Origin of the sequence: Plantibacter sp. MMLR14_011, from assembly GCF_001865025.1 — a bacterium.
In the GTDB taxonomy this organism is placed as follows: domain Bacteria; phylum Actinomycetota; class Actinomycetes; order Actinomycetales; family Microbacteriaceae; genus Plantibacter; species Plantibacter flavus_A.
Window position 1 is genome coordinate 56,852 of the sequence record NZ_MJGW01000061.1, and the last position, 55,675, is coordinate 112,526.

General features: G+C 70.7%; 52 protein-coding genes and 1 pseudogene (2 of these 53 cut by a window edge). 27 read left to right on the forward strand and 26 right to left on the reverse strand.

The annotated features are described in order from the left end of the window. The 6 genes from BIU99_RS16225 to BIU99_RS16250 all read right to left on the reverse strand — a co-directional run. A protein-coding gene (locus BIU99_RS16225) for a sensor histidine kinase (RefSeq protein ID WP_083397436.1) crosses the window boundary here: on the reverse strand, positions 1–1,134 show its 5' portion. The gene continues 270 nt to the left of window position 1, outside the view; only the first 1,134 of its 1,404 coding nucleotides appear in the window; the start codon lies at positions 1,132–1,134; its stop codon lies off the left edge, out of view. Positions 1,135–1,267: 133 nt separating this feature from the next. Next, positions 1,268–2,701 carry a DUF6421 family protein gene (locus BIU99_RS16230; RefSeq protein WP_071262220.1) on the reverse strand — a complete coding sequence of 478 codons (1,434 nt, stop codon included), beginning with the start codon at positions 2,699–2,701 and terminating at the stop codon, positions 1,268–1,270. A gap of 160 nt (positions 2,702–2,861) precedes the next feature. After that, complete coding sequence (locus tag BIU99_RS16235; RefSeq protein WP_071262222.1) at positions 2,862–3,701, reverse strand: ABC transporter permease; 840 nt, start codon at positions 3,699–3,701, stop codon at positions 2,862–2,864. Positions 3,702–3,732: 31 nt separating this feature from the next. After that, on the reverse strand, positions 3,733–4,794 hold the full coding sequence (locus BIU99_RS16240; protein ID WP_071262224.1) for an aliphatic sulfonate ABC transporter substrate-binding protein: 1,062 nt from the start codon (positions 4,792–4,794) through the stop codon (positions 3,733–3,735). Positions 4,795–4,848: 54 nt separating this feature from the next. After that, on the reverse strand, positions 4,849–5,757 hold the full coding sequence (locus BIU99_RS16245) for an ABC transporter ATP-binding protein (RefSeq protein WP_071262225.1): 909 nt from the start codon (positions 5,755–5,757) through the stop codon (positions 4,849–4,851). Between the two features lie 131 nt (positions 5,758–5,888). Next, positions 5,889–6,470, reverse strand: coding sequence for a TetR/AcrR family transcriptional regulator (locus BIU99_RS16250; RefSeq protein ID WP_071262226.1), 582 nt, complete (start codon positions 6,468–6,470; stop codon positions 5,889–5,891). Positions 6,471–6,608: 138 nt separating this feature from the next. Here BIU99_RS16250 and BIU99_RS16255 point away from each other — a divergent pair, with 138 nt between their 5' ends. Next, positions 6,609–6,995 carry a DUF1304 domain-containing protein gene (locus BIU99_RS16255; RefSeq protein ID WP_071262273.1) on the forward strand — a complete coding sequence of 129 codons (387 nt, stop codon included), beginning with the start codon at positions 6,609–6,611 and terminating at the stop codon, positions 6,993–6,995. A gap of 103 nt (positions 6,996–7,098) precedes the next feature. Continuing rightward, positions 7,099–8,112 (forward strand): NADP-dependent oxidoreductase, encoded by a 1,014-nt coding sequence (locus BIU99_RS16260; protein WP_071262227.1) that lies wholly within the window; start codon positions 7,099–7,101, stop codon positions 8,110–8,112. Between the two features lie 79 nt (positions 8,113–8,191). Here the strand turns inward: BIU99_RS16260 and BIU99_RS16265 are convergent, their stop codons facing one another. Continuing rightward, a complete protein-coding gene (locus tag BIU99_RS16265; protein WP_083397430.1) occupies positions 8,192–9,289 on the reverse strand; it encodes a Glu/Leu/Phe/Val dehydrogenase family protein in 1,098 nt (365 codons plus the stop codon). 164 nt (positions 9,290–9,453) lie between these two features. Between BIU99_RS16265 and BIU99_RS16270 the strand changes: the two genes are divergently transcribed. From BIU99_RS16270 to BIU99_RS16280, 3 genes are all read left to right on the forward strand, one after another. Continuing rightward, positions 9,454–10,374, forward strand: coding sequence for an AEC family transporter (locus BIU99_RS16270; protein WP_071262228.1), 921 nt, complete (start codon positions 9,454–9,456; stop codon positions 10,372–10,374). A 160-nt stretch (positions 10,375–10,534) separates the two neighbouring features. Next, positions 10,535–12,127, forward strand: a complete 1,593-nt coding sequence (locus BIU99_RS16275; protein ID WP_071262229.1) for an amino acid permease — start codon at positions 10,535–10,537, stop codon at positions 12,125–12,127. Between the two features lie 159 nt (positions 12,128–12,286). Beyond that, on the forward strand, positions 12,287–13,876 hold the full coding sequence (locus BIU99_RS16280) for a DUF4832 domain-containing protein (RefSeq protein ID WP_071262230.1): 1,590 nt from the start codon (positions 12,287–12,289) through the stop codon (positions 13,874–13,876). Positions 13,877–14,158: 282 nt separating this feature from the next. Here the strand turns inward: BIU99_RS16280 and BIU99_RS16285 are convergent, their stop codons facing one another. Continuing rightward, entirely contained in the window at positions 14,159–15,034 is an 876-nt protein-coding gene (locus BIU99_RS16285; protein WP_071262231.1) for an exodeoxyribonuclease III, read from the reverse strand. A gap of 171 nt (positions 15,035–15,205) precedes the next feature. Between BIU99_RS16285 and BIU99_RS16290 the strand changes: the two genes are divergently transcribed. After that, positions 15,206–15,904 (forward strand): DedA family protein, encoded by a 699-nt coding sequence (locus BIU99_RS16290; RefSeq protein ID WP_071262232.1) that lies wholly within the window; start codon positions 15,206–15,208, stop codon positions 15,902–15,904. A 91-nt stretch (positions 15,905–15,995) separates the two neighbouring features. Here BIU99_RS16290 and BIU99_RS16295 read toward each other — a convergent pair whose 3' ends face one another. Continuing rightward, positions 15,996–16,946 carry a LysR family transcriptional regulator gene (locus tag BIU99_RS16295; RefSeq protein WP_071262233.1) on the reverse strand — a complete coding sequence of 317 codons (951 nt, stop codon included), beginning with the start codon at positions 16,944–16,946 and terminating at the stop codon, positions 15,996–15,998. Positions 16,947–17,017: 71 nt separating this feature from the next. On the opposite strand from BIU99_RS16295, the gene BIU99_RS20355 reads away from it, so the two are divergent. After that, positions 17,018–17,140, forward strand: a complete 123-nt coding sequence (locus BIU99_RS20355) for a hypothetical protein (RefSeq protein ID WP_255376692.1) — start codon at positions 17,018–17,020, stop codon at positions 17,138–17,140. A 90-nt stretch (positions 17,141–17,230) separates the two neighbouring features. On the opposite strand, the gene BIU99_RS16300 is transcribed toward BIU99_RS20355, so the two are convergent. The 5 genes from BIU99_RS16300 to BIU99_RS16320 form a co-directional block, all read right to left on the reverse strand. After that, complete coding sequence (locus BIU99_RS16300) at positions 17,231–17,995, reverse strand: FadR/GntR family transcriptional regulator (protein WP_071262234.1); 765 nt, start codon at positions 17,993–17,995, stop codon at positions 17,231–17,233. Between the two features lie 53 nt (positions 17,996–18,048). Further along, on the reverse strand, positions 18,049–18,837 hold the full coding sequence (locus BIU99_RS16305) for a 3-oxoacyl-ACP reductase (RefSeq protein ID WP_071262235.1): 789 nt from the start codon (positions 18,835–18,837) through the stop codon (positions 18,049–18,051). Positions 18,838–18,919: 82 nt separating this feature from the next. Further along, positions 18,920–20,275 carry an aldehyde dehydrogenase gene (locus tag BIU99_RS16310; RefSeq protein ID WP_071262236.1) on the reverse strand — a complete coding sequence of 452 codons (1,356 nt, stop codon included), beginning with the start codon at positions 20,273–20,275 and terminating at the stop codon, positions 18,920–18,922. Beyond that, the gene (locus BIU99_RS16315) at positions 20,272–21,108 is read right to left on the reverse strand and encodes a gamma-glutamyl-gamma-aminobutyrate hydrolase family protein (RefSeq protein ID WP_064295537.1); all 837 of its coding nucleotides are present in this window, start codon (positions 21,106–21,108) and stop codon (positions 20,272–20,274) included. Before BIU99_RS16315 ends, BIU99_RS16310 begins: the two co-directional genes overlap by 4 nt. Then, positions 21,095–22,462, reverse strand: a complete 1,368-nt coding sequence (locus BIU99_RS16320; RefSeq protein ID WP_071262237.1) for a glutamine synthetase family protein — start codon at positions 22,460–22,462, stop codon at positions 21,095–21,097. Before BIU99_RS16320 ends, BIU99_RS16315 begins: the two co-directional genes overlap by 14 nt. A gap of 239 nt (positions 22,463–22,701) precedes the next feature. Between BIU99_RS16320 and BIU99_RS16325 the strand changes: the two genes are divergently transcribed. From BIU99_RS16325 to BIU99_RS16335, 3 genes are all read left to right on the forward strand, one after another. Further along, positions 22,702–24,258: an amino acid permease gene (locus BIU99_RS16325; protein ID WP_064295539.1), complete on the forward strand. Its 1,557-nt coding sequence runs from the start codon at positions 22,702–22,704 to the stop codon at positions 24,256–24,258. Between the two features lie 161 nt (positions 24,259–24,419). After that, positions 24,420–24,968, forward strand: a complete 549-nt coding sequence (gene pyrE / locus BIU99_RS16330) for an orotate phosphoribosyltransferase (RefSeq protein ID WP_175116436.1) — start codon at positions 24,420–24,422, stop codon at positions 24,966–24,968. Continuing rightward, the gene (locus tag BIU99_RS16335; protein WP_071262238.1) at positions 24,968–28,645 is read left to right on the forward strand and encodes a hypothetical protein; all 3,678 of its coding nucleotides are present in this window, start codon (positions 24,968–24,970) and stop codon (positions 28,643–28,645) included. The genes pyrE and BIU99_RS16335 overlap by 1 nt, the downstream gene beginning before the upstream one ends. A gap of 24 nt (positions 28,646–28,669) precedes the next feature. Here BIU99_RS16335 and BIU99_RS16340 read toward each other — a convergent pair whose 3' ends face one another. The 3 genes from BIU99_RS16340 to BIU99_RS16350 all read right to left on the reverse strand — a co-directional run bounded on the left by BIU99_RS16340 (position 28,670) and on the right by BIU99_RS16350 (position 31,125). Further along, positions 28,670–29,065, reverse strand: a complete 396-nt coding sequence (locus BIU99_RS16340; protein ID WP_139205485.1) for a hypothetical protein — start codon at positions 29,063–29,065, stop codon at positions 28,670–28,672. A gap of 163 nt (positions 29,066–29,228) precedes the next feature. Further along, on the reverse strand, positions 29,229–30,269 hold the full coding sequence (locus BIU99_RS16345) for a zinc-dependent alcohol dehydrogenase family protein (protein WP_064295545.1): 1,041 nt from the start codon (positions 30,267–30,269) through the stop codon (positions 29,229–29,231). Positions 30,270–30,330: 61 nt separating this feature from the next. Continuing rightward, complete coding sequence (locus BIU99_RS16350) at positions 30,331–31,125, reverse strand: HAD-IIA family hydrolase (protein ID WP_071262240.1); 795 nt, start codon at positions 31,123–31,125, stop codon at positions 30,331–30,333. A 107-nt stretch (positions 31,126–31,232) separates the two neighbouring features. Between BIU99_RS16350 and BIU99_RS16355 the strand changes: the two genes are divergently transcribed. Together BIU99_RS16355 and BIU99_RS16360 are read left to right on the forward strand one after the other, a co-directional pair. Beyond that, the gene (locus BIU99_RS16355) at positions 31,233–31,901 is read left to right on the forward strand and encodes a TrmH family RNA methyltransferase (protein ID WP_071262241.1); all 669 of its coding nucleotides are present in this window, start codon (positions 31,233–31,235) and stop codon (positions 31,899–31,901) included. A gap of 247 nt (positions 31,902–32,148) precedes the next feature. Further along, positions 32,149–32,469, forward strand: coding sequence for a hypothetical protein (locus BIU99_RS16360; protein WP_064295548.1), 321 nt, complete (start codon positions 32,149–32,151; stop codon positions 32,467–32,469). Positions 32,470–32,899: 430 nt separating this feature from the next. Here the strand turns inward: BIU99_RS16360 and BIU99_RS16365 are convergent, their stop codons facing one another. The 3 genes from BIU99_RS16365 to BIU99_RS16375 form a co-directional block, all read right to left on the reverse strand. Further along, positions 32,900–34,777 (reverse strand): YhgE/Pip family protein, encoded by a 1,878-nt coding sequence (locus BIU99_RS16365; protein WP_071262242.1) that lies wholly within the window; start codon positions 34,775–34,777, stop codon positions 32,900–32,902. A gap of 70 nt (positions 34,778–34,847) precedes the next feature. After that, positions 34,848–35,504, reverse strand: coding sequence for a hypothetical protein (locus tag BIU99_RS16370; RefSeq protein ID WP_071262243.1), 657 nt, complete (start codon positions 35,502–35,504; stop codon positions 34,848–34,850). Then, entirely contained in the window at positions 35,494–36,189 is a 696-nt protein-coding gene (locus BIU99_RS16375; protein ID WP_071262244.1) for a TetR/AcrR family transcriptional regulator, read from the reverse strand. Before BIU99_RS16375 ends, BIU99_RS16370 begins: the two co-directional genes overlap by 11 nt. Positions 36,190–36,314: 125 nt before the next feature. On the opposite strand from BIU99_RS16375, the gene BIU99_RS16380 reads away from it, so the two are divergent. Continuing rightward, positions 36,315–36,791 carry a DUF3151 domain-containing protein gene (locus BIU99_RS16380; protein WP_071262245.1) on the forward strand — a complete coding sequence of 159 codons (477 nt, stop codon included), beginning with the start codon at positions 36,315–36,317 and terminating at the stop codon, positions 36,789–36,791. A gap of 33 nt (positions 36,792–36,824) precedes the next feature. On the opposite strand, the gene BIU99_RS16385 is transcribed toward BIU99_RS16380, so the two are convergent. Then, positions 36,825–37,577, reverse strand: coding sequence for an HAD-IIB family hydrolase (locus BIU99_RS16385; RefSeq protein ID WP_064295553.1), 753 nt, complete (start codon positions 37,575–37,577; stop codon positions 36,825–36,827). A 252-nt stretch (positions 37,578–37,829) separates the two neighbouring features. Between BIU99_RS16385 and BIU99_RS16390 the strand changes: the two genes are divergently transcribed. The 8 genes from BIU99_RS16390 to BIU99_RS16425 all read left to right on the forward strand — a co-directional run bounded on the left by BIU99_RS16390 (position 37,830) and on the right by BIU99_RS16425 (position 45,455). Beyond that, entirely contained in the window at positions 37,830–39,116 is a 1,287-nt protein-coding gene (locus BIU99_RS16390; protein ID WP_064295554.1) for an adenylosuccinate synthase, read from the forward strand. 33 nt (positions 39,117–39,149) lie between these two features. Next, the gene (locus BIU99_RS16395; RefSeq protein ID WP_064295555.1) at positions 39,150–39,443 is read left to right on the forward strand and encodes a winged helix-turn-helix transcriptional regulator; all 294 of its coding nucleotides are present in this window, start codon (positions 39,150–39,152) and stop codon (positions 39,441–39,443) included. 42 nt (positions 39,444–39,485) lie between these two features. Further along, positions 39,486–40,601, forward strand: a complete 1,116-nt coding sequence (locus BIU99_RS16400) for a beta-propeller fold lactonase family protein (RefSeq protein ID WP_071262246.1) — start codon at positions 39,486–39,488, stop codon at positions 40,599–40,601. Between the two features lie 49 nt (positions 40,602–40,650). Further along, the gene (locus tag BIU99_RS16405) at positions 40,651–41,283 is read left to right on the forward strand and encodes a GNAT family N-acetyltransferase (protein WP_071262247.1); all 633 of its coding nucleotides are present in this window, start codon (positions 40,651–40,653) and stop codon (positions 41,281–41,283) included. A gap of 191 nt (positions 41,284–41,474) precedes the next feature. After that, complete coding sequence (locus BIU99_RS16410) at positions 41,475–42,584, forward strand: ABC transporter substrate-binding protein (RefSeq protein ID WP_064296115.1); 1,110 nt, start codon at positions 41,475–41,477, stop codon at positions 42,582–42,584. Then, positions 42,584–43,552 carry an ABC transporter permease subunit gene (locus BIU99_RS16415; protein ID WP_071262276.1) on the forward strand — a complete coding sequence of 323 codons (969 nt, stop codon included), beginning with the start codon at positions 42,584–42,586 and terminating at the stop codon, positions 43,550–43,552. The genes BIU99_RS16410 and BIU99_RS16415 overlap by 1 nt, the downstream gene beginning before the upstream one ends. After that, positions 43,549–44,361, forward strand: coding sequence for an ABC transporter permease (locus BIU99_RS16420; protein WP_071262275.1), 813 nt, complete (start codon positions 43,549–43,551; stop codon positions 44,359–44,361). The genes BIU99_RS16415 and BIU99_RS16420 overlap by 4 nt, the downstream gene beginning before the upstream one ends. After that, positions 44,358–45,455: an ABC transporter ATP-binding protein gene (locus BIU99_RS16425; protein WP_071262248.1), complete on the forward strand. Its 1,098-nt coding sequence runs from the start codon at positions 44,358–44,360 to the stop codon at positions 45,453–45,455. The genes BIU99_RS16420 and BIU99_RS16425 overlap by 4 nt, the downstream gene beginning before the upstream one ends. A 23-nt stretch (positions 45,456–45,478) precedes the next feature. Here the strand turns inward: BIU99_RS16425 and BIU99_RS16430 are convergent, their stop codons facing one another. After that, positions 45,479–46,633, reverse strand: a complete 1,155-nt coding sequence (locus tag BIU99_RS16430) for an AI-2E family transporter (protein ID WP_082916158.1) — start codon at positions 46,631–46,633, stop codon at positions 45,479–45,481. Positions 46,634–46,760: 127 nt separating this feature from the next. Between BIU99_RS16430 and BIU99_RS16435 the strand changes: the two genes are divergently transcribed. The 3 genes and pseudogenes from BIU99_RS16435 (at position 46,761) to BIU99_RS16445 (ending at position 49,477) form a co-directional block, all read left to right on the forward strand. Then, complete coding sequence (locus BIU99_RS16435) at positions 46,761–47,075, forward strand: hypothetical protein (protein ID WP_064296112.1); 315 nt, start codon at positions 46,761–46,763, stop codon at positions 47,073–47,075. Positions 47,076–47,177: 102 nt separating this feature from the next. Further along, positions 47,178–47,855: pseudogene (locus BIU99_RS16440) on the forward strand (ABC transporter ATP-binding protein); the annotation flags it as partial. 227 nt (positions 47,856–48,082) lie between these two features. Continuing rightward, entirely contained in the window at positions 48,083–49,477 is a 1,395-nt protein-coding gene (locus BIU99_RS16445) for an FtsX-like permease family protein (RefSeq protein ID WP_254773641.1), read from the forward strand. A gap of 85 nt (positions 49,478–49,562) precedes the next feature. Here BIU99_RS16445 and aztD read toward each other — a convergent pair whose 3' ends face one another. The 4 genes from aztD to aztB are packed head-to-tail and all read right to left on the reverse strand — an operon-like array spanning position 49,563 to position 53,989. Continuing rightward, a complete protein-coding gene (aztD, locus tag BIU99_RS16450; RefSeq protein WP_071262249.1) occupies positions 49,563–50,810 on the reverse strand; it encodes a zinc metallochaperone AztD in 1,248 nt (415 codons plus the stop codon). A 28-nt stretch (positions 50,811–50,838) separates the two neighbouring features. Continuing rightward, positions 50,839–51,771, reverse strand: coding sequence for a zinc ABC transporter substrate-binding protein AztC (gene aztC / locus BIU99_RS16455; RefSeq protein WP_071262250.1), 933 nt, complete (start codon positions 51,769–51,771; stop codon positions 50,839–50,841). A gap of 2 nt (positions 51,772–51,773) precedes the next feature. After that, entirely contained in the window at positions 51,774–53,099 is a 1,326-nt protein-coding gene (locus tag BIU99_RS16460) for a hypothetical protein (protein ID WP_217635022.1), read from the reverse strand. Beyond that, positions 52,991–53,989: a zinc ABC transporter permease AztB gene (gene aztB, locus BIU99_RS16465; protein ID WP_064296110.1), complete on the reverse strand. Its 999-nt coding sequence runs from the start codon at positions 53,987–53,989 to the stop codon at positions 52,991–52,993. Before aztB ends, BIU99_RS16460 begins: the two co-directional genes overlap by 109 nt. A 50-nt stretch (positions 53,990–54,039) precedes the next feature. Here aztB and aztA point away from each other — a divergent pair, with 50 nt between their 5' ends. From aztA to BIU99_RS16480, 3 genes are all read left to right on the forward strand, one after another. Further along, positions 54,040–54,732, forward strand: coding sequence for a zinc ABC transporter ATP-binding protein AztA (gene aztA, locus BIU99_RS16470; RefSeq protein WP_197479080.1), 693 nt, complete (start codon positions 54,040–54,042; stop codon positions 54,730–54,732). 61 nt (positions 54,733–54,793) lie between these two features. After that, a complete protein-coding gene (locus BIU99_RS16475; protein ID WP_064296108.1) occupies positions 54,794–55,138 on the forward strand; it encodes a chorismate mutase in 345 nt (114 codons plus the stop codon). Between the two features lie 258 nt (positions 55,139–55,396). Beyond that, a protein-coding gene (locus BIU99_RS16480) for an SDR family NAD(P)-dependent oxidoreductase (protein ID WP_071262251.1) crosses the window boundary here: on the forward strand, positions 55,397–55,675 show its start. 663 nt of this gene lie beyond the right edge of the window; 279 of the gene's 942 nt are visible here — the first part of the coding sequence; it begins with the start codon at positions 55,397–55,399; the stop codon falls past the right edge of the window.

The following is a 55,675-nucleotide window of genomic DNA, read 5'->3' on the forward strand; positions in this document are numbered from 1 at the left end:
CTCGACCGCGTCGTCCAGATAGCGGAGCCTGAGTTCGGCCGTCGCCGTGGTGCCACCGTACTTGCGGGCGTTCGTGAGCGCCTCCTGCGCGATCCGGTACAGGTTGAACGAGACGACGGCCGGGATCGCGACCGGTGTGCCCACGAGTTCGAACCTCGTCGGCAGCCCGTTCGCCGTCGACTCGTCGGCGAGCCGGCCCAGCTGGCCGACGCCGACGGTCGACGGGCTGCTCTCCTCGTCGGTCGGTTCGCTGTGCGCGCGGAGGGTGCCGAGCATCTTGCGCAGCTCGTCGATCGCGCTCCGTGCGCCGAGCTCGACGTTCGTGAGTGCATCCCGCGCGGCCGCCGGGTCGGCATCGAGCACGGTGCGCGCGGCTCCGGCCTGGACCCCCATCACCGAGACGTGGTGGGCGACGACGTCGTGCAGCTCGCGCGCGATCCGCACCCGCTCGAGGGCGACCGCCTGCCGGGCGGAACGGGCGCGCTCCGCCTCGAGCTCGGCCGTGCGCTGCTCGAGCGCCGCCCGCTCCCGGGAGGACTGGTACACGCGCTCGCCGAAGAAGTACGCGGCCCCGAAGTAGAGGATGTTCGTCAGGATCTGGATGAGGATGAACGCCACGAGGGGTGAGAAGAGCCCCACCCGGGAGAGGCTGGGCAGCGCGTCGGGGTCGGTCGCCTGGATGAACATGGAGACGAGCAGCCAGACGAACATGGCGACGATGATGAGCACGCGGACGAGTGCGGCGCGACGTCGGTTCGGGACCCATGCACCGACCGTGTAGATCGCGAGGAACAGGGCGATGTTCGTGAAGAGGACCTCGGGTACGAGCGCCGTGCCGCCCACGATGAACATGACGGCGACGACGATCGAGACGGAGCACGGGAAGCGGCGACGGAACGCGAGCGGCGCGGTGATGCCGATCGCCCAGAGGACGGACGCCCACATCGGTGCGGGCTCGGGGTAGAACCCGGCGATCGTGTACAGCGTCAGGCTGAGGAGGGTGCCGACGCCGAGGGCGATGGCGAGGATGACGTCCGATCGCTGTTCCGACGGCGTCGCGGCAGGACGTCGCCACTCGGCGTCGTAGGGGTCGACCGGGCGGTCCTCCTGCTGGTCGACGGCGGGCTCGCTCATGCCGTCCACGCTAGCGCGACGCCCCGCCGAGGACATCCGTCGAGCGACGGAGGGCGCCGCTCCGGGCTCGAACAAGAGCCCGGAGCGGCACTCGGGAGAGTGCTGCTCCGGGCTCCTCCGCGGCACGGTCGGGTCAGGCCGCGGATCGCCCCGTGATCCCGGCGGTCGACGTGATGACGTCCGCCATCTTCTTGCCGAGCGCCTCGTAGAACATCGACAGGGGGAACTCGTCGTCGAGGACCGCGTCGGTGAGTCCACGCGGCGGTCCGCTGAGGATCTCGTCGGACAATCCACGCGCCCACTGCGACGCGGGGTGCGGCGTCAGCGTCGTCCGGACGAGCTCGTACGCGGCGAGCCAGTGCGCGGTCTTCGGACGGTCGATCGATCGCCAGTACAGCTCGTCGATGCTCTCGCCGAGCCGCACGACCACGTCGGGGACCTCGTCCCAGTCGATCGTGAGCCTCGTGTCGGTCCAGTGCAGCACGCCGTGCTGGTGCATCCACGCGAACAGCAGCTGGCCGCCGACGCCGTCGTAGTTCCGGACGCGCGAGCCGGTGATGGCGAACCGGAAGATGCGATCGAAGATGATCGCGTACTGGACGAGCTTCGCGTGCTCGAGGATCGCCGCGTCCGCCGCGTCGAGCGTCTCGGTCTCCGCGCGGGTCGTCAGCGTGCGCTCCAGCCGGACCGACTCGCGGAACGCCGTGAGGTCGCAGCGCAGCTCCTCGAGCGAGTACAGGAAGAACGGCATCCGCTGCTTGATCATGAACGGGTCGAACGGGAGGTCACCGCGCATGTGCGTGCGGTCGTGGATGAGGTCCCACATGACGAAGGTCTCCTCGGCCAGCTGCTGGTCGTCCAGGAGGGACGCGGCGTCGGCGGGGAGGTCGAGCTTGGTGATCTCGGCCGCGGCTCGGACGACCCGACGGTACCGGGCCGCCTCGCGGTCCTGGAAGATCGCGCCCCAGGTGAACGCCGGGATCGCGCGCATCGCGACCGTTTCGGGGAAGAGGACCGCGGAGTTCGTGTCGTACCCCGGCGTGAAGTCGAGGAAGCGGATCGGCACGAAGAGCGCGTTCGTGTAGTCGCCGGCCTCGAGCGCGGCGATGAACTCGGGCCAGATGACCTCGACGAGCACGGCCTCGATGTGGCGGTCGGTCGAACCGTTCTGCGTGACCATCGGGAACACGACGAGGTGTGCCAGGCCGTCCACGCGGTGCCGCTCGGGGTGGAAGGCGACGAGCGAGTCGAGGAAGTCCGGGACGCCGAAGCCGTCGCGCTCCCAGCGGTCGAAGTCGGCGACGAGGGCGTCGAGGTACTCGGCGTCGTGCGGGAAGTTCGGAGCGAGGGTGCGGACACTCGCGACGATCGTGGCGACGTGCCCTGCCGCCGACTCGTGGTCGCCCGCCTCGGGGATCGAGCCGTCCTTCACCTGGACGGCCTGCAGCGCGGTCGCGGCGGCCTTGAGGTCCGTCCAGGCCGGGTGCCCGACGAGTGCGGCGGCGTCTTCGACGACCTCCGGCTCTCCGACGATGCTCTTCGTGTGGGTGGTGGCGACGTTCGACATGGTGAACCTCCTTCCGCGTGCGCAGGCGTCGCCCGGGGTGGGTGACGATTCCTTCGAGCGTAGGGGCGGAGGGGGTGCGGATTTCTTGCGTCAGGAGCGACTTCGCTGCAACATTCGGCCGTTCACGCCGGGGAACTGCACGGCCGACCGCGGCGGACCGCTATCCCCAGCGGCGCTTGATCCAGCGGTCGAGGACACCGACGAGCGCATCGGTGATCGCGCCGAGCAGCGCGAGCACGATGATGACGAAGAAGATGCGGTCGACCCGGCCGTTGTTCTGCGAGTCCACCAGGCGGAATCCGAGTCCCATGGACGAGGCGATGAGCTCCGCCGCCACGAGGAACAGCCACGACTGCGCGAGCGCGAGTCGGAGGCCGGAGACGACCGAGGGCGTCACGGCGGGCAGCTGCACCGTCCGGAACAACGCGACACCGTTCAGGCCGAAGGCGCGGCCGGCCTCGACCAGGTGCTTGTCCACGTGGCGGAGGGCGGCGGAGACCGTCGTGTACACCGGGAAGAACGCGCCGATCGCGATGAGCGTGATCTTCGACTCCTCACCGATCTTCAACCAGAGGATGAGCAGCGGGACCCACGCGAGCGACGGGACGGCGCGTATTGCCGCGAAGGTCGTCGACAGCAGGATGTCGCCGAGGCGCGAGAGCCCCACGACCGCGCCGAGGACGAGACCGAGGACGGCTCCGATGAGGAAGCCGATGAGGACCCGCTGCACCGAGATGGCGACGTCCTGCTGCAGCCAGCCGCGCTGCGCGAGGTCCACGCCGGCCGCCCAGACCTCGGCGGGTGCCGGGAGTTGCGAGGCCGGCACGAGGCCGAGCGCGGTGACGAGCTGCCAGGCTCCGAGGATGACGACGGGGACGAGGAAGCCGCCGAGGACGACGACGATCCTGCGGGACCCGAGGACCGCGCGTGCTTCGCGGCCGGACTGGGTCGCCTGGGCACCCGCGGCTACGGTGGTGCCGAGACCGGCGAACTCGGTCATGCTTTCCTCTCGGGACGGTTCAGGGGCCGGACTACTTCGCGCCGATGGCGGACGGGTCCGCGTCGTCCACGAAGCTCGGGTTGAAGAGGTCGGCCAGGGCGTCGTCGACCTTGTCCTGCGACGACACGTCGCCGGACTCCACGAAGATCGGGCCGATGATCGACAGGACCTGCTCCTGCGCCTCGCCCGGGGCCGGGTCGACGTCGAGGTTCGAGCGCTCCGTGATCACCTTCGTCGCCACGGCGAGGTCGAGGCCCGCGGCGTCTGCGAGGATCTGCGCCGTCTCGTCGGGGTTCGACGCGGCCCATTCACGAGCGTGCTCGTAGGCGTTCACGACGGTCTGCGCGACGTCCGGACGCTCGTCGATGAAGGACTCGGTCGCGGCCAGGATGCCGTAGCTGTTGAAGTCGACGTTGCGGTAGATGAGCTTCGCGCCCGCCTCCTCGGCGCCGGCCATGATCGGGTCGAGACCGGCCCAGGCGTCGACGGAGCCGTTCTGCAGGGCCGCCCAGCCGTCGGCGTGCTGGAGGTTCTCGATCGTGACGTCGGAGGCGGACAGGCCGGCCTCCTCCAGCGCCTGCAGGAGGAAGAAGTAGGGATCGGTGCCCTTCGTCGCGGCGACCTTCTTGCCCTTGAGCTCGGCGACGTCGGTGATCGTCGAACCCTGGCCGACGACGATCGCCGACCACTCGGGCTGCGAGAAGACGTCGATCGCCTGGATGGCCGACCCGTTCGCCCGGTTCAGGAGCGCGGCGGAACCGGCGGTGGACCCGACGTCGATCGCGTCGGCCCGCAGTGCCTCGTTGGCCTTGTTGGAGCCGGCCGACTGGACCCAGTTGACGGTGATGTCCTGGTCGTCGAGGGCGTCCTCGAGCCAGCCCTGGTCCTTGATGATGAGGGAGAGCGGGTTGTAGGTCGCGAAGTCGATGTTGAGCGTGCCGCCCTCGGTGGTGCCGGCGGTGCTGTCGCCGCCGGCTGCAGGAGCGTTCTCGCCCGCCACGCAGCCGCTGAGGAGGAGTGCTGCGGCGGCGGTCGCGGCGACGAGGGCCGCGCGCCCGGCGCGGGAGATGGTGAAGCGGCGTCGTGAGGTCATGCGTTGGTCCTTGCTGTGGATCGGTGCGGGATGACGGCGGAGATGGTGGGTGGCTCAGTACGGGAAGTGCGGGATGGACGGCAGTCGTTGGTCGCCGCGGGCGAGACCGTGGCGGTCGATGCCGAGTCCGTCGAGGAGACGGCCGCGAAGTTCGGCGAGCTCTGCCGACCCGCGGTCGCGCGGGCGGTCGCCGGGGACGGTCACGGTCTGCGCGATGGTCGAACCGGGCTGTCCCTCCTCGCGACCCAGGAGGATGACCCGGTCGGCGAGCTGGAGGGCCTCGTCGACGTCGTGCGTCACGAGCAGGATGGTCGTGGGCGCGGCGAGGTGGATGGCGAGCAGCAGGTCCTGCATCTTCAGCCGGGTGAGGGCGTCGAGGGCGCCGAACGGCTCGTCCAGGAGCAGGACGCCCGGCCGGCGAGCGAGGGCCCTGGCGAGTGAGGCGCGTTGCGCCATGCCGCCGGAGACCTCCCGCGGGCGGTGCTCGGCGAAGTCCGCGAGCCCGACGAGTTCGAGCAGCTCGGCGACGCGGGCACGTCCTTCGGCTGCGGGTGTCCGCTTGGGAAGACCGAGCGCGACGTTCGCCGCGATGGTGCGCCAGGGGAGGAGTCGAGGCTCTTGGAAACCGAAGGCCGTGCGCGGGTCGATGCCGTCGACGGGCGTGCCGTCGATGAGCACGGAGCCGGCGGACGGGTGGTCGAGACCGGCCGCGATCCGCAGCAGGGTGGACTTGCCGCAGCCGCTTGTGCCGAGGATCGCCACGACCTCACCGGCCTCGGCGGTGATCGTGACATCGCGCAGCACGGGCCGTGGGGTGTCGGCGCGTTTGCCGACGCCGCTCGCGAAGGTGCGGCCGACCCCGGCGAACGCGACCGTGGAGGCACGATCCGCCGAGCCGACGGGGACGGCGTCGCGGGTGACCGGCGAGCTCGCGGCGAGCGGGCTTGGGGCGGCGTTCGTCATGGGTCTCGGGCTCCAGGGGTGGGGTGCCCGCCATGCTACGCGAGGGTGACGGGTCACTCCCGGTCGCCGAAACAGAGCGTCACATTGGCGTCCGCCGGTGACATCCGGAGGGCTCCGGTGTTATGCGTCCACTACCAGCTGCCGACCTGCGTGAGGGCGACGTCGAGGATGGCGACGGCCTCCTCCCGGTTGACCCGGGCGAGCAGCAGCGCGCTGACCGACAACGAGGTGAGCTGCCGGGCGGCCGCGGCGAGTTCGTCCGCGTCCGCCTCGGGACGGGCGAGGGCGAGGGCGTCCGAGACCGCGGTGGTGAGCTCGGCCCGGTAGCCGTCGACGACCTCGCGCAGTGCATCGTCGTGGGCCGCGAGGCCGGCCGCACTGTTGAGGAGGAGGCAACCGCGGCGGGGGGAGTCGTCGGGCAGCGTCGCGATGACGGTCTGCACGCCCGAGAAGTAGGTGGTGAGCCCGGCTCTGCCGTCCGTCGCACGCGCGAGCACCGAGAGGCGCGGTCGGATGACGGTGTCGAGGTAGTCCTGCACGGCGGCGTCGAACAGTCCGCGCTTGCTGTCGAAGGCGTGGTACAGGCTCGACCGCCGCAGACCGGTGGCCGCTTCGAGGTCGGCGAGCGAGGTCGCCTCGTACCCGCGGTCCCAGAAGACGTCCCGCGCCGCCTGGACGACGGCGACGGTGTCGAACTCCTGCGTGCGTCCCATGGGTGCCTCCTCCTGGCTCGGCCGGACCTCCGGACGGCGGCTTGTGTACCGAGCGTTCTACTATTATAGTAGACCCATCGGTACAGAATGTCGCTCCGCCCGGACGACTCGACACCGATCTCCCGGAAGGCCCGTCCCATGCTCGTCGTCAGTCTCGTCCTCGTCGGCATCGCCGCCCTCCTGCACGTCTACATCTTCGTGCTCGAGTCGCTGCGCTGGACCGAGCCGGCCACCCGCAAGACCTTCGGCACCTCGGAGCTCGAGGCCGAGACCACCCGAGGGATGGCGTACAACCAGGGCTTCTACAACCTGTTCCTCGCGATCGGCGCGATCGTCGGCATCGTCTTCCTGATCACCGGCTCGACCGGTATCGGCGCGGCCCTCGTCTTCGCCTCGGCCGGCTCCATGCTCCTGGCCTCGCTCGTCCTCGTCACCTCGGACCGCACGAAGGCACGCGCCGCGATCGTCCAGGGGACCACCCCGCTGCTCGGACTCGTCGCGCTCATCATCGCGCTGGTCGTCTGACACCTCCCATCCCGACGCCCCGGCGTCACCCCGTCCGCAACCCGACGACGTGCTGCGCCCACCCACCGATGCATCGAATCACCGCACCAAGGAAAGGCACCACATGAACACCCCCGCGCTCAGCACCCAGATCCAGCTCGTCTCGCGACCGGTCGGTTGGCCGACCGAGTCCGACTTCCGGACCGTCTCCGTCGAGCTCCCGGAGCTCGCGCCCGGCCAGCTCCGGGTCCAGAACCTCTTCCTCTCGGTCGACCCCTACATGCGCGGTCGTATGAACGACGCCCGCTCCTACGTCGCGCCGTACCAGCTCGGAGAGACGATGACCGGCGGAGCCATCGGCCGGGTCGTCGAGTCGGCCGCCGAGGGCTTCTCCGTCGGCGACGTCGTCCTGCACCAGTTCGGCTGGCGCGACCTCGTCCAGGAGGACGCCGGCGGGTTCCGCGTCGTCCCCGAGCTCCCCGGCGTCCCGCTGTCCGCCTACCTCGGCGTCCTCGGCATGACGGCCCTCACCGCGTACGTCGGTCTGCTCGAGGTCGCCAAGTTCCGAGAGGGCGACACGGTGTTCGTCTCCGGTGCGGCAGGTGCCGTCGGCACGATGGTCGGCCAGATCGCCCGTCTCAAGGGCGCGAAGCGCGTCATCGGTTCGGCCGGATCGGCCGAGAAGGTCGCCCTGCTGACGGAGAAGTACGGCTACGACGCGGCGTTCAACTACAAGGACGGCCCCGTCGCCGAGCAGCTCGCGGCCGCGGCACCCGACGGCATCGACGTGTACTTCGACAACGTCGGCGGCGAGCACCTCGAAGCGGCGATCGACGCCTTCAACGACGGTGGACGCGCTGCGCTCTGCGGCGTCATCTCGCAGATCAACGACACCGAGCGTGCCGAGGGCCCGCGCAACCTGTCGAACATCGTGACCCGGGGGCTCACCCTCACGGGCTTCACCGTCGGCAACTACACGCAGCACTTCCCGGCGTTCTCCGGTGAGATGGGTGCCTGGTTGCAGAACGGTGACGTCGTCTTCGACGAGACCGTCTACGAGGGCCTCGACCACACGCTCGACGCGTTCCTCGCCCTCATGCGCGGCGCCAACACCGGGAAGATGGTCGTCAAGCTCTGACGCGATCCCTCGACGCCGCCTGACACTGGCGACCGACGGCCCGCCCACCCGCTCCGGGTGGGCGGGCCGTTCGTCGTCGTCAGACCGCTGCGAGGACCCCGCCGGCCGCATCGATGCGGGCCATCGCGAGGCGTTCGGCAGCGACGAGCGTCGTGACGCCCTCCGCTGCCGCATCCCGGTAGATCGACTGCACGGTCCGCCCGATCGCCGACACCCGCTGCTCGATGGCCGCGGCATCGGCGCCCGGTTCGGACGCCATGGCGAGGTAGATCACGCCGCCGGCGTTCGCGACGAAGTCCGGCGCCCAGAGGATGCCGCGCTCCTCGAGGGTCACTGCGTCGGCGCGGGTGGCGAGCTGGTTGTTCGCCGCCCCGACCACGGCGCGACACCGCAGCTGGCCGATCACCCGGGCGTTCAGGGCGCCGCCGACACCGCACGGCACGAAGAGGTCCGTCTCGACGAGGTGCTCGTCGCCCGGTTCGATCCAGCTGGCGCCGATCTCCTCGGCGAGGGCGCGCTTGCGTGGGTCGACGTCGGTGACGATGAGGCGTGCCCCCTCGGCCGCGAGGCGCCGGGCGAGTCGGCCGCCGACCTGGCCGAGTCCGGAGACCGTCGCCCGGTGGCCCGCGACGAGCGGTGTGCCGAAGACCGTCTCGAGCGTCGCGGTGATGGCCGCGTACACGCCGGCCGCCGTCGCCTCGCTCGGTTCGCCGACACCTCCGCGGTCCGCCGGCAGCCCGCTGACGTGGTCGGTCCGCTCGGCGACGACGGCCATGTCGTCGGCGGTCGTGCCGACGTCCTCCGCGGTGCGGTAGCTGCCGCCGAGTGCTTCGACCGCGTCGCCGAGGTCGAGCATCGCGTCGCGGCGCTCCGCGGGGTCGAGGGTCGTGCCGACGGGCAGGTGGATGACGGACTTGCCGCCGCCGTGTGCGAGACCGGCGGCCGCGTTCTTCATCGTCATCCCCGCGGCGAGGCGGAGGGAGTCGTCGACGGCCTCGAGCCAGGACCCGTACCGCCAGAGTCGCGCGCCGCCGAGGGCCGGTCCCAGGGCGGTGGAGTGCAGGGCGACGCTGATGGTCAGCCCGGAGCGCGGGCCGCGGCTGATGGAGAGGCGTTCGTGGGGGAGGGTGGTGCTGTGCATCGCGTCGCTGGACGCGACCGGGTCGAATGACGTCATCGTCGGATCTCCTCGTGGGTGATTGGTGCGGGCTCCTGGTGGGAGCGGATCGCGGGGCGATGGTGGTGCCCGGCTCTCCTCCCCAGATTCTCCACGCCGACCGCCCGCTCCACAACTGCCGGCTCGACCGGGCCGGCAGGCGGGCTGCGCCTAGGCTGGACGGCATGGGTGGAGTGCTGACGGGGTTCGCGATCATCGGCACCGTCATCCTCGTCGGCTACCTCGCCGGGCGTCTCGAGGTCGGGGGCCCGACGACCGGGCACGTGCTCAACCGGGTGGCGTTCTTCGTCACCAACCCGGCGCTGCTGTTCACCGTGCTCGCCACGGCCGACCTGCACGAGGTGTTCAGCAGTTTCATCTGGGTCGCCCTCGCGAGTGCCCTGTCGGCCGCTGCACTCTTCGTGCTGCTGAACGCCGTGTGGCTGCGCAAGGACCTCTCCGTCGCGACGATCGGCGCACTCGGCTCGGGTTACGTCAACGCCAACAACATCGGCATCCCGGTGGCGGTCTACGTCCTCGGTGAGGCCGGCTACGTCGCCCCGGTCATCCTGCTGCAGCTGCTCGTCTTCGCTCCGATCGCCCTCACCATCCTCGATGTCAGACAGCGCGGCTCCGTCTCCTTCCTCGGTGTCGTGACGCAACCCTTCCGCAATCCGATGATCGTCGCGTCGATCGTCGGCGTCGTGCTCAACCTGTTCGGCGTCCGACTGCCCGAGCCGGTCATGGCCCCGTTCGAACTCCTCGGGGGCGCGGCGGTGCCGCTCATCCTGATGGCGTTCGGGATGTCGCTGCACGGCATGCGGCCGTTGCAGGCCGGCAGCGGACGTCGGGAGATCTTCGTGGCGACCGCGATCAAATCGGTCGTGATGCCCGGGTTCGCCTACCTCATCGCCCACTTCGGGTTCGGGCTGAGTGGCACGCCGTTGTTCGCCTCGGTCGTCCTCGCCGCCCTCCCGGCGGCCCAGAACGTCTACAACTTCGCCAGCCGCTACGAGCAGGGCGTCACGCTCGCCCGCGACACCGTCCTGCTGACGACGATCCTCTCCGTACCGGTCCTCGTCGTCGTCGCAGCCCTGCTCGCCTGACCTCCGGAACCGGTCCATCCGGAACAGCTCTGTCCTCCGAAGAATGGACAGCGATGGCCGGAAAAGTCGAACGTTCGCGACTACTCTTGGGCGGGCGCGACTGAGATATACCACCGTCCAGTCCGGTGGAGCACCACCGGACACGACTCGATGGGACGACATGACCGAAGGCACGAACCCACGACACGTACGCTCCGGAGACTGGGCCGAATCCCGCGAGACCGTCGGCGACGAGATGCTCGCCGTGCAGGACTTCTCCGGTGAGGAGGAGGGATACCACAAGACCCTCAAGCCGCGGCAGATCCAGATGATCGCGATCGGCGGCGCGATCGGCACGGGGCTCTTCCTCGGTGCGGGCGGGCGTCTGAACAGCTCCGGCCCGGCGCTCATCCTCGTGTACGCGCTCTGCGGGTTCTTCGCGTTCCTCATCCTCCGCGCTCTGGGCGAACTCGTCCTCCACCGTCCGTCTTCGGGCTCGTTCATCTCCTACGCGCGTGAGTTCTACGGCGAGAAGATGGCGTTCGGCGCGGGGTGGTTGTACTTCCTCAACTGGGCGATGACCTCGATCGTCGACGTCACCGCGGCCGCGCTCTACATCAAGACCTTCGGCAAGCTGTTCGGTTGGAAGGAACTCGAGGACTTCCCGCAGTGGGTCTTCGCACTCGGTGCCCTCGTCATCGTGCTGGCGCTCAACCTCGTCTCCGTCAAGCTGTTCGGGGAGATGGAGTTCTGGTTCGCGCTCATCAAGGTGTCGGCGCTCGTGATCTTCCTCATCGTCGGCGTCTGCTTCATCGTCTTCGGCGGACGTACCGACATCGGCGCCGTCGGATTCTCGGTCATCGGCGACAACGGCGGGCTGTTCCCGGTCGGGGCCTTCGCCCCGATGATCGCGATCTCCGGTGTGGTCTTCGCTTACGCAGCCATCGAGCTCGTAGGTACGGCTGCCGGTGAGACGGCGGAGCCGAAGAAGATCATGCCGAAGGCCGTCAACACGGTCATCTTCCGCATCGCGATCTTCTACGTCGGCTCGGTGCTGCTGCTGTCGCTCCTGCTGCCGTACACGGCCTACGAGGCCGGCGAGAGCCCGTTCGTCACCTTCTTCTCGCACATCGGGTCGGAGCAGGCCGGGGCGATCTCGGCATCGGTCATGAACTTCGTGGTCCTCACCGCGGCGCTGTCGAGCCTCAACGCCGGTCTGTACTCGACGGGCCGCATCCTCCGCTCGATGGCCGTCAACGGCTCGGCTCCCGCCTTCACCGGCAAGATGAGCAAGAACGGCGTCCCCTTCGGCGGCATCCTGCTCACGGCGGCACTCACCCTGCTGGGTGTCGGCCTCAACGCGCTCGTCCCGTCGAAGGCATTCGAGATCGTGCTCGAGATCTCGGCGATCGGCATCATCGGCGGGTGGGCGACGATCATCCTCTGCCAGATCCAGCTGCAGCGCTGGGCCAAGCAGGGCAAGGTCGAGCGGCCGTCGTTCCGCCTGTTCGGGGCGCCGTTCACGTCGTATCTGACCTTGGCGTTCCTCGCCTTCGTCCTCGTGACCATGGGCTTCTCGGAGACCGGCCGCTGGGTCCTCGCCTCCCTCGTCGTCCTCATCCCGCTGCTCATCGTCGGGTGGTTCGCCGCCAAGCCGCGGATCCTCGCCGCTGCGGCCGCACGCGAGGGGCACACGGGCACCTGGCCGGTGGTCGCGGAGCGTCCCGCCATCGATGCGAACAAGCGGAAGCGCGGGGGCGCACCTCGCTCATAGGGCGAGCGGAGACGGCGGCGAGTCAGTGCTTCGTGGTGAATCGCTAAGCGATAGTGATCACTTCGGGTCGGTTTCGAGCATTCCCTTGCACCTCGGGTGTCGGTTCAGCAGGATGTGGGCAACCTCTTCCGTGCACCACCGGACCCCGCTGGAGTTCCCGTGACCCGTCGTCTCCGTCTCGTCGCCGTGCTCGCCGCGTGCGGCATCGTCGTCGCCACACCGCTGAGCGCTGCGGCGCAAGCACCTGCCCCGACCCCGGCCGACACGGTCGCCTACGAGCCGAGCGACGCGATCATCGCGAATCCCGAGCGCGGCTTCGACCACACGAACAACACGCACTACTACCCCGAGGGGACCGAGGGCGGGCCGGGGTACACGCCGCTCGACGTCGCCACCCTGGCGGCCTACCGCGAGGAGGGCATCACCGAACTCGTCCGCGTCTTCTACATGGAACGATTCGTGGCCGAGCCGACCCTCGACCCGGCCTGGCTCGCGCTCGTTCAGGCGGACTTCGACGCGGCTCGCACCGCCGGCATCTCGATCATCCCCCGCTTCGCGTACCTGGCGGGCGGTGACTGGCCCTATACACCGCCCTACGGCGACGCACCGCTCGACATCGTGCTCACCCACATCGAGCAGCTCACACCGATCTTCCAGGACAACGCCGACGTCATCTCGGTCGTGCAGGCCGGCTTCGTCGGCCTCTGGGGCGAGGGCTACTACACGGACCACTTCGCCGCGGACCCGGCGAACCCCGGTGTCCTCACGGACGAGGACTGGGCGAAGCGTCGCGCAGTCGTCGAGGCGCTCCTCGAGGCGGTTCCCGCCGACCGCTCCATCCAGGTGCGGACCATGAACATGAAGCAGAACATCCTCGGGGTGCCGTCCGGAACCGCCGGGGCCATCACCGAGGCGCAGGCGTTCGACGGCAGCGCCATCTCGCGCATCGGCCACCACAACGACTGCTTCCTCGCGGCGCCCGACGACTGGGGCACGTACCTGTCCGACCCGATCTCGCTCGATCAGGACTACCTCGCACAGGAGGGCGACTGGGTGCCGGTGGGCGGTGAGACCTGCAACGTGAACCCGCCGCGGTCGGAGTGGGCGACGGCCTCGACCGAGATGGAACGCTACAACTTCAGCTACCTCAACTGGGACTACCTGCAGGACGTCCTGCAGTCCTGGGGCCAGGAGAACCTCGACACCACCGCGAAGCGACTCGGCTACCGCTTCGTGATGACCGAGAGTTCGGTCGTGGACGGCACGCTCTCGCTGACGGTCCGGAACGACGGGTGGGCGGCTCCGTACAACAGCCGGCCCGCCTACCTGGTCCTGTCGAACGCCGAGCGCACGGTGCTCGTCCCGTTCGGCTCGGACGCCCGCACCTGGGGCGCGGGGGAGACCGTCACGCTCCAGGCGTCACTCGCCGACGTCCCGGCCGGTCGTTACGACACCGCGCTGTCGCTGCCCGCCACGCACGAGTCGGTCGCGACGAATCCGCTCTACGCCGTCCAGACGGCGAACGTCGGCACCTGGGACGCGGAGACCGGTGTGAACAGCCTGCAGCGTCAGGTGACCGTCGGTGCCGACGGCGTCGTCATGGCCGAACCGGTGGCCGGTGCTGCGGCCAGGCTGCCCGACACGGGCGTCTCGTCGCTCGCTCCCGCATGGCTGGGTGGTGGCGCGATCGCCCTCGGTGCCCTCGCGCTGGTCCTCTCCCGCCGCCGGGTCTCCTCGCCCGCGTCCTGATCGGGGGACGTTCACAACTCCTGCTCGATCGGGGCGGCTACCGCCTCCGGTCTCGGACAGGGCCGCCGAGGCATGACCTGCAGGAGTTGTGAACACGGTTCGGACGGTCGGGCGGTCGAGCGCCGGACGGTTGGGTGAGGCGGGGCCAGCGGGTGCCTGTCCGCGGGCGAGGCCGTCTGCCGTGTTCACAACTCCTGCTGAGTGCTCGTTCTTGGCGCCTGGGGTCCCAGCTGAGCGCTGGCGTGCTCCGACAGCAGGAGTTGTGGGCGGTGCGGAGCGGTGTCAGCCGAAGATCATCGGCGAGTCGTCGTCCTCTTCCTCGGAGAGGGTGAAGTCGAGGTCGACGACGACGGGAACGTGGTCGCTCGGGCTGTCACCCTTGCGCTCGTTGCGGTGGATCGACGCCTCGACGACGTGGTCCGCGAAGGCCTGCGAGCCGTAGATGAAGTCGATCCGGAGGCCCTCGTTCCGTGGGAACCGGAGCTGCTTGTAGTCCCAGAAGGTGTAGCCCTCGGGGACGAACGGGCGGACGGTGTCCTGGAGTCCCGCGTCGACGAAGGCGGCGAGAGCGGCGCGCTCCGGCGCGGAGATGTGAGTCGAGCCCGGGCCGAAGCTCGGGTCGCCGACGTCGGAGTCGAGCGGCGCGACGTTCCAATCACCCATGAGTGCGAGTGGCAGCTCGGGGTTCTCGGCGAGCCAGGAGCGGGTGTCGGCTTCGAGCGCGGCGAGCCAACGGAGCTTGTAGTCGTAGTGCGGGTCGCCGACCGCGCGGCCGTTCGGGACGTACAGGCTCCACAGGCGGACGCCGTCGACCGTCGCGCCGATGGCTCGCGCTTCGAGCGGCAGGCCGTCGGCGTCGAAGCCGGGACCGTCGAGCGCGAGGCTCGCCGGCGGCTTGCCGAAGCCGGGCATGTCGGGGAAGCCGATCTGCACGTCCTCCATCGGGAGGCGGCTGGCGATGCCGACGCCGTTCCACTGGCTGAGCCCGTGCAGCTCCACCTGGTAGCCGGCCTTCGTGAAGGCCTCCATCGGGAACTGCTCGGGCTTGCACTTGAGCTCCTGCATGGCGAGGACGTCGACGTCTTCTCGGACGAGCCAGTCGACCACGCGGCCGACGCGGGTACGGATCGAGTTGACGTTCCAGGTGGCGATGCGCATGCCCCAACGCTATCGGTTTCCTTTCTCAGGAGACCTCCGGCGTGTCGCCCCGAGTGAGGCTCGCCACGCCGAAGCGGTCCTGAGAACGGGCCGGTTCGGTGGAACCGACGGGTGGGGGATTGAGCGGAGGTTCCCAGGGATGGCGAGCGGGTGTCGCGTAGCGTCGAGGGTATGACGACGTCCACCGCCGCCACGTCCAGCCTGTCCGCCGCCTCGACCGGAGGGGACAGCGCCCTCGGAGGGGTCGCCGACTGGGCGGTCGACCTCATGGAGACGTTGGGTGGTCCGGGAGCCGGCCTCGCCATCGCCCTCGAGAACCTCTTCCCGCCGTTGCCGAGCGAGATCATCCTGCCGCTCGCCGGATTCGCCGCCAGTCAGGGCAAGCTCGGTCTCGTCGAGGTCCTCATCTGGACGACGGCCGGTTCCGTGATCGGTGCGCTGGCCCTCTACGCGATCGGGGCGGTGCTCGGACGCGACCGGATGCGACGGCTCGCCGAGCGCGTGCCGCTCGTGCACGTCGAGGACGTCGACCGCGTGGAGGCCTGGTTCCAGAAGCACGGTTCGAAGGCGGTGTTCTTCGGTCGGATGCTGCCGATCTTCCGGAGTCTCATCTCCGTCCCCGCCGGCGTGGAACGGATGCCGGTCCTGCGGTTCACCCTGCTCACCTTCGCGGGCAGTGCCATCTGGAACACCATCTTCGTCCTCGCCGGCTTCTTCCTCGGCGAGCAGTGGCACCTCGTCGAGGAGTACGCGGGCATCCTTCAGAAGGTGGTCATCGCGGGCGTCGTGATCGCCGTCGGCGTCGCGGTCTGGCGCGGCGTGCAGCGGTACCGCCGGGAGCGCAGCGGCGTCGGTCGGGCCGAGGGCTGACCGTCACCGCCGGGACCGTTCTCAGGACTCGAGCGGTGTGTCCGCGGTCGCCGCCACCGGCGCACCGACGGACTCCTGAGAACGGTCCAGCTCACACCCAGCGGGGCGTGGTGAGTTCCTCGGGCTCCTGCGCCGTGTGCGAAGCGGCGACCGACTGCGCCTCCACGCGGATCGCGTCGAGGACCGTCCGCACCGCCAGGCGTTCGGCGCGGTCGGGACGCGACAGTGCGACGATCCGACGGGTAGCGTCGAGCCCCGCGAGCGGACGGAGGACGATGCCGCGCTCCGGGCCGCTGGCCGTGTATCGCGGGAGGAGGCCGATACCGAGGCCCGCCGCGACCATCGCCTCCGCGATGCGGTTGTCGCTCACCCGCTGCACCACTCGGAGCTCGCCGCCCGATTCGGCCTCGATGCTGCGGAGCAGGCGGTCGAGCGGATAGCCGACCGGCACGCCGATCCAGGACTCCTCCGCGAGGTCCGCCGGGGTCAGGACGGTCTGGCCGCTCAAGCGATGCCCGACCGGCAGTACGACGTCGAGCGGCTCGGAGAGCAGCTGCGTGATGCGGAGACCGCGACGGACCCAGTTGCGCTCGCCGCTGATCGCCTGCGCGATGACGATGTCGAAGTCGGCCGCCAGATCGGGGAAGTCCTCGAGGTCGGGGTCTCGGTCGCTCACGACGACCCGCAGGCCGGGCACCGCTTCGAGTGTGCGGAGCACGGCGGGGACGACCATCTGCCCGAAGGTGGGGAAGGTCGCGACCGTGACGGTGCCGATCGGACGGTTGCGGTACTCGTCCCACACGCTCGTCGCCCGCTCGATCGCGACGGCGACGTCCGTGGCGCTGGCCGCGAGTGCCCGGCCGGCGTCGGTGAGGACGAGGCCGCGACCACGCCGTTCGGTGAGCGGGAGTCCGGCCTCGCGCTCGAGGACCTTGAGCTGTTGGGAGACCGCGGACGGGGTGCGGTGTGTGGCCTCGGCGACGGCGTGCACGGTGCCGCGCTCGGCCAGTTCCCGCAGCAGGTCGAGTCGGCGGACGTCCATGTAGAGATGCTACCGAATAGCGTCAGTATCGTGCGCTTGTCCTTCATGCCGATCGGGCGTTTCATAGAAGCATGACCATCTATCTCGGCATCATCGCCCTCCTCGCTGCGAGTGCGGCCGTCGGATCGGTCGTCGTCGTCAAGCGCGACGGCTACCGTGCCATCCCGGCCCGCACCTACCCGAAGTCCTTCTAGGACCTCGTACCCGCCGGCACGACCGGCGCATCCGACCTCCTCGCGACTCGTCGCCGGGAGGTCGTTCCATGTCCGCGCTGCGACAGGCGCTCAGGCGAGGAAGCCTCGCAGGAGCGCCTCGGAGCCGGCGACGTGCTCGGCCATCGCCTGTGCCGCCTCCTCGGGGTGACCGCGCAGGATCGCCTTGACGATGCGCTCGTGCTGCTCGTCGGAGTGGGCGATGTTCACCGCCAGCAGTGGGATGCCGTTGAGGAGTTCGTTGACCCGCATGCGCGACTCGGCGACGAGCGGCAGCAGGCTGGGCGCTCCCACGAGCTCCGCGATGAGCAGGTGGAGACGGGAGTCGTGGCGGCGGTAGTCGGCGGGCGCCGCATCCCGGCAGTCTCCGAGCGCCTGCCACAGGCGTTCGCGGTCGGCGCCGGACAGCTTGCACTGCGCCGCCTCGCGCGCAGCACCGACCTCGAGGATGCTGCGGAGCGTGAGCGTGTCCTCGATCTCCGCCGCCGAGATCGAGACCCGGCCGGCCTCTGGGGAGTGGGCCCCGGTGATCGCCTCGTCGTCGGGCAGCTCGTCCATGACGAACGTCCCGCCGTAGCGTCCTCGCCGCGAGGTCAGGTAACCGGCCTCGGTGAGCGCGGCGATCGCATCCCGCACGGTGTCTCGGCTGACCCCCTGCATCGTCGCGAGTTCGCGCTCGGCCGGCAGACGACCGCCCGGCTCGATGAGCCCGAGACGGATGGACTGCAGGAGCCGCTGGACGGTCTCCTCGAACGCGTTCCCGGCGCGGCCCGGACGCAGGAGGAGCTCGGCGCTGAGCACCTCGGTCGCCTCGTCGCCCTTCCCCGTCTCGCTCATCGGATCAGTCTATTTCCCCGGGGTCGCGTCCCCCGCCCGGGCATGTCGTCAGCTCATTCCGGCGTCACGTAGGCGGAGGAGATTCCGCCGTCGACGAGGAACGTCGACCCGGTGATGAAGGAGGAGTCGTCGCTCGCGAGGAAGGCGACGGACGCGGCCAACTCTTCAGGCTCCGCGAACCGACCGAGGGGGATGTGCACGAGTCGCCGCTGCGCGCGTACCGGGTCCTTCGCGAAGAGCTCCTGCAGCAGCGCGGTGTTGACGGGACCGGGACACAGGGCGTTGACGCGGATGCCCTGCCGGGCGAACTGCACGCCGAGCTCGCGGCTCATCGCGAGCACTCCGCCCTTGGATGCCGTGTACGAGATCTGCGAGGTGGCCGAACCCAGGACGGCGACGAACGACGCCGTGTTGATGATCGAGCCCTTCCCCTGCCGCACCATGTGACGGATGGCGGCGCGCGAGCACAGGTAGACCGACTTGAGGTTCACGTCCTGCACGCGCTCCCAGGCAGGGAGTTCGGTCGTCTCGATCGAGTCGTCGTCGGGCGGGGAGATGCCGGCGTTGTTGAAGGCGATGTCGACCGAGCCGTAGGTCTCGGCCGCCGTGTCGAACAGGTGGTCGACACGCGCCTGGTCGGTCACGTCCACCTGGACGAAGAGCCCACCGACGAGCTCGGCCGCCGCCTGGCCGGTCGTCGGGTCGAGGTCGCCGATGACGACGGTGGCGCCCTCCGCGGCGAAGCGCTTCGCCGTGGCGAGGCCGATGCCGCTCGCGCCGCCGGTGATCACGGCGACCTTCCCGGCGAGCCGCTGGGTGAGGTCGATGGGGGTGATGGTCATGTGGTGCTCTTTCTCTCTGCCCCGCCCTTCGACAGGCTCAGGGACCGGGGATGGTGCTCAGGGGCCGGGTGGTGCGGGTCGTTCAGTCGACGGCGAGGAAGACGTTCTTCGTCTCCGTGAAGGCGAGCGGGGCGTCGGGACCGAGCTCGCGCCCGAGACCCGACTGCTTGAACCCGCCGAAGGGGGTGGAGTAGCGGACGGAGGAGTGGGAGTTGACGGACAGGTTGCCCGACTCCACCGCTCGAGCGGCCCGTATCGCGCGACCGACGTCGCGGGTCCAGATCGAGCCGGAGAGGCCGTACTCCGTGTCGTTCGCGAGGGTGAGAGCGTCGGCCTCGTCCTCGAAGGGCAGGACGGCGACGACGGGACCGAAGATCTCCTCCCGGACGGTGCGGTCGTCGCGGCCGGGCGTCAGGACGGTCGGCGCGAACCAGTACCCCGGGCCGTCCGGGGCGCTCCCGGTGAAGGCGATCGGCGCACCCTCGGGCACGTACGAGCGCACGGCGGCCAGATGCGGAGCGGAGACGAGCGGTCCCATCTCGGTGGCCTCGTCGTTCGGAGCGCCGACGACCACACCCTGCACGGCCGGCTCCAGCAGCTCCATGAACCGCTCGTAGACGCTCCGTTGGACGAGGATCCGGCTCCGGGCGCAGCAGTCCTGGCCCGCGTTCTCGAAGACGCCGTAGGGGGCGGCCGCGGCCGCGCGTTCGAGGTCGGCGTCCGCGAACACGATGTTGGCGCTCTTGCCGCCGAGTTCGAGGGTGACGCGCTTCACCTGCTCCGCCGCGCCGGCCATGATGCGCTTGCCGACGGCGGTCGACCCGGTGAAGACGACCTTCCGGACGGTCTCGTTCGTGACGAAGCGCTCGCCGACGACCGACCCGCGGCCCGGCAACACCTGGAACAAGCCCTCGGGCAGACCGGACTCGAGGGCGAGTTCACCGAGGCGGATGCTCGTCAGTGGCGTCCATTCCGCGGGCTTCAGGACCACCGCGTTCCCCGCCGCGAGCGCCGGTGCGAAGCCCCAGGCGGCGATCGTCATCGGGAAGTTCCACGGGGTGATGATGCCGACGACGCCGAGCGGTTCGTGGAAGGTGAGGTCGATGCCGCCGGCGACGGGGATCTGCTGACCGAAGAGCCGTTCGGGTGACGCCGAGTAGTACTCGAGCACGTCGCGGACGTGACCGGCCTCCCACCGCGCCTGGGTGATGGGGTGGCCGGAGTTGACGACCTCGAGGCTCGCGAGGTGCTCGCGGTCGGCGTCGACCGACGCGGCGAACCGGCGGAGCGCCTGGGCGCGGTCGGCGGGGCTGACGGCCGCCCAGGACCGCTGGGCGACCGCGGCGCGGGCGATGGCGGCGTCCGTCTCGGCGAGGTCGAGGTGCTCGACCGTCGTGACGACGTGCTCGTTCGCCGGATTGAGGATCGTGTAGCTCACGGTGTGGTGCTCCTGCTCTCGGTGCCGGGTGTGGTGCTGGTGCTGAGTCCTGCGGTGGTCCCGGCGTCGCGGTGTCGTCGCGCGGCGTCCACGAGCCCGGCGAAGAGACGCCGGTCGGCCGTCTCCTCCTCGGGGTGCCACTGCACGGCGAGTCCGAAGGGGACCGTCGGCAGCTCGACCGCTTCGATGACGCCCTCCTCGGTGCGGGCGGTGACGACGAGTCCGTCGGCGACGCGGTCGATCGACTGGTGGTGGTAGACGTGCACGTCGAGCTCGTCGTCGTCCTGCCGGAGCAGCGCGGCCAGCCGCGAGTCGGCTTCGATCGCGACGGTCTTCGGCCCGAAGACGCCCTCGCCGGGCTGGAAGGAGTCGTCGCCGACGAGGTCGGGGAGGTGTTGGATCAGCGTCCCGCCGAGCGCGACGTTCAACAGTTGTGCGCCACGACAGATGCCGAGGAACGGCAGCTCGGCGTCGATCGCCGCCGTGAGCAGCGCCTCCTCCCAGGCGTCCCGGTCGGTCCGTGGTCGACCCGTGCGCGGGTGGGCGGCCTGCCCGTACAGGCCGGGGTCGACGTCGGCGCCACCCGAGACGATGAGGCCGTCGAGCCGCGCCAGCACGGACGCGGCCACGGCACGGGTGACCGGCTGGGGTGGGAGGAGGACCGCGATCCCTCCCGCATCCGTCACGGCGTCGAGGTACACCTTCGGCAGGAAGGACGCCGGGACGTCCCACACACCGGTCTGGGCCTGTTCGAGGTAGGTCGTGACACCGATGAGCGGAGCGCTCGAGACGGGCGGGTCGGTCGCTGGGACGTCCGGGTCAGAGGCGTTCAAAGCCGCGCACCCGCTCCCAGTCCGTCACCGCGGCGTCGAAGGCGGCGAGTTCCACCTTCGCGAAGTTCAGGTAGTGGTCGACGACCTCGTCGCCGAAGGCCTCGCGGGCGATCGTCGACTGCGAGAAGAGCTCGGCCGCCTCCCGGAGCGAGGTCGGGACGCGGGGCGCACCGCCCGTGTAGGCGTTGCCGCTGGTCGGGTCCTCCAGTTCCAGTTCGTTCTCGATGCCGTGCAGTCCGGCGGCGATGAGGGCGGCAACGGCGAGGTACTGGTTCACGTCGCCACCCGGCACCCGGTTCTCGACGCGCATGCCGAGCCCCCGGCCGACGACCCGGAGCGAGCAAGTGCGGTTGTCGTGTCCCCAGGCGACGGCCGTCGGGGCGAAGCTGCCGTCGACGTAGCGCTTGTAGGAGTTGATGTTCGGCGCGAAGAACATCGTCAGCTCGCGCATCGCGGCGAGCTGCCCGGCCAGGAAGTGCCGGAAGAGCTTCGACATGCCGTCGGGCGCGTCGGGGTCCGCGAACACGGCCGAACCGTCTTCGCCGCGGAGGCTGATGTGGATGTGGCAGCTGTTGCCTTCGCGCTCGTCGAACTTCGCCATGAACGTGAGGCTCTTGCCGTGGGCGTCGGCGATCTCCTTCGCCCCGTTCTTGTAGATCGAGTGGTTGTCGCAGGTGACGAGGGCGTGGTCGTAGCGGAACGCGATCTCCTGCTGCCCGAGGTTGCATTCGCCCTTCACGCCCTCGCAGTACATGCCGGCGCCGTCCATGGCGTTGCGGATGTCGCGCAGCAACGGCTCCATGCGGGTCGAGGCGAGGATCGCGTAGTCGATGTTGTAGTCGGTGGCGGGGGTCAGCTTCGTGTAGTCCTTCGCCCAGGCCTCCCGGAAGGTGTCGTCGAAGACGAGGAACTCGAGCTCCGTGCCGACGAACGGGACGAGGCCGCGTTCCGCGAGCCGTTCGAGCTGGGCGATGAGGATCTGACGGGGTGAAGCGACCACCGGGGCGTCGTCGAGCCACTGGAGGTCGGCGGTGACGAGGGCCGTGCCCGGCAGCCAGGGCGCGCGGCGGAGGGTCGAGAAGTCGGGGATCATCGCCATGTCGCCGTAGCCGCGTTCCCAACTCGACATCGCGTAGCCGTCGACCGTGTTCATCTCGACGTCGACCGCGAGCAGGTAGTTGCAACACTCCGCCCCGTGCTCGGCGACGTCCTCGACGAAGAGGCGTGCCGAGACGCGCTTGCCGACGAGTCGGCCCTGCATGTCGGTGAACGCGAGGATCACGGTGTCGATCTCGCGCGCGGCGACGGCCGTCGTGAGCTCCTCGAGCGTCAGGTTTCCTGAGCGTGGGTGCATGGCAGCTCCTCGTTGATCGGGGGGACCCGTCGTCGGCGTTCTACCTCAATGGAGAACTGAAAGGTCGCGAACCCGACCATTACATCACAACGCCTCCAGTGGATCGATGCATTTGCGAGAGGGATTTCCTCACAAAGGTATGTACACGCGACCATTGCGGGCCCTAGAGTCGGGCCAACCGAATCCGAGGACGTTGTGCGAGCCCGATGAGCGCGCAACCCGAGCGACAGGACGCATCGATGGCTGACGACACGCGCAAGATCTCCGGGGTGACCTACACCGCCGCCGGCGAGGGGTACTTCGAGAAACGCAGCCTGAAGCGGTCGGCCGGGGTGTGGGGACTCTGGGGCCTCGCCGTCGCGGCGGTCATCTCCGGCGACTTCTCCGGCTGGAACTTCGGCATCGACTTCGCCGGGTTCGGTGGCATGCTCATCGCCTTCGTCATCCTCGTCGCGATGTACTACGGCATGATCTTCTCGATCGGGGAGATGGCCGCGGCGATGCCGCACACCGGCGGGGCCTACTCCTTCGCGAGAGCGGCGATGGGACCGCTGGGCGGGTTCGTGACCGGCCTCGCGGAGACCATCGAGTACGTCGCGACCACGGCCGTGATCGTGTACTTCTCGGCCTCTTACGCCGACGCCATCACGAGCGAGCTGCTCGGCTTCTCCATGCCGTCGCCCGTGTGGTGGGCGATCCTGTACGTCGCGTTCATCGCACTGAACTCCGCCGGTGCGAGCATCTCCTTCCGCTTCGCCATCGTCGTCTCGATCATCTCCATCGGCATCCTGCTCGTCTTCTCCGCGATGGCGGTCTTCTCCGGCCAGTTCGCCTGGGCCAACCTGTTCGACATCGCTCCCGACGCGGGCCAGACCGAGTTCCTGCCGCACGGCGTCCTCCCGATCCTGTTCGCCCTGCCCTTCGCGATGTGGTTCTTCCTCGGCATCGAGGAGCTGCCGCTCGCGGCGGAGGAGTCCCACAACCCGGTGCGCGACATCCCGAAGGCCGGGTTCTGGGCTCGTGGCACGCTCATCGTGACCGGCCTCCTCGTCCTCTTCCTCAACACCGGCGTCATCGGTGCCGAGGCGACCGGGACGGCAGGGGAGCCCTTGCTCGACGGCTTCCGAGCCATCGTCGGTGACGGTGCGGCGGCGGTCCTCGCGCTCTTCGCCCTCATCGGGCTCCTCGCCTCGCTGCAGGGCATCATGTTCGCCTACGGTCGCAACATGTACTCGCTGTCCCGCGCCGGGTACTACCCGCGGTTCCTCTCCCTCACCGGCAAGCGGCAGACGCCGTGGGTGGCCCTTGTGGCCGGGGCGATCATCGGGTTCGTCGCGTTGCTCATCGTCGACGCGGCCGGCGGATCGGGCGGTGTCGCCGGGGCGATCGTGCTCAACATCGCGGTCTGGGGCGCGGTGCTCGCGTACCTCATGCAGATGATCGCGTTCCTGCTGCTGCGCAAGAAGTTCCCGAACGCCAAGCGGCCCTACCTGAGCCCGTGGGGTGTCCCGGGGGCGGTCATCGCGGCCGTCATCGCCGCGCTCATCTTCGTGGGCTTCCTGCTCAACCCGACGTTCCTCCCGGCGATCATCGCGATCGTCGTCGTCTATGTCGTCATGCTGGTCGCCTTCGCGGTCTGGGGTCGCCACCGGCTCGTCATGTCACCGGAGGAGGAGTACGCGGTCTCGGGCGGCCTGCACGGCGACCCGGAGACCGAGGGCTACGGCGGAGCGACCGAGGCGGAACTGCTCGCAGTCGACCGCCCCGAGGACCCGGGTTCCGGCACGGCGCGTTGACCCCCGGACGCAGCCGCCCCGACGCAGGACGGTGGCGGCGTGGCGTCCTCGAGCCCCGGCGAGTCGTACCGACACGCCGGGGCTCTCGCGCGTCGGGGATGCGGACCGCCCCCATCCGGGCGACTGCGGCGATGGGGGTCACAGCTTGTAGACTCTCCGACGTGACGGACGCACGAGCTCAGCTCATTGACCACATCTCGGCGGAAGCCGTGTTCCACGGTGACTTCACCCTGACGAGCGGCAAGAAAGCGACGTACTACGTCGACCTCCGCAAGGTGAGCCTCGATCACCGCGTCGCGCCCCTCATCGGGCAGGTCATGATCGACCTCATCGCCGACGTCCCCGACGTCTTCGCGGTCGGTGGCCTCACCATGGGTGCCGACCCCGTCGCAGCCGCGATCCTGCACCAGGGTGCCGCGCGCGGACTCACCTACGACGCCTTCGTCGTCCGCAAGGAGCCGAAGGACCACGGCCGCGGCAAGCAGGTCGAGGGCCCCGACCTCCAGGGCAAGCGCGTGATCGTGCTCGAGGACACCTCGACCACCGGTGGATCACCGCTCAAGGCGGCCGAAGCGCTCGAGAAGGTCGGAGCCGAGGTGGTCGCCGTCGCCGTCGTCGTCGACCGCGCGACCGGCGCCCGCGAGATCATCGAGGCCGCGGGCTACCAGTACCTGGCCGCGATCGGCCTGGAAGACCTGGGACTCGTCTGATGTCCGGCGACGGAACCGGACGCGGCGGGGCCGGGCTGCCGGAGGAACCCGCGGACGGAACCGACTGGCTGCTCTCGCAGCTCGACGCCGACGACACGGAGGCGATCGAGACGCAGCCCGACACCGACGCGGTCGACGAGCACCCCTCGGCAGCCGTCGCTCCGGCGCCCGCTGACGACGACCGGACCCGAGTCCTGCCGGTCGTCGGCGACACCGATGCCCAGGCCGCTGCTTCGTCGGTGGCTGCGCCGGTCCCGGCCGAGCTCCAGTGGTCCGCGCCCTCCGTGCCGGATGCGCCGGCGGCTCAGACGCACGCTGAACCGACGCCTGCTCCGGTCGAACCGCTGCCCGCTCCCGTCGAGCAGACGACCGCTGCCGCCGAGCCGACCCCCGCCGCCCCGGCCACTGCTCCCGGTGAATTCGCGAGCGAGGCCGAACTCCTCGCCTGGTGGCAGAACCAGGTGCCGAACCCGGCCGACGACACGACGGCGGTCCCCGCACCGCCGGCGCCGGATGCACCCAGCGCGGAGCCCGCCGCACCCGCCACGCCTGCAGCCCCGGCCGACCCGATGCCCGAGGAAGCTCCCGTCCGGTCGGAGGGTCTGCGTCACCCGAACGCCCTCGAGCTCCCGGTCGTCCCGCCGACCCCTGCCCCGGCATCGCCGGTGCCGCCCGCTCGCAACGAGCTGACGGTCGACACCGACTCCGTCCTCCAGCACGCGCCCGCCGGCACCTTCCGGCCCGCACCGACGAACCCGGTCGTCCTGCCACCCGTCGCCGACGAGCCCTGGAGCCTCGGCGGCAGCGACGACATCGACGCCGACCCAGCAGCCCCCGAGGACGTCTCGACGGCCGTCCTGCCCACGGCCCGAGCGCTCGCGGCCGACGACCCGGCGGCCTGGGCCGCGGTCGAGGCGGAGGAGATCGGCGCGACCACCGCCACCTCGTCGCCCGACGGTGGCACTCCCGCCGCACCGCTGCCGCCCGCCGCCCCGCCGGTGACGCCGTCGCCCACCGCCGCGGACCGCGATGTGCCGTCCGGCTCCGCGTCGACACCCGACGCCGAGGTGCAGGACGACGATCTGCCGGAGGGCTCCTGGAGCCTCTCCGAGACGTTCGGCGACGACGTCCTCGGCGGAGAGACCGTCGAGGTCCGTGACACGACGATCGACGCTTCGACGCCCCTCGCCGCACGCCCCGACGAGGCCACGGCCGATGAACCGGCTGCCGACGAGCCAGCTACCGACGACGTCTGGACAGCCGAGCCGGCGCCTGCCGAGGCCTCCACACCGCGGACGGACCCTTTGGCCTGGTTGACGGAACCGTTCGGTGAGACGTTCGGCGCCGCGCCCGCGGCACCGGAGGAGCAGCCGTCCGAGGAAGCACAGGCGGAACCGGTCGACGAAGCGCCCCAGCTACTCGACACCGCAGACGAGTCCGGCATCGCCACCGTCACCGAGGAGGCGACGTCCCCGTCCTCGAGCGAGTCGGTCCAGCCGACCGCCCATTCTGAGCTCGAGCCCGAGCCCGCGTCCGACGGCATCGTCGCCTCCGAGCCGATCACCCCCGCGGCACCGTTCCGCTGGGACACGGTCGCAGCGGCGTCGCCGACGAGTGCTGCGGAGCCGACCTCGCCCGCCGAAGTTCCGTGGCCCGAGACGGTCCCCGACGTCGACGCCGAACCGCTCGATGAGACGCGGCCGTTCGACAGCCTCGGAGGTCCGGGCTTCTCGGCCCTCGCGGGCGCGGCAGCCGCAGCAGCAGCCGCTGCCTCGGTGCCGACACCCGATACCGACACCGATGCCGAGTCCGGCCGTGACGATGCGCCGGTCGACGACGACGCGACGGACACCGCCGACGTCCCCCCGGCCTTCGGCCCGCCGACCCCGAAGGCCGAGCGTTCCATCACGGAGCTCATCTCCCTCGACGGCGTGCAACCCGAGCCCACGGTCAGCCCCTTCGGCACCGCACCGTTCGTGTGGGACCTCGCTCCGAACGACGCCCTCGACCCGCTCGTGCACGCGGCTCCCACGACCCAGCCCATCCCGGTCCCGCCGGTGGAGTGGGAGGGCGCCGAGTCGTCAGCCGTGAGCGCGGAGTCCCCGTCGGAGCTCGCGCTCGAGGGCGAGGTGCCCGATGCCGCGTTCATCGCCGGCGACGTCCAGCCCTTCGCTCCGGGCCTCGCCGCCGTCACGCTCGGTCGCCCGCTCGTCGACGGACCCGGTGACGAGTTCGCCAGCTGGACCGACGACGCGACCGAGACCGACAGCTCCGCGCCGGATGCCGCACCGATCGTCCCCGCCGCGAACGACACGGTCGACCTCTTCCCGACGCTGTCGCTCGGTGGGTTCGACGCAGCCGTGGCGGCCGGTGGCCTCGCCGCCGCAGGGGCCGCAACCGCTGCCGGTGCCGCTTCCGGCCTCGGCTCGGACGACGACACCGACGTCACGGAGACCTCGGCCGACCGCGCCGCCGATTCCGCTCCCGAGACAGCACCGACCCCGGTCATCGGGACCCCAGCTTCCGAGACCCCGGCGTTCGCCGTCGACCCGGAGGAGCTCGACGACGAGTTCGACGAGGAGATCGTCGAGTTCGACGCCGTCCCACTCGCTGCGGCGGGCGTCACACCGCTTCCGTCGTTCGTGCCGGACGGGGCCGTCGCCGACGGTGCGACCGATCCCACCACGGGTGCCGCCGCGTCGGATCCCGCGGTCGCTGACCAGGACTCGATCGACCCTGAGCCGGTCGGCGAGCCCGAGCCGGTCAGCGAGGAGCTGCGGCTCGAGTCGCTGTTCGACCTCGGACCGGAGACGGATGCGGTCCAGGTCGCCTCGGTCGAAGGCGCCGCGACCGACGGTGAGCCGGCTGCCACGCCGCTCGCCGACACCGAGCAGGCCGAGGACTCTGCCACGGTCGCCCCTGCCGATCCGTCCGATCAGCCCGACGCCACCACCACCGCCACGGCGGAGGCGGCCTCAGCACGGTCGCTCGCCGACGCCTTCGCCGCCGAGGGTGGCTGGTCGCTCCAGGCCGACGCGATCGCCGACCCCGATCTCCCGCTCGCCCCCATCCCGGGCCTCGTCGCCGCCGACGGCACCGATGTCGACGGCACGGATCCCGACGACGACACCGGCGGGTCCCGGCGGAACGGCGCCCACGCCGCCGGAGACGACGACAGCGCTCCACACACCTCTCCGACGGCTGAGCCGGATGTCGCCTCGGACACCGCGCCCACACCGGTGACCCCCGCCTCGGTGTCCGTCTTCGGCGCACACGCCGCGGCAGTCCCCTCGCAGGGGCCGATCGCGAACGTGCCGCAGACGGCGCCGGCCGCGCTCCCGGGCGAGACGGTCGCGTTCCCGGAACTCGACGGCGCGAGCGCGCTCACGACCCCGGCCGCGGCTGCGGGTATCGTCGGCGCCACCTTGCCGCCTCAGGCCACGCAGTCCGCTCCCGATCGCGATCTCCCCGAATACCGCGGAGAGCACGCGGATCAGGGCATCCCGAAGGCGCTGCTCTGGGCGGTCGTCGGCCTGGGCGCAGCCGTGCTGCTCCTGCTCGCGTTCTATTTCGGAACGCTCGTCGGTGCCGCGAACGCGGCTGGCGCGGCCGGAGACCCGGTGCAGCCGAACACGTCGGCCAGCTGGTCGTCGGCTGGAACGACGCACACCGTCTGAAGTCGTGGGGAGCGTGCCCCGGCGTCACCCGTCTCGCTGCGGGCGTGGCCAGATCAGCATCGGGATGACGCCGTATGACCATGCCGCGAGATGAACCAGTATCCACGCCCCCAACACCGCGCGCCGAGCGTCACCGGCCTGCAGCGTGAGTCCGGTCGAGATGAGCCACTGCGCGGCCGCAACGCCCGACAGGCCTCCCGAGAAGAGCAGCGCGATGGATGCGACCAGGTTCGCGTTTCGAACGGCCATGGCGACGGTCGCCCCAAGCACAGTGACGATTGAGCTCACCGAGCACCAGGACGCGAAGAACGCGGCAGTTGGAGTCGAGCGGTCCGCCGGCCCTGGCGTTGACCAGTGTGTACCGATGGCTTCCGGAAGTTCTTCGCGCCACATGATCGCGGAGACGACGATCAACGCCATGGGGAGCGCCAAGGCTGCTACGGCCACCGTCCTTCGGATCAGCATGGAGCGTCGGCTCATGGGTGGAGGAGGTCGATCACAGCGACGTTGATCGAGGTCGCAGCGTACGCGGGCATACCGTGATACTACATATTTCAGGTGGCGATACGCCTGACGCGGGCCGTCAGGCGACGTCGATGACGGTCACGCCCGTCGAGCGGTCGCCGGACGCGAGAGCGACGAGTGCGGCAGGAGCCTCGTCGAGGCCGATGCGGTGTTCGATGAGATCCTGCGGACGCAGCGCACCGCTCGAGACGAGGTCGAGCAGTTCCGAGTAGTCGGAAGCCGGCATGCCGTGACTGCCGTGCAGTGACAGCTCCTGCGAGATGATGCGCGGCAGCGGGAGTGTCGGTTCGCTCGAGAACAGGCCGATCTGCACCTGACGGCCCATCGGCGCCAGCGCGAGGAGGCTGAGGCGCATCGTGGACTCACGTCCGAGGGCTTCGACCGACACCTGCACGCCCATGGGTGCGGCTTCGGCGATGCGCGCGAGGACGGCGGCCTCGTCGAGTCCGCTCGAGTCGATCGTGTGCGTGACGCCGATCGACGCCGCGCGCGCCAGGGCCGAGGCGTCGATGTCGACGGCGATGACCTCGGCACCGAGCGCGACGCCGATCATGGCGGCGCTCAGCCCCACGCCGCCGCAGCCGACGACGAGCAGGCGCTCCCCGCTGCGGAGCCCGGCGCGGTGGACGAGCCCGCGGAAGGCCGTCGCGAACCGGCACCCGAGGAGGGCGGCGGCACCGGCGTCGAGGGACTCCGGCACCGGGATGAGGTTCACGTCCGCGTCGTGCAGGGCGACGAGCTCGGCGTAGGAACCCCAGTGGGTGAAGCCCGGCTGCGTCTGGTTCGGGCAGACCTGCCCGTTCCCGGCGAGGCACTGGGCGCAGCGTCCGCACGCGCACACGAAGGGCACCGTGACGCGGTCGCCCACGCGGAACCGCTCGACGGCGGGGCCGACCGCATGGATGCGCCCGACGAGTTCGTGGCCGGGCACGTGGGGGAGGGCGATGCCGTCGTCGTGCCCGAGCCAGCCGTGCGCATCGCTCCGGCAGAGACCCGTGGTCTCCACGCGCACGACGACGCCGGCGTCGGACGGCACCGGATCCGGCACGTCGCGGACCTCGGGCTCGGCGGTGAACTGGTCGTAGACGACGGCGCGCATGGAAGTCCTCGGTGCGTGGCGGGGCGGGAACGGAACGGTGGGCTGGTGGTGGCCGAACGGCCTAGATCTCGACCTCGACGGGCTCCGTCACGAGGTCGATGACGCCGCTCAGGATCTCGTTCGGACGGAACGGGTAGCGGTTGATCTCGGCCTCGTCACTGATGCCCGTGAGCACGAGGATGGTGTGGAGACCGGCCTCGATGCCCGCGACGATGTCGGTGTCCATGCGGTCGCCGATCATGCCGGTGTTCTCCGAGTGCGCGCCGATCTTGTTGAGCGCCGATCGGAACATCATCGGGTTCGGCTTGCCGACGACGTAGGGCTCCATGCCGGTGGCCTTCGTGATGAGCGCCGCGATGGCACCGGTCGCCGGAAGCGGACCGTCCTTGCTCGGTCCGGTCGCGTCCGGGTTCGTCACGATGAAGCGCGCGCCGCCGGCGATGAGGCGGATCGCCTTGGTGATGGCCTCGAACGAGTAGTTGCGGGTCTCGCCGACGACCACGTAGTCGGGGTTCGTCTCCGTCATGGTGAAGCCGGCCTCGTGGATGGCCGTGGTGATCCCGGCCTCCCCGATGACGAACGCCGAGCCGCCCGGCTCCTGCTCGGCCAGGAAGGCGGCCGTCGCGAGCGCGGAGGTCCAGATGAACTCCTCGGGCACGTCGAGCCCGGACGCACGCAGTCGGGCGCTCAGGTCGCGCGGGGTGAAGATCGAGTTGTTGGTGAGCACCAGGAAGGGCGTCCGCTGGTCCTGCCACTGCTGCAGGAGCGCGGCGGCGCCCGGGAGGGCGTGGTTCTCATGGACGAGCACGCCGTCCATGTCGGTGAGCCAGCATTCGACCTCGTCGCGTCGTGACATGCGTTCCTCCAGGTGCTCCGTGCGGGCTGCGCGAGCGCTGCGCCGCGGGGGTGGCGCGGCGTCGGGCCCGGACCTCCAGTGTGGCACGGCGCGGGTAGGGTTGGCTGGTGCCAGAGACCCCGCTCCACCCGGACGACCCGGTCGCCGGCCCCGATCAGGCCGGGAGCCCGACGGCCGGCGTCGGTCCATGGCAGGGGGAGTGGCCGGACGACCCCTGGTACGACCCCGAGCTGCTGCGCGAGGGCGACACCCGGAACGTCGTCGACCGCTACCGCTACTGGTCGATGGAGGCCATCGTCGCCGACATCGACGACCACCGCCATCCGTTCCACGTCGCCATCGAGAACTGGCAGCACGACATGAACATCGGGTCGATCGTGCGCACCGCCAACGCGTTCGCGGCCGACACCGTCCACATCGTCGGCCGCCGTCGGTGGAACAAGCGCGGAGCCATGGTGACCGATCGCTACCAGCACGTCGAGCACCACGTCGACGTCGCGGCGCTCGTCGCCTGGGCGTCGGCGGCCGAGCTGCCGATCATCGCGATCGACAACGTGCCGGGCTCGGTCCCGATCGAGACGTTCCGGCTTCCCGAGCGGTGCCTCCTGCTCTTCGGACAGGAGGGGCCTGGGCTCTCGCCGGAGGCGCTCGCCGCGGCCGACGCGGTGCTCGAGATCACCCAGTTCGGGTCGACGAGATCGATCAACGCCTCAGCGGCGGCAGCCGTCGCGATGCACGCCTGGGTCATGCAGCACGTCTCCTTCGACGCGTCCTGATCGGGTTGGCCCCCGTCCGCGGGTGGTTTCGAACGGCACCCGTGTGCGTACCTCAGGAACACCTCAAGATTCCCTCAATTGCCCCCGAGGTCCCCCAAAGTGCCGACACCCCCCGGCATACTGTCTAGCGGAGCAACACTCCACCGCTGAACCCGAATCCCTCCGGCACCCGAAGCCACCGAGGGCCACCGCACGGACCCGAATCCGTGCGGTGCGAATCGGCGGTCACCCGAAGGATGAATCGAAGATGAAGCACCGCTCTGCCCTGGGAGTCTCGCCCGAACGAGGAACCCACCCGTCCAAGGTCCGCGGCGTCGCCGCGCTCGCCGTCCCCGCCGCCCTCGCGGTCGCCCTCATCGTCGGCGTCGCCGCGCCGGCTCAGGCCGAGGCCCGGGTCGACGAGGCGTCGAGCTCGATCAGTGCGACGCAGCCCGGTTCGAGCGAGCTCATCGCTCCGGCCGGCGCGTTGTTCGCATCGCTCCTCATCTGGGGGGCCGGAGCCGCCTTCGCGACGCGTCGTCGGATGCTCGCCGAACAGCGCGAGGAGGCGTCGCTGCTCTCCCGCTGAGCAGCGCGCTGCACCCGCAGCTGATCGCCGTGGCCCGAACCACGACGCTCAGCTGCTCCAGACGGAACGCGCCCGTTCCGTCGCACCGGTGGCCGCCGGGAGTCCCCCCACTCCCGGCGGCCTCCGGTGTTTCCGGGGTGTGTCGGCGGGGTCTTCGCACCGGACGAACGCCGGTCCTTCCGGTGGCTCGACGACCGTTCCGAGAATCTGCCGCGTTCCGCGTCATGATCGCGCCTCCAGTCGATCACTCAAGGGAGTGCAACGCTGTCGGGCGGACCCGAATCCGGACCGACGCGGCGCTCAGACGCCGACGTCGAACGATGCCCGACCCGAATGGGCGTCGCACGCAGCAGGCCGACCACACGCGCCGGAGCGTCGTCCGACCCGAGGACGACGCTCCTGCGCGGGCTCCTGCGCGCTCGACGGCTGCCTAGCCGATGAGGCTCGGCCGGAGGTCGCGCAGCGTCCTGGCGTGCGTCATCCGCGTCACGCCGATCGCCGAGAGGCTCAGTGCGATCGCCAGCCAGGCCAGCAGGACTCCGGCGTCCTGCAGGGCGGCGTCCATCCGTCCCCCGTACATCAACTGGCGCATGCCGTCGACGGCGTAGGACATCGGGAGCACATGGTGCAGTGCGGCCAGCGGCGCCGGGAGTGTCTGCCACGGGAACGTGCCTCCGGCCGTGACGAGCTGGGCGACCATGAGCACGAGGCCGAGGAACTGTCCGACGCTGCCGAACCACACGTTGAGCGTCAGGATGATCGCCGCGAAGGTGAGGGACGCGAGCGCCATCATCCCGTAGGTCGCGAGCGGGTTGTGGACCTCGAAGTGCAGGGCGCCGGCGAGGATCCCGAACAGCGCGACCATCTGGATCGTGCCGAGGAGGCCGGGCGTGAGCCAGCCGGCGACGGTCACCTTGATGGGGCTGTGGAGCGCCGTGATCGCGCGCCGCGAGACCGGCTTGACGATGAGGAAGAGCGCGTAGATGCCGATCCAGGCGGCGAGGCTGACGAAGAACGGCGCGAGTCCCGCTCCGTAGGTGCCCGCGCTCGTCACGGAGGAGTTGGTCAGCTTGACCGGGTCGGCGATCGTCTTGGCCTGGAGTTCGCGGGAGTCCGCGGTGGTCGCTGGGATGGCGTCCGCGCCGGACTGCAGACCGTCGCGGAGGGTGACGATGCCGTCACGGAGGGTGCCGAGGCCCGTCTGCAGGGTCGTGAGGCCGGTCTGCAGCGACGCCGCGCCGTCGGCGGCCTGCTGCGTCCCCGAGGCGAGCGCGGGCATCGCGTCACTCAGCGTCCGGGCGCCTCCGGCGACCTGCTGGGCACCGCTGTTGAGCTGGTCGACCTGTGAGACGACGGTCTGGACGCGCTCGTTCGCCGTCGTGGCGTCGGCTGCCACCGGGTCGAGGAGCGCCAGCACCTGGGCGATCTGCTCGGGGGTGAAGCCGTTCTCCGCGAGCGTCTGTGAGATCTGGGCGCGGGCCGTGGGGATCGAGTCGACGAGTCGCTGGGCGGCTGCTCCGACCTCGTCACCCTTGCCGGCGAGCGTCGACGTCCCGGACGCCACCTGCTCGGCACCCGAGGCCAGTTGATCGGTCTGCGAGGGCAGACTGGCCGTCCCCGCGGCGATCTGGGCCGTGCCGGACGCGAGGGTCGCAGCGCCGGCCTGGGCGGTCCCGGCGCCGTCGAAGGCCTGCTGTGCGCCGTCGGCCAGCTGCGTGGCGCCCGAGGTGGCGTCGACGAGCTTCGTCTTGATCGTGTCGAGAGCGATGAGGAACCGGCCGGCGGCCTGACGGTTGACCGTCTGCACGATGGTCGCCTTGATCTGCTTGACGGCCTGCTCGCCGATCGTCGTCGCCAGGTAGCTGTTGGCGTCGTTGGTCGTGAGCTGCACCGTCGCCTGCTGCGGGGCGTCGCCCGACACGGAGGTGAGTGAGGTCGAGAAGTCGGCGGGGATCGTGACGCTGAAGTCGAAGGTCCCGTCGTTCACGCCCCGTGCGGCGTCGGCCGCGCTGACCTCGTGCCAGGCGAACGAGCCGTCCTCGATGAGCTGGTCGGCGATGTCGTCGCCGTAGTTCTCCGTCTCACCGGTCGCGTCGCCGGTGGTGTCGTCGGTCGCCGGCGCACCGGTGTCCTCGACGACGAGGGCGACGGGCACCTGGTCGAGCTTGGCGTACGGGTCCTGGTTCGCCCAGAGGTACAGGCCGCCGTAGAGCAGCGGGACGCACATGAGGGCGACGAGGGCGAGTCGCGACATGGGCGTGGCCCACAGGCGGGACAGTTCGGCGCGGATCATCGCGAAGATCTTCACAGGAGGTCCTTCTGGGGACGGGTGGTGCGGGATGAGGTGGTGGCTGGACGGTGGTGGTGCACGGTGTGCGTCACGACCAGTCCTGCTGGAAGAGGGGGACGAGTTCGTCCGTGGCGTTCTCGGACACCGGGGCGTCCGCGGTGGCGTTGATGGCTGTCGCCGAAGCGTCGCCGGCGATCACGAGGACGCCGTAGCCGCGGGCGGCGAGCTTGCGGGCGAGGTTCCACCACTCGAGCGGGTCGCCGCCGTGGCGGTCGGGGGAGACGAGGACGAGTGCGGTGACGTCCTCCCGGAGGACCGCGAGCTCGGTGAGGAGCCGCACGCGGTCGGTCGGCGCGACGGTCGAGATCGGCTGCTTCGCGAGGTGTGCGAGGTCGAGCGACTCGAGGAACCGCGCGACGGCGAAGGGGTGGCTCGCCCGGCCGGCGAACATGAGCTCCTCGGCGACGACGCCGGAGACCGCGACGCCGCTGGCCGGTTCGGAGACGTCGGGCGCGTCGATGAGGGCGATCACGCGGCGCATCGTCTTGCGGTCGGTCGCTCCGTCGACGAGGACGCTCCCGGTGTCGGGCTTCATCCGGCCGGAGGCGATGAGGCCGAGGACGGTCGGCCGCTGCTCGGTCTCGGCGCGGGCGAAGGTCGCCTCGCCCGTCCGGAAGGAGAGGGAGGTCGGCTCGAGGACGATGCCGCCCTTGCCCTTGGAGACGCCGTCGAGTTCAACGCGCATGGGAGGGCTCCTCGTTCGTGGCGGTGCCTGTGGTGTGGCGGTGGGTGTCTGCGTGTCCGGTGTCGGCGCGGTCGGCGACCGCCGTGGCGTCCTGCCACGACAGGCCGACCGCCCCGAGGGTGGCGAGCATGACGAGGCGGCGGCCGGCGCTCGTCGAGAGGCCGGACCGGGTCGCCTCTTCCAGTACCCCGACGGCCGTGCTCTCGACGAGTCGGGCGAGGACGCCGGCGTCGATGTCGGGGCGGATGGAACCGTCCGCGACACCGGCCTCGACGGTGCGGAGGAGGAGGGTCCGAACGGGTTCGAGGGCTGCCGCCGTGACGGCGCGGAGCGGCCCGCGGACGGCGAGCGGCGCCATGATCCGGACGTGGTCCACCTGGGCCCACAGCACGTCGCCGATGAGCGCGATGGTGGTGAGCGGGTCCTCGCCTCGGACGGCCGTGATCGACGCGGCGACGCGCTCGGCCCCAGCCACGACGACGGCGTTCACGAGCTCGTCGCGCGTGGCGAAGTGTCCGTACACCGAACGGCGGGTGAGGCCGGCGGCGGCCGCGATGGTCTCGAGGCTGGCGTCGGGGTCGCTGCGGAGCGCCAGGCGGGCGGCTTCGAGCAGCGCGAGGCGGTTCTCCGCGGCGTCGCGACGAGGGGCGCGCGACCCGCTCGCAGGCGCTTGGGTGGTGGTCATGACAGCGATCGTACTATCTTGCACAGCGGTGTGCAATATCGATGTCGATGGATGCGGCGAGCTCTCAGCGAGGGCTGCCAGCTTCCTCCCACGCCGGGCTCCGGGAACGGAGCTATGGTTGAACGATGACCGGTGAGAATCTGATGGCAACCCCTCCGACACTGCTGCCGGACGACAGCGCCACCGATGCCGAGTTCCACGCGGCCGTCGGTTCGATCGAGGCGCTGGCGGACCTCCTCGCGGCCCACCCCCGCTCCTCGCTCGGCTGGGCACTCCTCGCCGACGCCGTCCACGACCCGCAGTCGCCGATCCCCGGCTACGCGGCCGCGCGGGTCGGGTACCACCGCGGCCTGGACTCGCTCCGTGCCGCCGGCTGGCGCGGTCAGGGCCCGATCCCGTGGTCGCACGCGCCGAACCGCGGGGTGTTGCGCTCGCTCTACGCGCTCCGCCGCTCCGCGAAGGCGATCGGCGAGACCGAAGAGGTCGAGCGTCTCGACGCCTTCCTGCGTGAGGCCGACCCCACCGCGTCGGAGGAGATCGAATACCTCGTCGCGGCGGCGGCACCGCCGACCTCCGCGATCGTCATCCTCGGCTCCGACTAGCGGCTTCCCCGGTCCCTGAGCCTGTCGAAGGGCCTACAGGCCGAGCGACTCCAGGTACGCCGCCGTGTCCTGCCAACCGTGCACGGCCACCGACGGCACCCCGAGCGCGAGGACCGGGTAGTCGTTGCCGCCCTCGTCGAGACGGTCGCCGACGAAGACCATCTCCTCCAGCGGGATGCCCGTGTGCTCGGCGAGCCGCGTCATGCCGAACGCCTTGTCGACGCCCGCCATGGTGATGTCGACGGAGGTCGAGCCGCCGGAGCGGACCTCGAGGTCGGGGAGCAAGGCCTGCACGGCGGCGCGCAGCGACTCCTTCTTCGCGCCGTCGGGGTCCCAGGCGGTCTTCTCGGCGACCGGCGCTGCCTGCCCGAGGGCGGAGAAGGTGATCTGCGAGCCGCGGTCCTCGAGGATCGGTCCCCAGGTCTCGTCGGCCCAGAGGCCGAGTCGCTTGGCCTCGGTCTCGAGCGCGCCCATGGCTCGGGCCTTCTGGTCGTCGGTGAGGTCGTGCTTGTAGACGGTGACCCACGCGGTGCCGTCGAAGCGGTCGTACCGGGTGCCGCAGGTGGGCATGAGGTGCAGTCGGCCGAGGGCCTCGGGCGACGCGGCTCCGAGCCGGTCGAGCACCTGGTTCTGGAACTGCACGATCTGGCCGCCCGAGATGATGCACACCGAGGTGCGTTCGAGGAGCGCGACGAACAGTTCGGCCATGCGAGGGTCGAGCGCGGACTTCGACGGGGCGAGGGTGTCGTCGAGGTCGAAGGCGACGAGGCGCGGCAGGGAGGTCATGGGTTCCGTTCGGTCGGTCGAGAGGACGGTCGTCGAGGGCCATCGGCAGGCAGGACGGCCGCCCGAGGCCTGAACATCCCCTCATGGTATCGAGCGCAGCCCGGGACTCGGTGCCCGTGACCCTCCTCCGGTACGATGGACGGGTGCGTGCACGAGACGCCCGCCCGCAGAGGATGGGCGTCCGGCCTGTCAGGGCGTGGTTCCCCAGCGGATCCGCCGGGCACACGAGAATCCGGAAGGGGCGGCATCCAGATGCCAGCAATCGTGATCGTCGGCGCCCAGTGGGGCGACGAAGGCAAGGGGAAGGCCACCGACCTGCTCGGTGACCGCATCGACTACGTCGTGAAGTTCAACGGCGGCAACAACGCGGGGCACACGGTCGTCATCGGTGACGAGAAGTACGCGCTCCACCTCCTGCCGTCCGGCATCCTGACGAGCGGCGTCGTCCCCGTCATCTCCAACGGTGTCGTCATCGACATCGAGGTGCTGTTCCACGAGCTCGAGGCGCTCCAGGCCCGCGGCATCGACGTCTCGCGCCTCCTCGTGAGCGCCAACGCGCACGTCATCACCCAGTACCACCGCACCATCGACAAGGTGACGGAGCGCTTCCTCGGCAAGCGCCAGATCGGCACCACCGGCCGTGGCATCGGCCCGGCCTACGCCGACAAGATCAACCGCGTCGGCATCCGCATCCAGGACCTCTTCGACGAGAACATCCTGCGCCAGAAGGTCGAGGGCGCCCTCGACCAGAAGAACCACCTGCTGGTCAAGGTCTTCAACCGCCGCGCCATCACGGTCGACGAGATCGTGGCCGACCTCCTCGCCTACGCCGAGCGACTCCGCCCGATGGTGGCCGACACCGCGCTGGTGCTGAACGAGGCGCTCGACGACGGCAAGATCGTCCTCTTCGAGGGTGGGCAGGCCACGATGCTCGACGTCGACCACGGCACCTACCCCTTCGTCACCTCCTCCAACGCGACCTCGGGTGGTGCGGCCACCGGCTCCGGTGTCGCCCCGAACCGCCTCGACCGCGTCATCGGCATCGTCAAGGCCTACACGACCCGCGTCGGCGCCGGCCCGTTCCCGACCGAGCTGTTCGACGAGTCCGGCGACTACCTCCGCTCGAAGGGCTTCGAGTTCGGCACGACGACCGGCCGCCCGCGTCGTGTCGGCTGGTACGACGCCCCGATCGCCCGGTATGCGGCGCGCATCAACGGCGTCACCGACTTCGTCCTGACGAAGCTCGACATCCTCGACGACCTCGCCACCATCCCGGTGTGTGTCGCCTACGAGGTCGACGGCGTCCGGGTCGACGAGGTGCCGGTCTCGCAGACCGACTTCCACCACGCCGTCCCGATCTACGAGGAGTTCCCCGGCTGGCAGGAGGACATCACCGGTGTCCGCCGCTTCGAGGACCTCCCGAAGAACGCCCAGGACTACGTGCTGGCGCTCGAGGCGATGAGCGGTTCGCGCATCTCCGCGATCGGCGTGGGTCCCGGCCGCGATGCGATCGTCGTGCGGCACGACCTCGTCGACTGATCCGAGCAGCGAACGACGAGCGTCGAACGCACCATGGTGGACGAATCCAGTCAGCCGTCCCTGCCCGGGCTGCCACCGGTCGAGGAGCTCACGAGCGGTGAGGTCAGGCCTCGCCCGGCGGTGCGTGCCCAGCGCGACACCGGAGCGCTCGACCCACGGGTCCGGCGCGCCCTGGCGACGCTCGACGACGATCCCGACCTCTCGCTCGTCACCCTCGCGAACGCGCTCGGGATCACCCGTGCGACGCTCATCCGGATCGTGCGTGAGGCGATCGGCATGACCCCGAAGGAGTACGCGGCAGGCGTCCGTGCCCGCCGCGCCTCCTGAGCGGGCGCCGATGTCAGACGGCGCAGGTGGGAGACTGTGGGGGTGAGCGACGACAACCCCTACCTCCTGCTCGGTTCCTACACCTCGGAGGCCGACGGCACCGGTGCCGGCATCAGCCTGCTGCGCCAGGACGAGGCGGGCACCCTCCGCCTCGTGCAGTCGTCGGAGGCGCAGTCGCCGTCGTTCCTGACCCTGCACCCGACGCTGCCGATCGTCTACGCCGCGAGCGAGTCGACCGGGGCCGTCGAAGCGTTCAAGCGCTCCGGCGGGTTCGGGCTCGCGCCGTTCGGCAAGCCCATCGAAGCCGGCGACTCCGTGTGCCACGTCGCGACGGTCCCCGGTGCCGACGTCCTCATCGCGAGTTGCTACGGCGACGGTCGGGTCGTGACCGTCCCGCTCGCGGAGAACGCGGCGTTCGCCGGCGACCCACGTCTCGGCGAGGCGTCCGTCGACCCCTGGGCGTCGCCCACCGCACTCGCCGCCGAATCCGCGGACGCCGGCGAGGACGCGCTCACGCTCCTCGCGCTGGAGGCCGCTGTCGGCGAGGCACTGCCGTCCCGACCGTCGCGCGCGCACGCCTCGGCGCTCCTCCCGGACGGCCGCATCGCGACCACCGACCTCGGCCACGACACGGTCCGCATCTGGCAGCTCCGTGGGTCGCGGTTGGTGCTCGACCACACCGTCGTGTTTCCGCGCGGCACGGGTCCGCGACACCTCGTCGTCCACCCGAGCGGCCACCTCCACGTCATCACCGAGTACTCGGTCGAGGTCTTCACGCTCGGCGTCGACGGCACCGACGGGCACTGGCACATCCTCGCGGCGACCGTCGCGACCTCGGAGGGCGTGTCCGAGGGCGACACGGGTGCCGAGATCAGCCTCGCCGCCTCGCGCGAGCAGCTGCACGTCGGCGTCCGCGGGAGCGACCGCATCGCGACGTTGCGCGTCACCGGCGACGGTTCGCGGGTCGAGGCCGTGGCCGACGTCGAGTGCGGCGGGACGATGCCGCGTCACCACCGGGAGTCGGGCCGCTTCCTGCACGTCGCGAACCAGCTGTCGAACTCCATCGCGAGCTTCCGGCTCGACGAGCGCACGGGCGTCCCGACGACACTCCTCGGGACGCTCGACGCCGGTTCGCCCACCTGCCTCATCCTCGCCTGACCGCGAGACCGGTCCTCGCCCGACGCCCGTCACCGGATACGGTGGAACGGTGACCGCACGACGCCCTGAGCCCCGCCCCATCGACGGCCGGACCATCCGCCTCGAACCGCTGGACCGCGCGCACTATCCGGAGCTGTTCACGGCGATCGCGCACCCGGAGGTGTTCGCCGGTGGCTACGGCGGCGGGCCTGCGGGGTTGCCGACGACGCAGGCCGAGTTCGACGCCTTCGCGGACGGCTACTTCACGACCGGGGTGCGGAACACCTACGTCATCCGGCTCGTCGGCGGCGAACACGACGGGCTCCTCGTCGGCACGTCCACCCTCGGGGACTTCGACGAGCCGGGGGAGGCGGCCCACCTCGGTTGGACGGCGTACGACCCGGGCGTCTGGGGCACCGCCGTCAACGCCGAGACGAAGCTGCTGCTCCTCGGGCTCGCCTTCGACGCGGGCTTCGGCCGGGTGAAGATCCAGGCCGATGAGCGCAACGAGCGCTCACGCACCGCGATCCTGCGCCTCGGGGCCACGTTCGAGGGGCTCATCCGCCGCGACAAGCAGCGGGCGGACGGCACGTGGCGGACCACCGCGCTGTTCTCCGTGATCGCCGAGGAGTGGCCGGAGGTCCGGGCCGGTCTCGAGGAACGCCTCGCCCGGAGCCCCGGCCCAGTCGCCCTCCGCGGCTGACGCGGCCCCGGAGCCCCCCGCCCGGTCCCTGAGCTTGGCGATGGGCACTGTTCACCTGCGCGACACCGGCAGGCCCCGATCGCGCTACGTCGCGACCCTAGCTTGTCCTCCAGACGACGGACGCGGTATCCGACGGCCCGACAGCACGGGCGGCCGCCGACGTCACTGGAGGAACCGTGAACACCAGGCGTATGACCGCCCTCGCCATCGTCGCACTCGCAGCGACCGCGCTCACCGCATGCTCCGCCGGAGCGGACACCGGAGCCGGCTCCGACGTCGACGCCAAGACGGCGACCTCCGCCGAGGACTTCGGCGGGATGGACGCGCTCGTCGAAGCGGCGAAGGCCGAGGGCCAGCTGAACGTCATCGCCCTCCCCGACACCTGGGCGAACTACGGGAAGATCATCTCCGCGTTCGAGGACAAGTACGACATCACGGTCAACTCGGCCGACCCCGACGTCTCGAGTGCCGAGGAGATCACGGCCGCGAAGAACCAGCAGGGCCAGGACACCGCTCCCGACGTCTTCGACCTCGGCTCCGCCGTCGCCCTCGACAACCTCAAGCAGTTCGCGCCGTACCAGGTCGCCAACTGGGACGACATCCCGGAGGGCTCGAAGGAGAAGACCGGCCTGTGGGTGTACGACTACACCGGCCTCGTCTCCATCGGCTACGACGCGGACGCCGTCCCCGCGCCGAAGTCGCTCGACGACCTCCTCGGCTCCGAGTTCGCGGGCAAGGTCGCGCTGAACGGCGACCCGACCCAGGCCGGTGCCGCCGCGGCCGGCGTCTACCTCGCCGCCCTGCAGTCCGGTGGTTCGGCCGACGACATCCAGCCCGGTGTCGACTTCTTCCAGAAGCTCAACCAGGCGGGCAACTTCCTGCCGCTCGACCCGACCCCGGCGACGATCGCCTCGGGTGAGACCCCCGTCGTGATCGACTGGAGCTACAACAACCTCGCCGCCGCGACCGAGAACGAGGGCCAGCGCAACTGGAAGACCACCGTCCTCCCGGGTTCGGCCGTCGGCAGCTACTACAACCAGGCCATCAACGTGGACGCGCCGCACCCCGCGGCCGCGCGACTCTGGCAGGAGTTCATCTTCAGCCCCGAGGCGCAGAACCTGTACCTCGCCGCCGGCGCGTACCCCTCGACCCTCGCCGCGATGGTCGAGGCCGACACCGTCGACCAGAAGGCGCTCGACGCCGTGGGCGAGATGCCCGCGGACCTCGTGCAGTTCACGCCCGAGCAGACCGAGCAGGCCACCTCGCTGCTCGCCGAGAAGTGGGCGGCAGCGATCTCCTGATGACCACCTCCGCCACCCGGCGGAGTGAGGCGGGGTCGGCACACGCCGGCCCCGCCGTCTCGCTCCCGCCCACCGACGCATCGGACGCCTCGGCCGAACCCGCTGCGGCGCGCCCCCGCCGCCGTCCGCGCTGGGCGCTCCTCGGCCTGACGCCGTTCGCGCTGTACGCCCTGCTCTTCCTCGCGGTCCCGACGTTCCTCGCCCTCGCCACCGGCTTCTTCGACGGCGACGGCGCGTTCACGCTCGACAACCTCACGGCGCTCGCCGAACCGGCGGTCCTCGGGGCCTTCGCCAGCTCCTTCTGGGTCTCCGCCGTCACCGCGGTCGCCGGAGCCGTCGTCGGAGCCCTCGTCTGCTACGCGCTCCTCGCGGTCCGGCCCGACGGACTCATCCGCACCTTCGTCGATGCGGCTTCGAGCGTCCTCGCCCAGTTCGGTGGCGTCATGCTCGCCTTCGCCTTCATCGCGACCATCGGCATCCAGGGCCTCGTCACCGTGTTCCTCAAGGACCGCCTCGGGGTCGACCTCTTCGCCGACGGCGTGTGGCTCTACCAGGTCCCAGGCCTCCTCCTGCCGTACCTGTACTTCCAGGTGCCGCTCATGGTCATCACCTTCATGCCGGCGATGGAGGGGTTGAAGCGGACCTGGTCCGAGGCGAACGCGACCCTCGGCGGCACCCGCTTCACCTACTGGACCCGGATCGCGATGCCGATCCTCGCCCCCTCCTTCCTCGGGTCGCTCCTGCTGTTGTTCGCGAACGCGTTCTCGAGCTATGCGACCGCCGCCGCGCTCATCAGCCAGGGGGCGCAGATCGTGCCACTCCAGATCCGCGGTGCCCTCATCAGCGAGACCGTCCTCGGCCGGGAGAACCTCGCCGGTTCGCTCGCGATCGGGATGATCGTCGTGATGGTCGTCATGATGACGGCCTACTCCGCCCTCCAGGCGCGCACGGAACGGTGGCAGCGATGAGCGCCGTCCGCGACTCGGCCACGCCGTCGAAGCTCACGAGCCGGGTCATCCTCGTCGTCGTCGCGGTGGTGTTCGCCGTCCCGATCCTGTCGATGGTCGAGTTCACCCTGCGCGCCGGGATCGACGGCGGCCACGACCTCGGCCACTGGGCCGCCATCCTCGACCCGGAGAACTCGCGGAAGTACCGGGTGCTCTTCCAGGGCATCGGCAACTCCGTCGTGCTCGCCGCGGTGACCGTGCTGATCGTCGTGGTGCTCCTGCTGCCGACGATGATCCTCGTCAAGCTCCGCTTCCCGAAGCTGCAGCGGGTCCTCGAGTTCGTCTGCATCATCCCGATCACCGTGCCGGCCATCGTGCTCGTCGTCGGACTCGCGCCGGTCTACTCGGTCGTGGCCAGGCTGCTCGGCAGTGCGCCGTGGACGCTCGCGTTCGCGTACGGGATCACGGTGCTGCCGTACGCCTACCGGGCGATCGCCGCGAACCTGCAGTCGGTCGACGTCGGCACCCTCGCCGAGGCCGCGCGCACGCTCGGCGCCGGCTGGGGGACCGTCCTCGTCCGCGTCCTGCTGCCCAACCTGCGTCGCGGCGTGCTGACGGCGTCGGTCATCTCGGTCGCCGTCGTCCTCGGTGAGTACACGATCGCCTCGCTCCTCGGACGCAACACGCTGCAGACCTCGCTCGTGCAGGTGTCGAAGAGCGACCCCTTCGTCGCGGTGGCCTTCGCCCTGCTGGCGCTCGCCTTCGCCTTCGTCCTGCTGTTCATCATCGGCCGCGTCGGATCGATCCGCCGCATCAGGGAGACACCATGACCACCATCGACCAGTCGGCACCCGCAGCGACGCCCGGAGACGGACGCCCGGCCGGCGCGGCGGTGCGGTTCGATCGCGTCGTGAAGGACTACGGAACGGGTGCCCGTGCCCTCGACGGCGTGAGCCTCGACCTCGCGCCCGGTGAGTTCGTCGCGTTGCTGGGGCCGTCGGGGTGCGGGAAGACGACCGCGCTCCGCAGCCTGGCGGGGCTCGAAGACATCACCTCGGGGAGCGTGCTCATCGACGGGGTCGACGTCGTGTCCGTGCCGACGAACAAGCGCGACCTCGGCATGGTGTTCCAGTCGTACTCGCTGTTCCCACACCTCACGGTGCTCGAGAACGTCGAGTTCGGCCTGCGCATGCGGAAGGTGCCGGCGGCCGAGCGACGGACGCGTGCCGCCGAGAGTCTCGACCTCGTCGGCCTCGGCCACCTCGCCGCCCGCTACGCCCACCAGCTCTCGGGCGGGCAGCAGCAGCGCGTCGCCCTCGCCCGGGCGTTGGTCACGCGTCCTCGGGTCCTCCTCCTCGACGAGCCGCTCAGCGCACTCGACGCCAAGGTGCGCGTCCAGCTGCGCGACGAGATCCGTCGGATCCAGTCGGAGCTGCAGATCACGACCCTCTTCGTCACGCACGACCAGGAGGAGGCGCTCGCCGTCGCCGACCGGGTCGCCGTCATGCGTGCCGGCGTCATCGAGCAGATCGGGACGCCGGAGGAGCTCTACTCGCGGCCGTCGTCGCCGTTCGTCGCGGAGTTCATCGGCCTGAGCAACCGGATCCCGGGTGTGCTCGTGCCCGGTGGGGTCGAGGTGCTCGGGCAGGTGCTCCCGGTGATCGGCGAGCAGCCGGGGGATGGTGCCGTCGTCGCGCTCGTCCGGCCTGAGGACGTCGTGTTCACCGACGCGACGGAGCCCACGGTCGGGTCTGCTGCGGTCGTGCTCACCTCGAGCTTCCTCGGCCCGGTGCGTCGCACGACCGTCGAGCTGCCGGACGGCACGCTGGTCGCGGTGCAGCACGGCGCGACGGAACGACTGGAGGCGGGGCAGTCCGTCCGCATCCGCTTCGCCGGTCGTCCCGTCCCGGTGCAGACGGCCTGAGGCCCCTCACCGGCGGGGAGCGGCTACGCCTTCGCGTTCTGTCGTGGCACGACGACCTGCTTGATGATCAGCAGGATCGACGCCGTCACCGGGATGGAGACGAGGGCGCCGAGCAGCCCGATGAGCGAACCGCCGACCATCGCGCCGATGACGACGAGGGCGCCGGGCACCGAGACCGCCTTGTTCATGACCCGCGGCGTCAGCACGTACGACTCGATCTGCATGTAGACCAGGTAGTAGACGATGACGACGAGTGCCGTCGTCGGTGAGTCGAACAGCCCGACGGTCGCGACGATGACCGTGGCGATGATCGAGCCGACGAGGGGGATGAGCGTCACGAAGAAGATGACGACGGCGAGGATCCCGGCGTACGGCACCCCGACGATGAGCATCATGATGAGCCCGAGGACGGCGTTGATCCCGGCCAGCACCACCATGCCGCTCACGTACCCGCCGATGGAGGCGGTGATCTGGTCGGTGATCGACACGACGCGCGGCCGGGAGCGACGGGGCACGAGGGAGGTGAACGCGTTCTTCATCGCCTGCATGGACGCGAGGAAGTAGAGCGCGAGGACGAGGGCGATGAAGCCGCCGAAGAAGCCGTTCGCGATGCCGACGCCGAGGTTGAGGGCGCCGCCGGCCAGGACGACCCACGTCTTCGGGTCGGCGGCCACCCCGTAGAGCCAATCGAGCGCGCCCTGGAGATCGACGCCCGGACCGAGGTAGTCGCTCAGGGACCGGAACCACTCCTGGTCCTGGATGCCGGTGAGGAAGGCGGGGGCGTTGCTCACCAGCTCGACGGCCTGCCGGGTGACGACGGGGATGACGAGGGCCAGGAGGATCGCGAGCAGGACGGCGAAGGCGGCGAAGACGATCGCGATGGCGAACGGGCGCTTGATGCCTCGTGCCTCGAGTCGGACGACGACCGGGTCGAGGCCGAGGGCGATGAAGAGTCCGACCGCGATGGAGACGAGGATGGTCGACAGCGAGCCGAGGGTGAGGACGAGCAGGATGGCCGCGAGGGCACCGAGTGCTCCGACGAAGCCGATCGCGAAGGGGCGCTGGAGGGTCGTCCTGACGGTGGTCGTCAACTCGGCCGGGCGGTGGGCGCGGAACCGGACACGCTGCTGACGTGCCGCCGGACGCAGCTGCTGGTGGCGATGGGGCGTACTCGTCATGCCGCAAGCGTATTGCCCACCGCCCGTTTGCCCGACAGCTGTCGTGGTACCGGAGGATGAGACCGGGTCCCGCAGGATCACCCGGCTGCGGGATGTGTCGGGTGTTCGCGTTCAGGACGATGGGAACATGTCATCGATCACCCGCTCGCACGCCGTCCATACCCGGGTCACCGCACCGCTGCGGGCGGTCCCGCTCACGGAGCCGATGCCGGGCCGGCGCGACGAGGCCGCGGAGCAGGGAGTGGTCGCCGAGCGCGTCAGCGCTACTGCGCACGTCGCCGCGGGCGCTGCCGGGGTCGATCTCACCGCCTCGGTCGAGCCGACCCAGACGCCCGCGGCCGCAGCCGGCGGGACCGACGCCGGAACAGGTCTCCGCTTCCTCGGCGCGGGCTGGGCAGCCGACGCGGCGGTCTTCGCCCAGTACCGCCGCCGCGGCAACTGACCGCGAGGTCCACGCCGGGTCCACCTCGCGGATGACCCGGGCGGGGGAGCTTGCATCGCCCGGCCGACGCGCTGCGGGACACCCGCCGCCGACGATGGGAGCATGAACACTTCGATCCTCTCCGCTCGCGGACTCACGAAACAGTACGGGCCGACCGTCGCCCTCGCCGGCGTCGACCTCGACATCCTCCCCGGTGAGTCGGTCGCCATCATGGGTGCCTCCGGCTCCGGCAAGACGACGCTCATGCATGCGCTCGCCGGGATCGTCACCCCCGACACCGGCTCGATCGCCTTCAGCACCCCGACGGGCGTCGTCCGCGTCGACCAGCTCGACGAACGCCACCGCTCGCAGCTGCGGCGCGAGTCCTTCGGCTTCGTCTTCCAGCAGGGCCTGCTCATCCCCGAGCTGACCGCCGTCGAGAACGTCGCGATCGCCCTGATGCTCGGCGGGACACCGCGGATCGCCGCCGAGTCGAGTGCGGCAGCGTGGCTCGCCGCTCTGGGACTGGCCGGCATGGAGACCCGCCGGATCGGCGAACTGAGCGGTGGTCAGGCGCAGCGCGTCGCGATCGCCCGCGCTCAGGTGACCGGTGCGCCGATCGTCTTCGCCGACGAGCCGACCGGCGCGCTCGACTCCCGGACCTCCGCCGACGTCATGGGGGCGCTGCTCCACGCGACCACCGGGCAGGGACGCACGCTCGTCCTCGTGACGCACGACGAGACGGTCGCCGCGCGGTGCTCTCGGATCATCCGCCTCGCCGACGGTCGGATCATCGGGCAGCCGGGCGGGGTCGGCGCACCGACCCCGGCGCAGCAGTTCGCGAGCGGGCAGGCACCCGTGCCGCAGCAGGCGCAGCAGCCGTGCCCGCCGCAGCAGCCCCCGTACCAGCAGCAGCCCGCCGGGCAGCCGTTCCCGCAGCAGCCATACCCCCAGCCCGCTGCGCAGCCGTACCCGCCGCAGACCTACCCGGGTCAGGCGACCGGTGTCGTCCCGAACGGAGCCCGACCGTGACCGCCGCACTCGGGGTCGCACCGACCCGGATCCCGGTCCCCGCCGGCAGCGGTCGCAGTCCCGTCGTCCGTCTCACCTGGATGCTCGCCCGCCCTGGCGCGCAGAGCCCTGCGACGATCGTGCTCCCGGCGGTCGCGTTCGCCGTGACCACCGCACTCGTCCTCACGGTGCTCGGCGGCGCGATGATGTTCTGGCGGTGGACCGGTGAGACGGCCTTCGTCTACCAGGTGCTCAGCGTGCTTGCGCTGGCCCTGCTGCTCGTCCCGCTCGGCTCGCTCGGCGGGGCGGCCGCGCGGCTCTCCGCCCGGCGCCGCGACGACCGACTCGCCACCCTCCGACTCCTCGGCGCGACACCCGGCACGGTCACGGCGATGACCGTCCTCGAGTCGGCCGGGGTCGCCCTGCTCGGTGCGTTCGCCGGGATCCTGCTGTACCTCGGCATGCTGCCGCTCGTCGGGCTCATCCCGTTCGGTGGTTCCCCGATCGGGGTCGAGGGCGTCTGGGTCGGTGTCCCGATCATCGCCGCGGTGGTCCTCGGGGTCGTGCTGCTCGCAGCAGCGAGCGCCGCCATCGGTCTCCGCGCCGTGAACGTGAGTCCGCTCGGCGTCCGCACGAAGCAGCAGGCGCCGACCGTGCACTGGCTGCGCATCGTCGTCGGGGTCGTCGTCGTGATCGTCGCCTACGGCATGCTCTCCGTCGTGACGGGGTTGCAGGAGGTAGCCGCCATCATCGCCGTGCTGGGCGTCGGGTTCGCAGCCGGTGTGGGCGTGCTCGGATTGATCGGCCCCTGGGTGGTCGGGATGATCGGCCGTGGGTCGGCCAAGCGTGCCAAGACATCGGAGCGGCTCCTCGCAGCCCGCACGATCCTGGAGTCGCCGAAGGCGGCGTGGCGTCAGGTCAGCGGCGTGGCGATGACGAGTTTCGTCGCCGTCGTCGCGGGGACCGGTGTGGCGCTCATGGATGCCGCCGGCGGTTCCGACCTCGACCGCGAGAGCGCCATCCTCATCGACGACATCCGCACCGGCGTGATCATCACGCTCGTCGCGTCGTTCCTCATGGTCGCGTGCTCCGTCGGGGTGAACCAGGCCTCGGCGGTCCTCGACCGCCGCGACCTCTACGTCAGCCTCGACCGCCTGGGGGTGCCGCGGGACGTGATGGAACGGGCTCGCGGTCGCGCGGTCATGCTGCCCCTGCGGGTGGTCGCGCTGGGCTCGGCCGGACTGGGCGTCCTGCTCGTCCTGCCGATGGCCAGCATCAGTGTCATCCTCGCCCCGCTGTCGGTCCTCGTCATCGTCGGGTGCTTCGCCGGTGGCATCGGGCTCGTGTGGGCGGCCCTTCGCGCGACCCGTCCGGTCGTCTCCGGAGTGCTCCGAGCGCCCGAGCGCGTCTGACCGCCCGGCCCGCACGACGAGAGCGCCCGTTCCGCCCCCTGCATGAAGCGGGGAGGACGGAACGGGCGCTCTCGGTGAGGTCGGGTCAGCCCGTGACGACCGCGATCTCGTTCGGGACGCCGGGCAGCTCACCCGTCGTGATGTCGCCGGACGCGAGGTCCACGGCGTGGATCGACTTCGTCGCCGGGTCGGTCACGTAGGCGACACCGTCCTGGACGACGAGCGCAGGGTGGGCGTCCTGCCACTCGGCCGGCGGCTCCCAGGCGTCGATGACCTCGATGGTGTCGGTGACGGCACCCGTCTGCTCGTCGAGGATGTGCAGCGAACCGTCGTTGCCGAGCACGACGACCTCGTCGTTCGGCCCTCGGGCGACGTCGCGCCAGGTGTAGCCGACGCCCTCCGGCAGGTCGACGATCTTCGTCGTCTTCGCGACCGTGTCGGTGAACGCGAGCTGGCGGAGGTCGTAGCCCTCGGCGTCGGGGTCGCTGTTGTAGTCGCCGACCGCGATGGAGGACGTCTCGCTGACGTACTGGTTGCCCGTGCGCCCGTAGGCGTCCGGCGCCTGGATCTTCGTGAACACGCCGCTGTCGTAGACGAGCACGCCGTCGCTGCAGCCGAACACGACGACCTCGTCCTTGACGGTGCCTTCACCGTGCACCGACGGGCACTGCTCGTTGCGGGCGATCTCGGTGCGCGAGTCGTCGAGCACGCGGACACCGGTCCGGGCGTCCGGGGTGCCGATCGTGGACAGCACGGTGCCGTCCTCGAGCTCGATGGCGACACCGTGGTGCGCGGCCTCCGACGGGATGGTCTCGGTCTCAGGCAGCTCGTCGGTGGCCTCGAGGAGGTCGGCGCTGTCGAAGATCGTCGTGTCGCCGGAGCCGTCGGCGAACAGGATGGTCTTGTCGGCGTGACGGACGACGTGGCCTGCGGTGTCGGCGGGGAAGACGAGGTCGGTCAGGACCGGGTCGGCCTGCTTCGAGGTGCCGTCCTCGTCCGTCCACGTCCCGGTGTCGAGGACCTGGAAGCCCTTCGTCGTGGTGACGAGCACGTGCCGCCCGTCGCCGGCGGCGTTCACCCGGTTGAACCCGTCGAGGGGGAGGTCGCCGACCACCTCGAGGGAGGCGGCGTCGAGGACGAGGAGGCCGCCGTCGTAGGTGAGGGTGATCCGACGCTGCGGGTCGGCGGAGGTCGACGCGGTTGCGTCGGGCGCGGAGCCGCTCGCGGTCGAGCAACCGGTGAGGAGGAGGGCCGCGGCGGTGCCGAGGGCGAGGAACGGGACCCGACCGCGCTTCAGGCGCGGAGCCAGGGGACTGCGGTGCTGCTGCTGCATGGTTTCCTATCGGTTCGTGGACGCCCGCTCAGGGCGAGAGTCCGGTGGCGATGCGCTCGGTGTTCGCGCGCATCATGGTGAGGTAGGTGGGGGCGTCGCCCGACTCGGCGGTCAACGACTCGGTGAACAACGGGACGACGGCGACGTCGACGTCCGCCTCGTCGGCGAGCACCTGCACGAGCCGGTCGGGTTGGGAGGAGTCGGCGAAGATCGTCCGGACGCCGGCCTCCTCGATCGCGGTCGACAGTTCGTCGAGGTCCGAGGCGCTGGGCGCCGCGAGCGTGGTGCCGCTCGGGATCACGGCGCCGATGACCTGGAAGTCGTAGCGGGCGGCGAGATACCCGAACACGTGATGGTTGGTGACGAGCTTCCGCTGCTCGGCCGGGATGGCGGCGAACGCCTCGGCCATCTCGGCGTCGAGCGCCTCGAGCCCGGCCGTGTACGTGGCGGCGTTCGCCTGCAGCTCGGCCGCGTCGAGCGTGGGTATCTCCTCGAGCAACGCCTCGGTGACCCCGTCCACGACCGACGTCATCTGCGTCGGGTCGGTCCAGAAGTGCGGATCGGTCGCGCCCGACTCGGTCTCGAGGACGTCGACGAGCGAGCCGGCCTCGACGATCGGCACCCCCTCGTCGGCCGCGGTCTCCAGGTGCTGGGTGAGTCCCTCCTCGAGTCCCAGGCCGTTCGACACGAGCAGCTGCGCACCGGTGATGCGTGCCGCCTGCCGCGCGGAGATCTCGAAGGAGTGCGGATCGGCGTCGGGCGGCATGAGGGTCATGACCTCGGCCTGGTCACCGACGAGTTCACCGACGACGTCGCCGAGGATGTTCGTGGTCACGACGACGAGCGGGCGGTCGTCGGCGCTCGCCGCACAGCTCGTCAGGCCGGTTCCGAGCACGAGGCCGGCCGCGAGGACGGCGGTCGTGCGCAGGAGGGCGGTCGTCCGGGGGATGGTCGCTCGCATGGTCAGCGTCCCGTCTCGGCGAGGAACGCCGGTGCCGTGTCGAAGGTGAAGGTGCGGGCGATCCGCGCGGCGTCGCCGTAGTCGATCTCGGAGACGGTGCGCGTGCCCGGGGTGTTCAGGTAGGCGCGGTTCTGGTCGACCTCCAGTTGGACGCCCGTGGCGAGGTCGGCTCCACCGACGAGTGCGGCTGCGGTCCCCGTCACGGCGCCGGTGGCGCCGTCGAGGACGAGGAGGTCGCCGGTCGTCGTGAGGCCCACGACGTGCTGGTCGCGGTCGTCGACGGCGGTGACGAGCTGGAGCGGCGTGGAGGTCGGCAGCAGGGCCCAGCTGCGCTCGCGGGTGTCGAGCAGCCAGGCGCCGGAGGTGCCGGCGACGGCGGCGACCGTCGGACGACCGGGGCGCGAATGGAAGGACATCGCGCGGTCGTCGGCGGCGACAGCCTGTGGATAGGGGATCGCCTCGAACGTGGGGACCGGGTCGGCCTCGCTCGAGCTGCGGTCGACGACGGCGAGGACCGCGCCCTCCGCGCAGCCGATGACGACGCCGACGTTCGTCGTGATGCTGCCGGCCGGATCGGTGCACCCGGCGAGCACAGCGTCGGCAGCGGTCACGGACGCCGACGAAGGGTCGAGGAGGTCGCCGTCGACGCCGTGGAGATGCAGCCTCCCGCTCCCGTCGGATGCGACGACCGTCTCGCCGATCGGCACGGTGAGCCCGGGAGCACCGGGCGAGGTCCGGATCCGACCGGACTGCGTGATGTCGCCCCTGCCGAGTGCGGCGGTGTCGAGCAGGAGTGTCTCGCCCGAACCGGCGAACCGCACGGCGGTGGTCGTCGAACCCGCGGTGATCGTCGCTGGTCCGTCGCCCTCGATCTCGCCCACGACCCGCGCCTCGGCGCGGTAGTAGTGCTGGTGGTCCTCATGATCGACCGTCCACACACCGGTGTCGATGATCGTCACGGTGCCGGCGGGCTCGGACTGCGCGGCGACGAACCGACCGTCGCCCGTGAGCGCCGAGATCGGGCCGAGCTCGGCGAGCGTCGTGCGCTCCTCGCTGAGCAGGTCGGTCAGCTCGACGGTGCCGTCGACGTCGGCGGTCGCGAGGTGCAGTTGCGGCTCGGGGAGCTCACTCGCGCCCTCGACGTAGCCGTGTCCGCGCGGTTCGTCCGAGGCCGACGCGGTGGGTGATGCCGACCCCTGCGGCGCGCAGGCGGTGAGGGTCAGTGCGAGGGCGCCGAGAGTGAGCGCGGTGCGTGTGACGCGGGGGAGCCGGTCGTCGGTCGGGCGGGAGCCGCCTGGTCGGATGGTCGGTCGGAGGAGTCGGTGCACGGTGCGCTTTCCAGGTGGGTCGGTTCGGAGAGGTGGTCGTCGGGGTGGTCGAGGTGTCGGTCGGTGGGCCGCCGGAGCCGTCCGACGAGCGCCCGCGCGCCCCAGGACACCGTGGCGAGCAGGATCGAGCAGGCGGCGATGGACGCTCCGGCCGCGGTGTCGCCGTACCAGGAGAGGAGCAGGCCGAGCAGCACGGCGAGGCCGCCGAAGCCCGAGGCGAGCAGCATGATGAGCGGGATGCGACGCGCCCAATGGGCCGCGGCGACGGCCGGCCCGAGGAGGAGGGCCACGACGAGCAGCGTGCCGACGGCACTGTAGGAGGCGACGACCGCGAGGGTCACGAGGCCGACGAGCATCGCGTGGGCGAGTCTCGGCCGGAGGCCCATGGTCTGCGCGACCCGGCGGTCGAAGGCGAGCGCGACGAACGGGCGGTGGAAGGCGACCGCGACGCCCACGGTGACGAGAAGGGCGATGGCGAGGCCCGCCAGGTCCGCGGGCCGGATGGCGAGGATGTCGCCGAAGAGGATCGCCGTGAGGTCCGTGGCGAACGATCTGCTCGACGACACGATGATGACCCCGAGGGCCAGCATGCCGACGAAGAGGAGACCGATCGAGGTGTCGTGGGACAGCCTGCCGCGCCGCGAGACGAGGCTGACGCCGGCGGTCATGACGACTGCGCTGACGGCTGCGCCGGCGACCGGCGGCAGGCCGAGGAGCGCGGCGGTGGCGACGCCGGGCAGCATGCCGTGGGCCATCGCCTCCCCGAGGAACGCGAGGCCGCGGAGGACGACCCAGGTGCCCACGACACCGCAGACGGCCGCCACCAGCAGACCGCCGACGAGGGCGCGCAGGAGGAAGGCCGCGGTGAACGGCTCGGTGATCCAGGTCATGGTCGAGCACTCTACATGAAAATGATTCTCAGTATTGATAGGGTGAAGACATGCGATCCGCGACGAGCACCCCTCGCCCTCCGATGGCGGGACGGCCCGTCGTGTCCGGCATCCGACTCCACGACGTGTCGGCCGAGTACGACGGCGCGCGCGTCCTGCACGGGATCTCGGTCGAGGTCGGGGCGGCCGCCATCACCGTCGTCACCGGGGCGAACGGAGCGGGGAAGTCGACGTTGCTCGCGGTGATCGCGGGCCTACACCGACCGAGCTCGGGCGGCGTCGACGGCCTCGACGGTCGGTCCGCCGCCTACGTCCCGCAACGCAGTGCCGTGCCCGAGCGCTTCCCGGTCACGGTGCGCGATGTCGCATCGATGGGACGCTGGCCGACGCTGCGTCGTCGGTGGGGTCGACTCGGGGCGAGGGACCGCCGTATCGTCGACGAGAGCCTCGCCCGCCTCGACGTCCTGCACCTCGCCGGACGCTCCTTCGGTGAGCTGTCGGGTGGACAGCGCCAGCGGGTCCTCGTCGCGCAGGCGCTCGCGCGTGAGGCCGACCTCCTGCTGCTCGACGAGCCGACCGTCGGTCTCGATCGTGCGGCTGGGCTGGCGATCCGCGAGGTGCTCCGGGCGGAGGCCGACCGCGGCGCGACGGTGGTGGAGGTGACGCACGATCCGGTCGCGGTCGCCGAGGCCGACGCGCGGCTGCATCTCGAGACGGGCTGTCTCGTCGAGGCTCCGCGGTGAACCGGCTGGGGATCGCCCGGCGACCCGTCTACCGCCCCGGGCGCGTTGCTAGAGTTTTCGCATGAGTCAGGCCGAGCAGCAACCCGAACCCACGACCGGCGCCGCTGCGGCGGACGCCCAGGCGGCCACCGAGCGATTGGGCCGCCTGCGGAGCAGCATCGACAACATCGACGCGGCGCTCGTCCACCTGCTGGCCGAGCGGTTCAAGTGCACCCAGGAGGTCGGTCGTCTGAAGGCCGAGCACGACATGCCCGCGAGCGATCCGGCGCGCGAGCAGCGGCAGATCACCCGTCTCCGGGCGCTCGCCGAGGAGTCGCACCTCGACCCGGCCTTCGCCGAGAAGTGGTTCAACTTCGTCGTCGCCGAGGTCATCCACCACCACGAGCGTCTCGCCAACCAGCACTGATCCCGCGTGTTCCCTTCGGCCAGCGCGGTGCGCTGACGCGAGCGCGGGTCTGTGGCGTGAGCGCGGGTCTCCGGAGGGTCGCGCCCACGCGTGTGGCCCGCGGTGAGGCCCGTTCGCGTGCGATCAGGCCCGTCCGCCCACACTCGGCCCGATTCGCTCGCGGTCGCGTCGGCGCACCGCGCTGGCACCTCGGGTGAGTCAGGGCAAGGGGTGACGCTTCTTCGGGCGGTGTCCAGCGTCCTACGCCATCATGAGTCCATGACCTGGAACGCCGACTCCCTGCCCGATCAGACCGGACGCGTCGTCCTCGTCACCGGAGCGAACGCCGGCCTCGGCTTCTGGACGAGTCTCGGACTTGCACGAGCGGGGGCGGAGGTCGTGCTCGCGTCGCGGAGTGCGACCAAGACCCAGGCGGCGATGCGCGCGATCCGGGTGAAGGTGCCCGACGCCCGGCTCAGCCACCTCCCCTTCGACACCTCCTCGCTCGATTCGGCGCGCGCGGCGGGTGAGCGACTCGCGGACCTCGACCGTCTCGAC

Bases quoted from the DNA above. Each gene is read 5' to 3' on its own strand.
- BIU99_RS16230 (WP_071262220.1), bottom strand. From the start codon at position 2,701: ATGTCGAACGTCGCCACCACCCACACGAAGAGCATCGTCGGAGAGCCG.
- BIU99_RS16235 (WP_071262222.1), bottom strand. From the start codon at position 3,701: ATGACCGAGTTCGCCGGTCTCGGCACCACCGTAGCCGCGGGTGCCCAG.
- BIU99_RS16240 (WP_071262224.1), bottom strand. From the start codon at position 4,794: ATGACCTCACGACGCCGCTTCACCATCTCCCGCGCCGGGCGCGCGGCC.
- BIU99_RS16245 (WP_071262225.1), bottom strand. From the start codon at position 5,757: ATGACGAACGCCGCCCCAAGCCCGCTCGCCGCGAGCTCGCCGGTCACC.
- BIU99_RS16250 (WP_071262226.1), bottom strand. From the start codon at position 6,470: ATGGGACGCACGCAGGAGTTCGACACCGTCGCCGTCGTCCAGGCGGCG.
- BIU99_RS16255 (WP_071262273.1), top strand. From the start codon at position 6,609: ATGCTCGTCGTCAGTCTCGTCCTCGTCGGCATCGCCGCCCTCCTGCAC.
- BIU99_RS16260 (WP_071262227.1), top strand. From the start codon at position 7,099: ATGAACACCCCCGCGCTCAGCACCCAGATCCAGCTCGTCTCGCGACCG.
- BIU99_RS16265 (WP_083397430.1), bottom strand. From the start codon at position 9,289: ATGACGTCATTCGACCCGGTCGCGTCCAGCGACGCGATGCACAGCACC.
- BIU99_RS16270 (WP_071262228.1), top strand. From the start codon at position 9,454: ATGGGTGGAGTGCTGACGGGGTTCGCGATCATCGGCACCGTCATCCTC.
- BIU99_RS16275 (WP_071262229.1), top strand. From the start codon at position 10,535: ATGACCGAAGGCACGAACCCACGACACGTACGCTCCGGAGACTGGGCC.
- BIU99_RS16285 (WP_071262231.1), bottom strand. From the start codon at position 15,034: ATGCGCATCGCCACCTGGAACGTCAACTCGATCCGTACCCGCGTCGGC.
- BIU99_RS16290 (WP_071262232.1), top strand. From the start codon at position 15,206: ATGACGACGTCCACCGCCGCCACGTCCAGCCTGTCCGCCGCCTCGACC.
- BIU99_RS16295 (WP_071262233.1), bottom strand. From the start codon at position 16,946: ATGGACGTCCGCCGACTCGACCTGCTGCGGGAACTGGCCGAGCGCGGC.
- BIU99_RS20355 (WP_255376692.1), top strand. From the start codon at position 17,018: ATGACCATCTATCTCGGCATCATCGCCCTCCTCGCTGCGAGTGCGGCC.
- BIU99_RS16300 (WP_071262234.1), bottom strand. From the start codon at position 17,995: ATGAGCGAGACGGGGAAGGGCGACGAGGCGACCGAGGTGCTCAGCGCC.
- BIU99_RS16305 (WP_071262235.1), bottom strand. From the start codon at position 18,837: ATGACCATCACCCCCATCGACCTCACCCAGCGGCTCGCCGGGAAGGTC.
- BIU99_RS16320 (WP_071262237.1), bottom strand. From the start codon at position 22,462: ATGCACCCACGCTCAGGAAACCTGACGCTCGAGGAGCTCACGACGGCC.
- BIU99_RS16325 (WP_064295539.1), top strand. From the start codon at position 22,702: ATGGCTGACGACACGCGCAAGATCTCCGGGGTGACCTACACCGCCGCC.
- BIU99_RS16335 (WP_071262238.1), top strand. From the start codon at position 24,968: ATGTCCGGCGACGGAACCGGACGCGGCGGGGCCGGGCTGCCGGAGGAA.
- BIU99_RS16340 (WP_139205485.1), bottom strand. From the start codon at position 29,065: ATGGCGTTGATCGTCGTCTCCGCGATCATGTGGCGCGAAGAACTTCCG.
- BIU99_RS16345 (WP_064295545.1), bottom strand. From the start codon at position 30,269: ATGCGCGCCGTCGTCTACGACCAGTTCACCGCCGAGCCCGAGGTCCGC.
- BIU99_RS16350 (WP_071262240.1), bottom strand. From the start codon at position 31,125: ATGTCACGACGCGACGAGGTCGAATGCTGGCTCACCGACATGGACGGC.
- BIU99_RS16360 (WP_064295548.1), top strand. From the start codon at position 32,149: ATGAAGCACCGCTCTGCCCTGGGAGTCTCGCCCGAACGAGGAACCCAC.
- BIU99_RS16370 (WP_071262243.1), bottom strand. From the start codon at position 35,504: ATGCGCGTTGAACTCGACGGCGTCTCCAAGGGCAAGGGCGGCATCGTC.
- BIU99_RS16375 (WP_071262244.1), bottom strand. From the start codon at position 36,189: ATGACCACCACCCAAGCGCCTGCGAGCGGGTCGCGCGCCCCTCGTCGC.
- BIU99_RS16380 (WP_071262245.1), top strand. From the start codon at position 36,315: ATGACCGGTGAGAATCTGATGGCAACCCCTCCGACACTGCTGCCGGAC.
- BIU99_RS16385 (WP_064295553.1), bottom strand. From the start codon at position 37,577: ATGACCTCCCTGCCGCGCCTCGTCGCCTTCGACCTCGACGACACCCTC.
- BIU99_RS16390 (WP_064295554.1), top strand. From the start codon at position 37,830: ATGCCAGCAATCGTGATCGTCGGCGCCCAGTGGGGCGACGAAGGCAAG.
- BIU99_RS16395 (WP_064295555.1), top strand. From the start codon at position 39,150: ATGGTGGACGAATCCAGTCAGCCGTCCCTGCCCGGGCTGCCACCGGTC.
- BIU99_RS16410 (WP_064296115.1), top strand. From the start codon at position 41,475: ATGACCGCCCTCGCCATCGTCGCACTCGCAGCGACCGCGCTCACCGCA.
- BIU99_RS16415 (WP_071262276.1), top strand. From the start codon at position 42,584: ATGACCACCTCCGCCACCCGGCGGAGTGAGGCGGGGTCGGCACACGCC.
- BIU99_RS16420 (WP_071262275.1), top strand. From the start codon at position 43,549: ATGAGCGCCGTCCGCGACTCGGCCACGCCGTCGAAGCTCACGAGCCGG.
- BIU99_RS16425 (WP_071262248.1), top strand. From the start codon at position 44,358: ATGACCACCATCGACCAGTCGGCACCCGCAGCGACGCCCGGAGACGGA.
- BIU99_RS16430 (WP_082916158.1), bottom strand. From the start codon at position 46,633: ATGACGAGTACGCCCCATCGCCACCAGCAGCTGCGTCCGGCGGCACGT.
- BIU99_RS16435 (WP_064296112.1), top strand. From the start codon at position 46,761: ATGTCATCGATCACCCGCTCGCACGCCGTCCATACCCGGGTCACCGCA.
- aztD (WP_071262249.1), bottom strand. From the start codon at position 50,810: ATGCAGCAGCAGCACCGCAGTCCCCTGGCTCCGCGCCTGAAGCGCGGT.
- aztC (WP_071262250.1), bottom strand. From the start codon at position 51,771: ATGCGAGCGACCATCCCCCGGACGACCGCCCTCCTGCGCACGACCGCC.
- aztB (WP_064296110.1), bottom strand. From the start codon at position 53,989: ATGACCTGGATCACCGAGCCGTTCACCGCGGCCTTCCTCCTGCGCGCC.
- aztA (WP_197479080.1), top strand. From the start codon at position 54,040: ATGCGATCCGCGACGAGCACCCCTCGCCCTCCGATGGCGGGACGGCCC.
- BIU99_RS16475 (WP_064296108.1), top strand. From the start codon at position 54,794: ATGAGTCAGGCCGAGCAGCAACCCGAACCCACGACCGGCGCCGCTGCG.